This window comes from Vibrio cholerae ATCC 14035 (assembly GCF_000621645.1).
In the GTDB taxonomy this organism is placed as follows: Bacteria; Pseudomonadota; Gammaproteobacteria; order Enterobacterales; family Vibrionaceae; genus Vibrio; species Vibrio cholerae.
Genome location: NZ_KK211322.1, coordinates 167,060 through 224,730 on the forward strand (window position 1 = coordinate 167,060; position 57,671 = coordinate 224,730).

49 protein-coding genes (1 of these 49 cut by a window edge) are annotated in these 57,671 nt (G+C 47.9%); 30 read left to right on the plus strand and 19 right to left on the minus strand.

What is annotated here, in order from left to right; genetic code table 11:
* Window positions 1–104 precede the first annotated feature (104 nt).
* Entirely contained in the window at window positions 105–2,159 is a 2,055-nt protein-coding gene (locus T411_RS0116445) for a bifunctional diguanylate cyclase/phosphodiesterase (protein WP_001111411.1), read from the minus strand.
* Between the two features lie 232 nt (window positions 2,160–2,391).
* Here T411_RS0116445 and ubiT point away from each other — a divergent pair, with 232 nt between their 5' ends.
* The 4 genes from ubiT (at window position 2,392) to rimI (ending at window position 4,370) form a co-directional block, all read left to right on the plus strand.
* Window positions 2,392–2,919: a ubiquinone anaerobic biosynthesis accessory factor UbiT gene (gene ubiT, locus T411_RS0116450; RefSeq protein ID WP_000932672.1), complete on the plus strand. Its 528-nt coding sequence runs from the start codon at window positions 2,392–2,394 to the stop codon at window positions 2,917–2,919.
* Window positions 2,903–3,406: a GNAT family N-acetyltransferase gene (locus T411_RS0116455; protein ID WP_000908540.1), complete on the plus strand. Its 504-nt coding sequence runs from the start codon at window positions 2,903–2,905 to the stop codon at window positions 3,404–3,406. The genes ubiT and T411_RS0116455 overlap by 17 nt, the downstream gene beginning before the upstream one ends.
* Window positions 3,407–3,516: 110 nt before the next feature.
* Window positions 3,517–3,924 carry a DNA polymerase III subunit psi gene (locus tag T411_RS0116460; RefSeq protein ID WP_000953212.1) on the plus strand — a complete coding sequence of 136 codons (408 nt, stop codon included), beginning with the start codon at window positions 3,517–3,519 and terminating at the stop codon, window positions 3,922–3,924.
* The gene (gene rimI / locus T411_RS0116465) at window positions 3,921–4,370 is read left to right on the plus strand and encodes a ribosomal protein S18-alanine N-acetyltransferase (protein ID WP_000214238.1); all 450 of its coding nucleotides are present in this window, start codon (window positions 3,921–3,923) and stop codon (window positions 4,368–4,370) included. Before T411_RS0116460 ends, rimI begins: the two co-directional genes overlap by 4 nt.
* Here rimI and T411_RS0116470 read toward each other — a convergent pair.
* Window positions 4,359–6,416: a putative bifunctional diguanylate cyclase/phosphodiesterase gene (locus T411_RS0116470; RefSeq protein ID WP_000160066.1), complete on the minus strand. Its 2,058-nt coding sequence runs from the start codon at window positions 6,414–6,416 to the stop codon at window positions 4,359–4,361. The two genes, rimI and T411_RS0116470, sit on opposite strands and share 12 nt — an antisense overlap.
* Before the next feature lie 209 nt (window positions 6,417–6,625).
* On the opposite strand from T411_RS0116470, the gene prfC reads away from it, so the two are divergent.
* On the plus strand, window positions 6,626–8,215 hold the full coding sequence (gene prfC / locus T411_RS0116475) for a peptide chain release factor 3 (RefSeq protein WP_000108383.1): 1,590 nt from the start codon (window positions 6,626–6,628) through the stop codon (window positions 8,213–8,215).
* 104 nt (window positions 8,216–8,319) lie between these two features.
* Here prfC and srmB read toward each other — a convergent pair whose 3' ends face one another.
* Window positions 8,320–9,591 (minus strand): ATP-dependent RNA helicase SrmB, encoded by a 1,272-nt coding sequence (gene srmB / locus T411_RS0116480; RefSeq protein WP_000597952.1) that lies wholly within the window; start codon window positions 9,589–9,591, stop codon window positions 8,320–8,322.
* Window positions 9,592–9,678: 87 nt separating this feature from the next.
* Window positions 9,679–10,401, minus strand: coding sequence for a tRNA1(Val) (adenine(37)-N6)-methyltransferase (locus tag T411_RS0116485; protein WP_000856165.1), 723 nt, complete (start codon window positions 10,399–10,401; stop codon window positions 9,679–9,681).
* 308 nt (window positions 10,402–10,709) lie between these two features.
* On the opposite strand from T411_RS0116485, the gene brnQ reads away from it, so the two are divergent.
* The 5 genes from brnQ (at window position 10,710) to T411_RS0116510 (ending at window position 17,291) form a co-directional block, all read left to right on the plus strand.
* The gene (brnQ, locus tag T411_RS0116490; RefSeq protein WP_000815022.1) at window positions 10,710–12,023 is read left to right on the plus strand and encodes a branched-chain amino acid transport system II carrier protein; all 1,314 of its coding nucleotides are present in this window, start codon (window positions 10,710–10,712) and stop codon (window positions 12,021–12,023) included.
* A 169-nt stretch (window positions 12,024–12,192) separates the two neighbouring features.
* Window positions 12,193–13,291 (plus strand): peptide chain release factor 2 gene (prfB, locus tag T411_RS0116495; protein ID WP_010895430.1). Its coding sequence is split into 2 segments (ribosomal slippage): window positions 12,193–12,267 and window positions 12,269–13,291, totalling 1,098 coding nucleotides; the frame shifts between segments, so codons are not numbered across the junction.
* A gap of 30 nt (window positions 13,292–13,321) precedes the next feature.
* The gene (gene lysS, locus T411_RS0116500) at window positions 13,322–14,854 is read left to right on the plus strand and encodes a lysine--tRNA ligase (RefSeq protein WP_000128764.1); all 1,533 of its coding nucleotides are present in this window, start codon (window positions 13,322–13,324) and stop codon (window positions 14,852–14,854) included.
* Between the two features lie 273 nt (window positions 14,855–15,127).
* Window positions 15,128–16,462 (plus strand): cyclic-di-GMP-binding transcriptional regulator VpsR, encoded by a 1,335-nt coding sequence (gene vpsR, locus T411_RS0116505; protein WP_000107102.1) that lies wholly within the window; start codon window positions 15,128–15,130, stop codon window positions 16,460–16,462.
* 577 nt (window positions 16,463–17,039) lie between these two features.
* On the plus strand, window positions 17,040–17,291 hold the full coding sequence (locus tag T411_RS0116510) for a hypothetical protein (RefSeq protein ID WP_001249919.1): 252 nt from the start codon (window positions 17,040–17,042) through the stop codon (window positions 17,289–17,291).
* A gap of 37 nt (window positions 17,292–17,328) precedes the next feature.
* Here the strand turns inward: T411_RS0116510 and T411_RS0116515 are convergent, their stop codons facing one another.
* Entirely contained in the window at window positions 17,329–18,363 is a 1,035-nt protein-coding gene (locus T411_RS0116515; RefSeq protein ID WP_001200439.1) for an NADP(H)-dependent aldo-keto reductase, read from the minus strand.
* Between the two features lie 216 nt (window positions 18,364–18,579).
* Window positions 18,580–19,245, minus strand: a complete 666-nt coding sequence (mutH, locus tag T411_RS0116520; protein WP_000801224.1) for a DNA mismatch repair endonuclease MutH — start codon at window positions 19,243–19,245, stop codon at window positions 18,580–18,582.
* Window positions 19,246–19,875: 630 nt separating this feature from the next.
* On the opposite strand from mutH, the gene rppH reads away from it, so the two are divergent.
* Genes rppH through T411_RS0116545 form a run of 5 tightly spaced genes read left to right on the plus strand, consistent with a single transcriptional unit; the run spans window position 19,876 to window position 25,152 of the window.
* Window positions 19,876–20,394 carry an RNA pyrophosphohydrolase gene (rppH, locus tag T411_RS0116525; RefSeq protein ID WP_001911254.1) on the plus strand — a complete coding sequence of 173 codons (519 nt, stop codon included), beginning with the start codon at window positions 19,876–19,878 and terminating at the stop codon, window positions 20,392–20,394.
* Between the two features lie 2 nt (window positions 20,395–20,396).
* On the plus strand, window positions 20,397–22,643 hold the full coding sequence (gene ptsP / locus T411_RS0116530; protein WP_000952227.1) for a phosphoenolpyruvate--protein phosphotransferase: 2,247 nt from the start codon (window positions 20,397–20,399) through the stop codon (window positions 22,641–22,643).
* 9 nt (window positions 22,644–22,652) lie between these two features.
* Window positions 22,653–23,447 carry a sulfite exporter TauE/SafE family protein gene (locus tag T411_RS0116535; RefSeq protein WP_001019422.1) on the plus strand — a complete coding sequence of 265 codons (795 nt, stop codon included), beginning with the start codon at window positions 22,653–22,655 and terminating at the stop codon, window positions 23,445–23,447.
* Between the two features lie 28 nt (window positions 23,448–23,475).
* Window positions 23,476–24,291: a prolipoprotein diacylglyceryl transferase gene (lgt, locus tag T411_RS0116540; RefSeq protein WP_001135560.1), complete on the plus strand. Its 816-nt coding sequence runs from the start codon at window positions 23,476–23,478 to the stop codon at window positions 24,289–24,291.
* A 9-nt stretch (window positions 24,292–24,300) separates the two neighbouring features.
* Entirely contained in the window at window positions 24,301–25,152 is an 852-nt protein-coding gene (locus T411_RS0116545) for a thymidylate synthase (RefSeq protein WP_000816213.1), read from the plus strand.
* 92 nt (window positions 25,153–25,244) lie between these two features.
* Here T411_RS0116545 and T411_RS0116550 read toward each other — a convergent pair whose 3' ends face one another.
* Complete coding sequence (locus T411_RS0116550) at window positions 25,245–26,393, minus strand: Na/Pi cotransporter family protein (protein ID WP_000609761.1); 1,149 nt, start codon at window positions 26,391–26,393, stop codon at window positions 25,245–25,247.
* Between the two features lie 394 nt (window positions 26,394–26,787).
* On the opposite strand from T411_RS0116550, the gene nhaR reads away from it, so the two are divergent.
* Together nhaR and T411_RS0116560 are read left to right on the plus strand one after the other, a co-directional pair.
* A complete protein-coding gene (nhaR, locus tag T411_RS0116555) occupies window positions 26,788–27,678 on the plus strand; it encodes a transcriptional activator NhaR (RefSeq protein ID WP_000018881.1) in 891 nt (296 codons plus the stop codon).
* 278 nt (window positions 27,679–27,956) lie between these two features.
* Window positions 27,957–28,202, plus strand: coding sequence for an ArsR/SmtB family transcription factor (locus tag T411_RS0116560; RefSeq protein ID WP_012705991.1), 246 nt, complete (start codon window positions 27,957–27,959; stop codon window positions 28,200–28,202).
* Window positions 28,203–28,270: 68 nt separating this feature from the next.
* On the opposite strand, the gene rpsT is transcribed toward T411_RS0116560, so the two are convergent.
* Window positions 28,271–28,531, minus strand: a complete 261-nt coding sequence (rpsT, locus tag T411_RS0116565; protein ID WP_000002742.1) for a 30S ribosomal protein S20 — start codon at window positions 28,529–28,531, stop codon at window positions 28,271–28,273.
* Window positions 28,532–28,788: 257 nt separating this feature from the next.
* Here rpsT and murJ point away from each other — a divergent pair, with 257 nt between their 5' ends.
* From murJ to ispH, 6 genes are all read left to right on the plus strand, one after another.
* On the plus strand, window positions 28,789–30,351 hold the full coding sequence (murJ, locus tag T411_RS0116570) for a murein biosynthesis integral membrane protein MurJ (protein ID WP_001912559.1): 1,563 nt from the start codon (window positions 28,789–28,791) through the stop codon (window positions 30,349–30,351).
* A 68-nt stretch (window positions 30,352–30,419) separates the two neighbouring features.
* The gene (gene ribF / locus T411_RS0116575; RefSeq protein ID WP_000420410.1) at window positions 30,420–31,388 is read left to right on the plus strand and encodes a bifunctional riboflavin kinase/FAD synthetase; all 969 of its coding nucleotides are present in this window, start codon (window positions 30,420–30,422) and stop codon (window positions 31,386–31,388) included.
* Window positions 31,389–31,418: 30 nt separating this feature from the next.
* The gene (gene ileS, locus T411_RS0116580; protein ID WP_000006091.1) at window positions 31,419–34,268 is read left to right on the plus strand and encodes an isoleucine--tRNA ligase; all 2,850 of its coding nucleotides are present in this window, start codon (window positions 31,419–31,421) and stop codon (window positions 34,266–34,268) included.
* A gap of 15 nt (window positions 34,269–34,283) precedes the next feature.
* Window positions 34,284–34,799: a signal peptidase II gene (gene lspA / locus T411_RS0116585; protein WP_000071973.1), complete on the plus strand. Its 516-nt coding sequence runs from the start codon at window positions 34,284–34,286 to the stop codon at window positions 34,797–34,799.
* Window positions 34,800–34,961: 162 nt separating this feature from the next.
* Window positions 34,962–35,396, plus strand: coding sequence for an FKBP-type peptidyl-prolyl cis-trans isomerase (gene fkpB / locus T411_RS0116590; protein WP_001084301.1), 435 nt, complete (start codon window positions 34,962–34,964; stop codon window positions 35,394–35,396).
* Window positions 35,397–35,430: 34 nt separating this feature from the next.
* Window positions 35,431–36,393, plus strand: coding sequence for a 4-hydroxy-3-methylbut-2-enyl diphosphate reductase (gene ispH, locus T411_RS0116595; protein ID WP_011929361.1), 963 nt, complete (start codon window positions 35,431–35,433; stop codon window positions 36,391–36,393).
* A 136-nt stretch (window positions 36,394–36,529) separates the two neighbouring features.
* On the opposite strand, the gene T411_RS0116600 is transcribed toward ispH, so the two are convergent.
* Window positions 36,530–38,014: a carbon starvation CstA family protein gene (locus tag T411_RS0116600; protein WP_000964320.1), complete on the minus strand. Its 1,485-nt coding sequence runs from the start codon at window positions 38,012–38,014 to the stop codon at window positions 36,530–36,532.
* A gap of 252 nt (window positions 38,015–38,266) precedes the next feature.
* Here T411_RS0116600 and T411_RS0116605 point away from each other — a divergent pair, with 252 nt between their 5' ends.
* A complete protein-coding gene (locus T411_RS0116605; protein WP_001890175.1) occupies window positions 38,267–38,608 on the plus strand; it encodes a DUF2799 domain-containing protein in 342 nt (113 codons plus the stop codon).
* A gap of 18 nt (window positions 38,609–38,626) precedes the next feature.
* Complete coding sequence (locus T411_RS0116610) at window positions 38,627–40,423, plus strand: cation:proton antiporter (RefSeq protein WP_000544192.1); 1,797 nt, start codon at window positions 38,627–38,629, stop codon at window positions 40,421–40,423.
* A gap of 23 nt (window positions 40,424–40,446) precedes the next feature.
* Here T411_RS0116610 and murQ read toward each other — a convergent pair whose 3' ends face one another.
* The gene (gene murQ / locus T411_RS0116615; protein ID WP_000180252.1) at window positions 40,447–41,370 is read right to left on the minus strand and encodes an N-acetylmuramic acid 6-phosphate etherase; all 924 of its coding nucleotides are present in this window, start codon (window positions 41,368–41,370) and stop codon (window positions 40,447–40,449) included.
* Between the two features lie 17 nt (window positions 41,371–41,387).
* Window positions 41,388–42,500 carry an anhydro-N-acetylmuramic acid kinase gene (locus T411_RS0116620; RefSeq protein ID WP_000840721.1) on the minus strand — a complete coding sequence of 371 codons (1,113 nt, stop codon included), beginning with the start codon at window positions 42,498–42,500 and terminating at the stop codon, window positions 41,388–41,390.
* A gap of 105 nt (window positions 42,501–42,605) precedes the next feature.
* Here T411_RS0116620 and nagZ point away from each other — a divergent pair, with 105 nt between their 5' ends.
* Window positions 42,606–43,598 (plus strand): beta-N-acetylhexosaminidase, encoded by a 993-nt coding sequence (nagZ, locus tag T411_RS0116625; RefSeq protein ID WP_000529116.1) that lies wholly within the window; start codon window positions 42,606–42,608, stop codon window positions 43,596–43,598.
* 26 nt (window positions 43,599–43,624) lie between these two features.
* Here the strand turns inward: nagZ and btsR are convergent, their stop codons facing one another.
* Together btsR and T411_RS0116635 are read right to left on the minus strand one after the other, a co-directional pair.
* The gene (btsR, locus tag T411_RS0116630) at window positions 43,625–44,338 is read right to left on the minus strand and encodes a two-component system response regulator BtsR (protein ID WP_000947378.1); all 714 of its coding nucleotides are present in this window, start codon (window positions 44,336–44,338) and stop codon (window positions 43,625–43,627) included.
* A gap of 9 nt (window positions 44,339–44,347) precedes the next feature.
* Complete coding sequence (locus T411_RS0116635) at window positions 44,348–46,024, minus strand: sensor histidine kinase (RefSeq protein WP_000364254.1); 1,677 nt, start codon at window positions 46,022–46,024, stop codon at window positions 44,348–44,350.
* Window positions 46,025–46,265: 241 nt separating this feature from the next.
* Between T411_RS0116635 and T411_RS0116640 the strand changes: the two genes are divergently transcribed.
* The gene (locus tag T411_RS0116640; RefSeq protein ID WP_000747933.1) at window positions 46,266–47,339 is read left to right on the plus strand and encodes a 3-deoxy-7-phosphoheptulonate synthase; all 1,074 of its coding nucleotides are present in this window, start codon (window positions 46,266–46,268) and stop codon (window positions 47,337–47,339) included.
* A gap of 12 nt (window positions 47,340–47,351) precedes the next feature.
* The gene (gene tyrA / locus T411_RS0116645; protein ID WP_000257617.1) at window positions 47,352–48,479 is read left to right on the plus strand and encodes a bifunctional chorismate mutase/prephenate dehydrogenase; all 1,128 of its coding nucleotides are present in this window, start codon (window positions 47,352–47,354) and stop codon (window positions 48,477–48,479) included.
* A 66-nt stretch (window positions 48,480–48,545) separates the two neighbouring features.
* Here the strand turns inward: tyrA and T411_RS0116650 are convergent, their stop codons facing one another.
* A complete protein-coding gene (locus T411_RS0116650; protein ID WP_000570784.1) occupies window positions 48,546–48,917 on the minus strand; it encodes a PilZ domain-containing protein in 372 nt (123 codons plus the stop codon).
* 170 nt (window positions 48,918–49,087) lie between these two features.
* Window positions 49,088–50,755 carry an energy-dependent translational throttle protein EttA gene (gene ettA, locus T411_RS0116655; RefSeq protein ID WP_000852863.1) on the minus strand — a complete coding sequence of 556 codons (1,668 nt, stop codon included), beginning with the start codon at window positions 50,753–50,755 and terminating at the stop codon, window positions 49,088–49,090.
* A 361-nt stretch (window positions 50,756–51,116) separates the two neighbouring features.
* Between ettA and sltY the strand changes: the two genes are divergently transcribed.
* A complete protein-coding gene (sltY, locus tag T411_RS0116660) occupies window positions 51,117–53,063 on the plus strand; it encodes a murein transglycosylase (protein WP_000197615.1) in 1,947 nt (648 codons plus the stop codon).
* A 54-nt stretch (window positions 53,064–53,117) separates the two neighbouring features.
* Entirely contained in the window at window positions 53,118–53,429 is a 312-nt protein-coding gene (gene trpR / locus T411_RS0116665) for a trp operon repressor (RefSeq protein WP_000250614.1), read from the plus strand.
* A gap of 77 nt (window positions 53,430–53,506) precedes the next feature.
* Here the strand turns inward: trpR and yjjX are convergent, their stop codons facing one another.
* From yjjX to pheA, 4 genes are all read right to left on the minus strand, one after another.
* Window positions 53,507–53,992, minus strand: a complete 486-nt coding sequence (yjjX, locus tag T411_RS0116670; RefSeq protein ID WP_001911251.1) for an inosine/xanthosine triphosphatase — start codon at window positions 53,990–53,992, stop codon at window positions 53,507–53,509.
* Window positions 53,979–56,354 (minus strand): biofilm architecture maintenance protein MbaA, encoded by a 2,376-nt coding sequence (mbaA, locus tag T411_RS0116675; protein ID WP_000773112.1) that lies wholly within the window; start codon window positions 56,352–56,354, stop codon window positions 53,979–53,981. The genes yjjX and mbaA overlap by 14 nt, the downstream gene beginning before the upstream one ends.
* Window positions 56,338–57,378, minus strand: a complete 1,041-nt coding sequence (locus T411_RS0116680) for a polyamine ABC transporter substrate-binding protein (RefSeq protein ID WP_000595745.1) — start codon at window positions 57,376–57,378, stop codon at window positions 56,338–56,340. The genes mbaA and T411_RS0116680 overlap by 17 nt, the downstream gene beginning before the upstream one ends.
* Before the next feature lie 181 nt (window positions 57,379–57,559).
* Window positions 57,560–57,671, minus strand: partial view of a prephenate dehydratase gene (gene pheA / locus T411_RS0116685; RefSeq protein WP_000130284.1) — the 3' portion only. It continues 1,064 nt past the right edge of the window; only the last 112 of its 1,176 coding nucleotides appear in the window; the start codon falls outside the window, past its right edge — the gene reads right to left on this strand; its stop codon occupies window positions 57,560–57,562.

Sequence of the window (57,671 nt, forward strand, 5' to 3'; positions counted from 1 at the left end):
GTAAGGCTCTGAATTCAGGGAATAGTGAACGCATTTTAGGAAGGATTGAGTCTCCCCGATTTGATGTAAGGCAGGTTTCCACCAATCAGAGTAAAATTAACCCCTTAGAGGGATTTGCGATGGCGGCGATTTTGCGCAAACAACTCTTCCACTTCGTGCTTCGGTTGTGGGCGATAAAAATGGAAGCCTTGGATGGAGTGGCAATTTAGGTTGGAGAGTAAAGTGGCTTGTTGCTGAGTTTCTACTCCTTCTGCAACTACGGTCAGGTTCAGTGAGCGCCCCAAATTAATGATGTTTTCAATCACCGTGAGCTGTTTGGGTAGAGTGTCGATATTACTGATAAACGCGCGGTCGATTTTGAGCTCATCGATCGGGAAGCGAGCTAAATAAGCCAGCGACGAGTAACCTGTACCGAAGTCATCAATTGACAAGGTGAAGCCGAGTTTCTTGATGGCATTGAGCATTTGCTGGGTATGTTCACTATCGCTCATCACCGCACTTTCGGTCAGTTCAAATGTGATGTTGTTGGGATCTAGCCCAGTTGTTCGCAGTAGTTTTTCTAAATAATCAATCAGTTGAGGATTGCCAAACTGCTCGGGGGAGATGTTGATCGCCACACGTCCGGGTAAAATGCCTTGTAGCTTCCAGCGCTTGACGGTCGCGAAGACTTCACGCATAACCACGCGACCCAAATGTTCGATTAAGCCGGCTTTTTCCGCAACGGGAATGAAAGCACCTGGGCTGATATAGCCTTCAACGGGATGTTTCCAGCGTACCAAGGCTTCTGCGCCATTGATGCTAAAATCACGCGCGTTGACTTTCGGTTGGTACCACACTTCTAGGCCGTTTTGTTGTAGCGCTTTTTGCAGTTCAATTTCCAACCAAAGGCGCATCCGCGCTTCTTTGTTCATCTGATCATTGAATTTGATCAGGCGATTGCGACCGCGCTCTTTAGCCTCATACATCGCGGTATCGGCATTTTGCAGTAATACGCGAGCATCATTGCCGTCACCGGGATAACGCACGCTGCCAATCGAACAAGCTAAACGCTTACTGAAATGGTGCAGGTCAAAAGGCTGATTAATCAAAGAGATAATGCGATCTGCCAACATTTCTGCAGAGCGGTTGTGTTCTGGCTCCGGCAAGATCAAACCAAACTCATCACCGCCCAAATGGCCAAGTACGGCTTGCTGTGGCAGTAAGCGTTTTAAACGTGCCGCCACCTCTTTAATCACTTTGTCACCGATGTGATGGCCGAGAGAGTCATTGATGTTTTTGAAGTTATCAATGTCCAGATAGAGCATAACCAAAGGCGTCTCATTTTGGATGCACTGCTCTAAGCGCTTGGTAAACCCGTGTCGGTTATACAGCCCAGTGAGGCTATCAATATGCGCATCGACTTGAGTGGTCGCAGAAAACTGTTTTGGGGCTTCATCGGCATCTTGCAATAAGATCAACTGCGACTGATTACCGAGTAAAGAGGTGCAACCTGCGTGTAACTGGATTTTCCGTTCAAACCCACACCTTGGCCCGGTCAAGCACACCAAGGGTTTTTCTGTCAGTAGCGAAGCCAACTGCGATGAAAAAACGGTTTTGGTCTTTTCATCAATAAACAGTCTGGAGAGATTTTCTCCGAGCAGTTTTTGTGCGTCGTCAAAACCGAGTAAACGTGCAGCGGAAGGGTTGGCAGAAATAATGCAGTCATTTTCCACCATCATTAAACCATCAGGTAGCAGTGTCGTGAGGAGTGCGTATTTGCTTTCCGATTCTTCCAGAGAGCGCACTAAAATCTGCTTTTCTGAGGTATCAATCGCGTGGAATACAAGGTATTGCACCCGATCGTTGATCATGATGGGGGAGAGAGAAAAGTGTAAGCTGGTTTCGAGGTCGATTTCGCTGAGGGTCAGCTCGGACTCAATATGCTCGTTGTTAAACGCACGTTCGTAAAACGGTTTGAGATGGCGATAAAAATGTTCGCCCAGAACCTGACTATCGCTCATCCCGACCATCTCTTCGCTAGAGAGACCGGCGATATCACAATAGCGCTCGTTGACCATCACGTATTGGTGTTGATCATTGAGGATTGCAAAAAAGAACGGACTGTGTGACGTAATTTTTGCAAACCAATGCTTGAGCTGAGATGAGGTTTGAGCAGGCATTTAAAATACTACCAACTGTCCGTGCGCGACGACGTTTATAATATCCCCTTTAACAGCGTATGTCGTTGGGGTATAGCGTTACCAATTCGGTAACATGATTAACTATAACTGTGATTTCCACAGTAGAAAAGGATCTTGGCCTGAAGTTATTTTTTGATACATAACAGGAATCCAGGTGCTGACATCCAGTATGATGGGCGCAGATTGACTAACAAGGTAACGGATAACGCTCGTGTTAAACAAGATTCGCACTCAACTGGTTCAGAACGCTGCTTCAATTTTGCGATCTCCAATCCACTTATTGCCCCAAAACGTTCAAAAAAAAGCCTTGCTTGATGCAATGGGTTTAGTATTCCGCGAAGCCTTACAGGACGGAGACTTCGAATTCCTCGAAGATAAATGGCTGAAAGTCGAAGTAAAAGACATGGAATTGCGCTGGTTTATCAGTTACCAAAACGACAAGTTAGTCGTCGCAGATAAACCCGTCGCTGAAGATGTGAGTTTTAGCGGAAATCTGAATGATTTGGTTTTAATCGCCGGACGTAAGGAAGATCCAGATACGCTGTTCTTCCAGCGTCGACTCTCCATCGAAGGGGATACCGAACTCGGTTTGGAAGTGAAAAACCTGATGGATAGCGTGGATCTACAACAATTGCCGAAAGCGTTACAGATTTTGCTTCACCAACTGGCCGATTTTGTGCATAAAGGGATGCAAACGCCGAATTCATCCCACGAGGTTATTAATGCTTATTCGAACTGAAGCGCCTGCTGATATTTTGGTGGTCGATCAACTGTTGAAAAACGTCTTTGCTACTGAGGCAGAGGCGGATTTAGTGATGGCGCTGCGTGAAAATGGCCAGCGCACTTTGTCACTGGTGGCTTGCGATGATGAAGGTGAGATTGTTGGGCATGTGATGTTCAGTCCTGTCACGTTAGAAGGCGAGGATCTCAACTGGCAAGGTCTTGCACCTCTCGCGGTAAAAGAAGAATACCGTCGCCAAGGCATTGGTGCCGAGTTAGTCAAAGAAGGGTTAAGCTCGCTTGGGGAGCTTGGCTATCCTGCTTGTGTGGTGCTTGGCGATCCGGCCTACTACTCACGTTTTGGCTTTGAAGATGCCGCGCGTTATTCGCTGCGTTGTGCTTGGGATGTACCGCAGGGAGCATTTCAAGTGGTGGCGCTATGGGAGCGTGAGTTAGATGGTCGATGTGGAGTGATTGAATACAGCCAAGAGTTTGCGGCTTTATAAATCCAATCCATACTGAAAAGGAGCCTTTCTGCTCCTTTTTCTCTCTAGTCCTTGAGTCGTCTATCACCAGTTTGTTAGCATTGCCGCTCAGATAGGCTGCGAGTAACACCATGCTTTCTTCTTCACACTATTTGTCCGCGATGGACATTCAACAATGGGAATTGATCCATCCAGAGCGTTTGGCCGGATTTCAGCCGCGCACACAAACGCTGGATCACGATTGCCGACTCTTGTTGGTGGCCAATCAACCGCCACAAGGCGCGGAAATTCTGTTGCTGGAGAGAATTCTCAAAAGCTTTCAGCTTGAGCTGTCGATGGTTCGCTACATCGCACCGATTCAGCTCAGTCAACTTGCCTATACTGGACTCGAGTGGATCTGGTTTGCGGGCTGCGATCCCTTATCTCATCAGGCTCAAAAACAGCTGCATTCACCGCGGTTGAGTGACATTGATGGCAATACTCAATACCGCCGCGCGTTGTGGCAGCAAATTTGCGCTCATCAAGGAATCGCATCATGACGACTGTTTTTACTGCAATGCAACCGACCCATCTGGATGCTGTTTGGCGCATTGAATGTGCAGCGCATTCCCATCCTTGGGCGGAGTCCTTAGTGCGTGATTTAACTAGCCGTGGAGCATGCCATCAAGTCATGTTGGTGGATCAACAGGTTGTGGGGTATTTCTATGCCCAGAATATTGTTGGCGAAGTGACCTTATTGAATATTGCGATTGATCCGGCGCAGCAAGGCAAAGGTTATGGTCAGCAGCTTTTGCAGCACTTTATTGCGTTGTGTGAACAGCAAAAAGCAGAAAGCGCATGGCTAGAAGTGCGCGAAAGTAATCAGCGAGCTTTTGCGCTGTATCAGCGAGCGGGGTTTAATGAAATCGATCGCCGTGTTAACTATTACCCCGTGGCAAAGGGTAAAAGTGAAGATGCGATCATCATGAGCTACCTATTTTTGTAAACTGTTTGTCGCAACGGGTAAGGTTTGAATTTTGCGATAACTGTTGCTGACAAAACGCTGTGCAATCTCTTCGGCTCGCAGCGGTTTATCAAACAGGTAGCCTTGGAATTGGTTACACCCCAGTTTTTTGAGTGCGGCCAACTCAGAGGTGTCTTCCACCCCTTCGGCAATCACTTCTAAATTCAGTTTTCTGGCAATCGCTAAGATTGTGTCGACGATCGCTTGATCGTTATCATCAAGGTGCAGTTGATTGACAAACGAGCGGTCAATTTTCAGCACATCGACCGCAAGATGCTTGAGGTAACGCAGCGAAGAGTAGCCTGTTCCAAAGTCATCAATCGAAATACTGATTTGGCTCTCTTTCAACTTGGCCATTTTTTCTATGGCGCTCTCAACGTTTTCCAGCAGTAAGCTTTCAGTTATCTCTAATTCTATCGGCTCCCCCGTGATCCCTGCTTGGCGTAAAGCGTGGTTCACCTGCTCAATAAAAGACTCCTGAGCAAACTGTAGTGGGCTGATATTGATCGCCAAACGGCGAAAATGGGGCGGTAAAATGCCTTGTTTTTTCCACTGGGCATATTGATAACACGCTTGCTCAATGATCCAGTTGCCTATCGGTAAAATTTGTCCTGTTTCTTCTGCGATCGGCATAAAAACACCGGGAGGCAACAACCCTCGTTTAGGATGGTTCCAGCGGATCAGCGCTTCGACACCAATAATGTTGTGCTGCTCGTCGACCTGAGGTTGGTAGAAAAGCTCGAGTTGGCGCTGATTGAGCGCTTCATGCAAGCCTTTTTCAATTTCAAGGAAAGACTCCACCTGCGCCTGCATTTCCGGCTCATAGAACATGAACTTGTTACGCCCACTGGCTTTGGCGCGATACAGTGCGGTATCCGCTTGACGTAATACATCAATATTACAGCTTCCTACGGAAGGGAAAACCGAAATCCCGATACTCACGGTACAGTAGAACTGGTGATCGTCCACCGCATAAGGGTTGGAAATCAGAGTGAGTAGCTGCTTGGCCACTTCCTCAGCTTTCGCAGGCGAGAGATAAGGGATCAGCACTGCAAACTCATCGCCACCAATTCGTGCTGACAGGTAGTCGTTTTTAGTCCATGCCTCCATGCGCAGCGCCACGGCTTTAATCAACTGGTCACCGATGGTATGACCGAGTGAGTCATTAATGGTTTTAAAGCGATCCAAGTCGAGATAGAACAGTACGCCAGTACTGTGCGAGTTTTGCGCAGTTTCAATCGCATCACTCAATTTTTGCAGCAACAAACTGCGATTGGCGAGGCCAGTGAGGCTGTCATAATAAGCCAATTGATTGAGTTTCGATTCTGCTAGCTCTTTGCCTTTCCACATCGATTGAAACGTCGACGCGAGCTCACTGAGTTCATCGTCATGAGTAAGACGAAGAGGCAGAGGTGAGCGCTGTGTGTCATTGAGTGAGTTAACCCAAGTGATCAGCATGGTGATTGGGCGAGAGAGCTTTTGGTAGAAAAACAGCAGTAAAATGGTCGTCAATAGCGTATTACGTAATAGGTCGAAGAGCAGTACGCGAGTGGTTTTGGCGATGAACACCTTGGCTATTGATGAGCCATCGATGTAGAAGCTCAGTTTGCCGACCACCACGTTGGAGTTAGGTTGATGCAGCTCAGCACTAAACACGGAAACCGCAGGGGTAAGATAGCTGGCGAGTACACTGACTAATTGACTCTGTTCACTGATTGCTTTTTCTTTACGTGTCATCACATCGCCAAAGTCATCCACAATCTCCACTTTGAAGATGCCAGGGTCGAGCATCAAGGTGGTGGCGACTTGCTCGGCGAGTAGATTATTAAGATGGTAAGCCGCCTGACTGGCGTTTTCATAACTCTGCACCAATTTAAAGTTATAGTGCTCCTGCACCTTGCTCTGCTCTTGGTGCAGATCGGATAAGGTGTGGTAAAAACTAAAACAGAGTCCCAACAGTACAGAGACTAAAAACACGCTTTTGGCTTGCTTAAAGGCCAAAGAATGAATCTTGCGAAATTTGGTCATAGGCCCGACTTCATTTTTTTCTACTCTCTACAGTTATAGTCCAAATTTATTGATAAATTAATTAAAACTGCCATGAGAAAATATGAATTCACTCATTGAATACAGTGAAGTTGCTCCCTGCGCCAAGATAGGGGAGAATACCGCGCAAATTTGAACCGAAACGCTCGCTAGCTTATGTTGGGCTGATTGAGCACAAAGAGAACTTGTTGATGTCAACTACACCCTATTTCGGCGAAGTATCAAAGCGCCGTACTTTCGCGATCATCTCGCACCCTGACGCGGGTAAAACCACGATTACTGAAAAAGTCCTGCTTTTCGGACGTGCGATCCAAGTAGCCGGCACGGTAAAAGGCCGTGGCTCAAACCAGCATGCAAAATCTGACTGGATGGAAATGGAAAAAGAGCGTGGTATTTCGGTGACCACCTCTGTTATGCAATTCCCGTACGGCGATTGTCTGGTGAACCTTTTGGATACTCCGGGACACGAAGACTTCTCGGAAGATACTTATCGTACCCTGACCGCAGTTGACTCTTGTTTGATGGTGATTGATGCGGCGAAAGGGGTTGAAGATCGTACCCGTAAGTTGATGGAAGTGACCCGTCTGCGTGATACGCCGATCGTGACCTTCATGAACAAACTTGACCGTGAAATCCGTGACCCGATGGAGTTGATGGATGAAGTGGAAAATGAGCTGAAAATTGCTTGTTCGCCGATCACATGGCCAATCGGTTGTGGTAAAGAGTTTAAAGGTGTTTACCACATTCATCGTGATGAAACCATTTTGTACACTTCAGGCCAAGGCCACACCATCCAAGAAGAACGCATTATCAAAGGCTTGGATAACCCTGAGCTGGATCAAGCCGTCGGTGCTAATTTAGCGGCGCAGCTGCGTGAAGAGTTAGAATTGGTACTCGGCGCGTCACATGAGTTTGATCGTGAGTTGTTCCTGCAAGGCGAACTGACTCCGGTATTCTTTGGTACAGCACTGGGTAACTTTGGGGTTGATCATATGCTGGACGGCCTGACCCAATGGGCACCATCACCTATGCCTCGTCAGGCGGCTGAGCGTGTGGTTGAGGCGAGCGAAGAGAAATTCACTGGCTTTGTGTTTAAAATTCAAGCCAACATGGATCCTAAACATCGCGACCGGATTGCTTTCGTGCGTATTGTATCGGGCACCTACAAGCAAGGCATGAAGATGAACCATGTGCGCCTTGGTAAGCAGGTTAATATTTCTGATGCGGTAACCTTTATGGCGGGCGACCGTGCACGCGCAGAAGAGGCATTTGCTGGCGATATTATCGGCCTGCATAACCACGGCACGATCCAGATTGGCGATACTTTTACCCAAGGTGAAACGCTGAAATTTACTGGTATTCCGAACTTCGCGCCTGAACTGTTCCGCCGTATTCGTCTGCGTGACCCACTCAAGCAAAAGCAACTGCTGAAAGGCTTAGTACAGCTTTCGGAAGAGGGTGCGGTGCAGGTTTTCCGTCCGCTCCAAAACAACGACCTCATCGTGGGTGCGGTGGGGGTACTGCAGTTTGATGTGGTGGTATCGCGTCTGAAATCGGAATACAACGTTGAAGCCATCTATGAAGGCGTTAACGTTGCGACCGCGCGTTGGGTTGAGTGTGACGATGTGAAGAAGTTTGAAGAGTTCAAACGCAAAAACCAGAGCAACCTTGCGCTGGATGGGGGCGATAATCTTGCGTATATCGCACCCACCATGGTGAATTTGAACTTGGCGCAGGAGCGTTCACCTGAGGTGAAATTCCGCGCGACTCGTGAACACTAAGGATTAAGCTTAACGTGCGCTGAATATGGTGCGCGTTGAGCTAAGCCAATAAAAAAGCCGATGAAAATGCATCGGCTTTTTCGTAACTGGATTACCTATCTTGTTTAGGCTTTGGTCGCGGCTTTCTTCTTGGTCGCTTTTGCTTTTGGCTTGCTGGTGGTTTTCTTTTTCACCGCGCCTTTGTCTGCGGTTTTCTTGCTGTCTTTTTTCTTTTTCTTAAACACAGGCTTTTTGTGCTTAGGGCGTAAACCATCAATAAAGCGCTCTTTAACTTCTTCTTTGATGTAACGTTCAACACGCGCCATCATCGGCTGGTCGTGCGCTTCAACCAGTGAAATAGCAATACCTTTTTTCCCTGCACGTCCGGTGCGACCAATACGGTGTAGGTAAACGTCAGCACTGCGTGGCAAGTCAAAGTTGATCACATGGCTGATGTCTGGCACATCAATACCACGCGCCGCCACATCGGTAGCCAGCAGAATATTGACATCGCCTTCACGGAAACGGCTGATCGCATTGTTACGGCGATCTTGCGGCATTTCACCTTGAATCCAAGCACAAGGGATCTGGGCTTTCTCCAGCTCAGCACGCAGGTCTGCGAGACGCTCACGAGTTTTCAAAAACACGATAGAACGTTCAGCTTGCTCGGTCAGGATCTTTTTCAGCAGTTCCACTTTGTGAGGCATATCATCGGCGCGGTGGTACCACTGCGAAATTTTCTTACGCTCACGACGGGGTGGCTCGGCATCGACATGGGCGGGATCTTTTAACAGATCGGCAGTAAAGCCTTCCACACCGCGGCCTTCTAAAGTCGCAGAGAAGAGCAGTGTCTGTTTACGCCAGCGACACTCGGTTGAAAGGCGGTCAACGGTTGGGCCAAAGCCCATATCCAGCATGCGGTCCGCTTCATCGAGGATCAGCCACTCAATCGCACGACAATCAAAGCGCTCGGCGTCAATGTATTCCAGCAGACGTCCTGGTGTGGCGACCACGATATCTTGAGTCGTGGCCAGAATATCGGCGTGCTCTTGGTACTGAACACCACCGGTAATGGTGAAAATGTTCAGACGAGTATTTTTGGCCAGCGCTTGTGCTTGTTCAGCCACTTGCATCGCCAGTTCACGAGTCGGAGTGAGGATCAAAATCCGCGCAGGACCCGCTTTACGGCGTGGGAAATCGAGCAAATATTGCAGCGCTGGGATCACGAAAGCCGCCGTTTTACCCGTGCCTGTTGGGGCTGAGGCTAAGACATCGCGACCATCCAGTGCTTGCGGGATTGCTTCAGCCTGAACTTGGGTTGGGCGGCTAAAGCCCATTTCTTCGATCGCTTCAAGCAAAATTGGATCGAGTTCGAGGTCGGCAAAGGTTTTAATCACAAATAATTACTCCACAAGCGTTGAAAGGCTCTGTCTTAAAACAGGGCGCACATTATAGATGGATCACGCTTTAGATCACATCTTTAATTACGACATCTTCAGATAAAAATCGCGAGTTAACTGGCAAAACGCCTCACTGTAACCCTGCTGCTCACGGATCACCAGTCTTGTCTCTACTGGTAAACAAGGGGATAGGTGCAGCTCAAATAATAGACGATGCACAGGTTTTTCCGTGGTTGGTTGAACCTGACAATAGCGCCCCACAAAGAGTCCAGCTTGTTTGGCTAGGACGATGAAATCTTCACCTTCCGCTTTAGGCAGAATAAAACTCGCTACGCCATCGGGTTCGAGGAGCTGAGGTATGCGCTCAATCAAGGCTTGGTGCTGCAAGCTAATGGTGTGGCGTGCCGTCGCTCTGACTTGGTGTTGAGCGGTTTCTCCGCTGTTGAAATAAGGAGGATTACAAATGATTGCGGCAAAGCGTTTGCTGGGCTGCCAGTGCAGAATATCGGCATGTTGGCATTCGATGCGTTCAGCCCAGGGACTCTGCTGGCGATTGTGCTCTGCCGCTTGATACGCACTTTGCTCAATATCCAAAGCGGTGATGTGGGCATGAGGGAAGCGCTGCGCGCACATTAAACTCAAAAGCCCTGTACCACAGCCAATATCTAAAATCGTCGTTGGAGAGAGGCTAAATGCCCAGCTACCGAGTAAAACGCCATCGGTACTGATTGGCATGCCGCATGTGCCTTCTTCTATAGAGAATTGTTTAAAGCGAAAGCTTTTATTGATTAATTTATTGGTTTTCATCGAGATTCTAGGTCAAACCAGAGTTAAGCGAAAAGCTCTCTTCTGAAGATGGTTAATAATATTTTATTCTGTTGATTGGTGAAAAAATGAGCTTATAAAGTAGGTCGTAATTCTGCATTTTTACAGTCAGCTAGCATATGACACTGCATAAATGTTGTGATTATAAATTATTGTTGTGTTTTTTGCTTTGCGGTTGCGAAATACAAGCGCATTCGTCATTATTCGGCCATAAGCCGCTTGGTATCACATTTTTCTAAGCAGCGAAATGCATACACAACATTCATTACTTTAATAAATAAGGGTTATCTGTGAAGCAGACGTTAAAACTAGCAGATATTTTAGCTTTGGGCTTTATGCTGTTCGCCTTCTTCTTAGGCGCAGGCAATATCATTTTTCCACCTCTCGCTGGCCAGTTGGCGGGTGAGAACATTACTCCTGCCATGTTCGGCTTTTTGCTGACCGCTGTGGGTTTGCCGCTGATCACTATCATCGCGATTGCCGTTGCGGGTGGTAGCTGGGAGCATCTCACCAAAGATCTGCCTGTAAAAGCTTCTGTGCTGATGGCAGCACTGATTCTGATCGTCATTGGTCCTGCATTTGCAGCTCCTCGTACGGGTCTGGTGGCTTACGAAATGGCAGTAAAACCATTTTTTGCAGAGAGCACTCAATCTTATCTCACGCTTTTCTCTGTGCTGTTTTTTGCAGTTGCGATGTTCTTCTCATGGTCGCAAGGCAAACTGGTTGATTTGATTGGTAAACTGCTGACACCAGCGCTCTTTATCGGTCTGATTATCCTTGCTCTGGGCGTGTTCATGAACCCACAAGGTGAGATGATTGCTGCGCAAGGTGAGTACCTAAGCCAACCTCTGACCAAAGGCTTCTTGGAAGGCTATAACACCATGGATACTTTCGCATCGTTGATGTTTGGTATCTTGATTGTCGATGCACTGCGTAGCAAAGGGATTACCGATCGTGCGGCGACTACCCGTTATCTGATCACTTCAGCGGTGATTGCGGCAATTGGTTTGGCGTTGGTTTACGGCTCGCTCTTCTATCTTGGTGCAACCAGCTCAAGTGTGGCGGCGGGGGCCAACAACGGCGGCGCGATTTTAAGCCAATATGTACAAGCTCTCTTTGGTAGCTACGGTCAGTTGGTTCTCTCGGTTATCGTTATGCTGGCTTGTTTGACCACGGCGGTTGGCTTGATTTCAGCGTGTTCTGATTTCTTCAGCAAACACACGTCGCTATCTTACAAACAGTGGGTAGTGATTAATGGTGTAGCGTGTGGTGTTGTGGCGAACGTTGGTTTGGCACAGCTCATCACACTCTCGATTCCTGTACTGTTTGCTCTGTACCCTGTGGCGATTGCTCTGGTCGCATTGACTTTCGTGCGTCACAAACTGCCAAACCCACGGGTAGCATACCGTGCTGTGCTGTCCGTTTCTCTGCTGGTGGCGTTACTGGATGCGGCAAAAGTTGCGGGCTTTGATGTTTCTGCGTTCAGCTTCCTACCTTTCTTTGAGTACGGTATGGGCTGGTTGCTACCGACTTGTGCTGCGATGATCTGCATGTTCTTTATTCCTTCAGCATCATCCCCTGTTCTAGAAGAAGAGCTAGCATAACGCTCTTCAATAGCAGATTAAGCGGGAGCCTTGGCTTCCGCTTTTTTATACGGATCTTTTGCGGTTTATTCTGTTTCCTAAGGCGGGATAACGTATTTTTTCCTGTATCTTCATCACATTTTTCAGTAGAATTCCGCGGTTAATTTCTATTCATAACCCGTAAGCCAACATGTTTGAAATCAATCCTATTAAAAACCGCCTGCAGGATGTGTCTGAACGCACAAATATCCTGAGGGGGTATCTTTGACTATGACGCCAAGAAAGAGCGTCTTGAAGAAGTCAATGCCGAATTAGAACAACCTGATGTCTGGACCCAACCTGAGCGTGCGCAAGCCCTCGGTAAAGAGCGTTCAGCACTTGAAGCGGTTGTGGATACCATCGATCAACTGGATCGTGGTGTCGATGATGTCGAAGGTCTACTAGAACTGGCCATCGAAGCGGAAGATCAAGAAACGTTTGATGAAATTGGTCCTGAATTGGATGAGCTAGAAGCGAAGCTTGAACAGCTCGAATTCCGCCGCATGTTCTCTGGCGATCACGATTCTTCCGATTGCTACCTTGACCTACAAGCCGGCTCTGGCGGTACAGAAGCGCAAGATTGGACGTCGATGCTGCTGCGCATGTACTTGCGCTGGGCAGATGCTAAAGGCTTTAAAACCGAAGTGATTGAAGTGTCGGAAGGCGACGTAGCAGGATTGAAATCTGCGACAGTGCGTATCATTGGTGATTACGCTTATGGTTGGCTACGTACTGAAACCGGTGTACACCGTCTAGTGCGTAAATCACCGTTCGATTCAGGTGGCCGCCGTCATACGTCGTTTGCTTCGGCGTTTATCTACCCTGAAGTAGATGAAAACATAGATATCGAAATTAACCCTGCCGATCTGCGTATAGACGTGTATCGTGCTTCTGGTGCCGGTGGTCAGCACGTTAACACCACCGAATCGGCGGTACGTATCACTCACGTACCGACCAATACGGTCGTGCAGTGTCAAAACGATCGCTCACAGCACAAAAACAAAGACCAAGCGATGAAGCAACTTCGCGCCAAACTGTTTGAATTGGAGCTGCAAAAGCAGAACGCCGAGAAACAGGCTAACGAAGATGCTAAATCCGACATTGGTTGGGGTAGCCAAATCCGTTCTTACGTGTTGGATGATTCACGAATCAAGGATTTACGTACAGGTATTGAAAACCGCAACACGCAAGCGGTACTCGATGGTGACTTAGACAAATTTATCGAAGCTAGCCTGAAATCAGGCCTGTAAGCTTTTTACCGACAAACAAGGTACATGCAAATGACTGATGCTGTTCAAAACGAGATTAATCAAGAGCAAATCGCGCAAGAAGAAAACAAACTGATTGCAGAGCGTCGCAGCAAGTTGGATCACATCCGCAAGAACTGTAAAGCAAACGGGCACCCAAACTCGTTCCGTCGCGACAGCCTAGCGGGTGATCTGCAGAAGAAGTTCGGTGAAAAGAGTAAGGAAGAACTGGAAGCGCTCAATCACGTGGTGTCTATCGCTGGTCGTGTGATGGCAAAACGTGGCCCATTCTTGGTGATTCAAGAAACCTCTGGCCGCATTCAGGCTTATGCATCGAAAGAAGTGCAACAAGAGCTGAAAGACAAATACCAAGGTTTGGATATCGGTGACATCATCGGTGTGCAAGGTGCCCTGCACAAATCCGGTAAAGGCGATTTGTACGTCAACATGGAGCAATTCCAACTGCTGACCAAAGCACTGCGCCCGCTGCCAGAGAAATTCCACGGTCTGACTGACCAAGAAATGCGTTACCGCCAGCGTTACGTTGACCTGATCGTCAACGAAAACTCTCGCAACGCTTTCATTGTACGTTCTAAGGTGATGTCAGCCATTCGTAACTTCATGATCTCAAAACAGTTCATGGAAGTGGAAACGCCGATGATGCACGTGATCCCTGGTGGTGCGAGTGCGCGCCCATTCATCACGCACCACAACGCGCTCGACATGCCGATGTACCTGCGTATCGCGCCTGAGCTGTACCTGAAGCGTCTGGTTGTCGGTGGTTTTGATCGTGTATTCGAAATCAACCGTAACTTCCGTAACGAAGGTCTTTCTCCACGTCACAACCCAGAATTCACCATGATGGAATTCTATATGGCGTACGCGGACTACAAAGATCTGATGGATCTGACGGAAGAGCTGCTCAGCTCTGTGGCGTTAGAAGTTCTCGGTTCAACCTCCATGCCTTACGGTGAGCATACCGTTGAATTTGGTGGTAAATACGCGCGTATGAGCATGTTTGATGCGATCAAGCACTACAACCCAAATCACGCGCAGATCCAAGCTCTGACCGAAGAAGACATCCAAAACCGTGACCTAATGGTTTCTATCGCGAAATCCGTTCACGTTGATGTGGAGCCTTTCTGGACCTGTGGTCAGCTTCTCGAAGAGATCTTTGGTGAAACGGCTGAGCCGAAACTGATGCAGCCAACTTTCATCACTGGCTACCCAGCAGATATCTCTCCACTGGCACGTCGTAGCGATGACAACCCGTTCTTCACTGACCGCTTTGAGTTCTTCATCGGTGGCCGTGAAGTGGCAAACGGCTTCTCAGAGCTGAACGATGCTGAAGACCAAGATGCGCGTTTCAAAGCCCAAGTGGAAGCGAAAGAGTCTGGTGATGATGAAGCCATGTTCTATGATGCCGACTACATTACCGCTTTAGAGCACGGCTTACCGCCAACAGCGGGTCAAGGTATTGGTATTGATCGTCTGGTTATGCTCCTGACCAATACTCACACTATCCGTGATGTGATTTTGTTCCCAGCGATGCGCCCTCAGCAATAATCACTGTAGATTGATTAAAAAGCCGCTCTATTGAGCGGCTTTTTTTATTTCCTCAAGAAATAATCGTGCCAAGTCGGTGCAATGTAAGTCATTCTTTTTACTGAATTATGACTTTCTCCCATAAGTTGATTAGAAAAATGGGCATTTGTTGGCTAGTCTTATCTGTGAGACAGATTCTAGTGCAAAGTCTCGCTAATGTAACGTCCGTAACCATGTAGTGGGTGCGAATAGAATAATCCGCATCGTAACAATAAAAATAAGGAATATAGGTTCATGAGCACTCAATTCCGTATGGATTCAGTACCTGGCTCTCTTGTTGTGGTGGGAGGTACCTATGAACCCTGGCTGGCTGTGTTGGAAAAAGTGGGTTGGCGCTGTACTCAAGTAGCAGATTTGCGCAAAGCCGATGCGTTATTTGTCGAGACTGGGCCATGTATTGGTATTGTGGATTTAAGCCATGATGAATTTAGCCTTAACGGGATTGCGAATTTGGTGAGTAGCCATAAGCAAGTCCGTTGGCTGGCGTTCATTCGTGAGGCGCAGCTCAGTTCAGATACCATTTGCCAATTTATCGTTAACTTCTGTATCGACTTTTTTACTGCGCCGATCCCTGATGCTCAGTTGTTGAGCACGATTGGTCACCAACTTGGCATGCTGAAGTTGGAAAAGAAAGTGTGGCCACATTTTGGCTCGGCCGGCAACATGGGCTTGATTGGGGAATCTATGCCTATGAAGCGTTTGCGCGATCAGATCAAACGCATTGGCCCGACCGATGTCAGTATTTTGATCTATGGCGAAAGTGGTACTGGGAAAGAAACGGTGGCTAAGGCGATTCACAAAACATCGTCGCGTGCGCAAAAACCTTTCATTTCAGTTAATTGCCGAGCTATGTCAGAAAAGCGCCTTGAAAGCGAGCTGTTTGGTCTTGGCGAAACGGAGGAAGGTCAACAACCCTTTTTGCTGCAAGCGGATGGTGGCACACTGCTGCTAAACGATATTTTGACCTTGCCTAAAAGCCAACAGTTGAACCTACTGCGTTTCTTACAAGAAGGGACTGTGGAGACGCGCCAAGGGGTTCGTGCAGTCGATGTGCGTATTTTGGCCGCCAATTCGTCAGACATCGAAAAAGCGCTGATCGATGGTGATTTTAACGAAGAGTTGTACCACTACATTAACGTATTGCGGATTAATGTGCCTAGTTTGAAAGAGCGCGCATCGGATATCGTGCTACTGGCTAAACACTTTTTGCAAGAATACTCCAAAGAGTACAACGCTCAGGCGCGTAGCTTCTCTGATGATGCCGTACGTGGGTTAACTCGCTACCATTGGCCGGGTAATGTGCGTGAGCTGATGAACCAGATCAAGCGTGTGGTATTAATGTCAGATACTGTGGTGCTGGATGAATCTCAGCTCGATCTTCCCAAGCGCAGCGATGGCCGTCGCAGCCTGAAAAGCATTCGGGAACGCTCCGAGCGTGATGCACTGTTGCTGGTGTTGGAGTCGCACTCTGGGCAAGTTTCAACGGCAGCCAAAGAGCTGGGAGTATCGCGTGCAACCATGTATCGCTTACTGAATAAACACAACTTGATCACCGATGAAAACTTCTAAGTTTTGCTGATTTACCTTGTACTCATGTTCAGCCACTTGGTTAAGTGGCTGAATTTTTTGTAGTACAGACTGTTTTTGGGACGCCTTTCTACAGCGAATTTCAGTGTTATGGCTTATTCCGAGTATCAATCTTTGGATGCATATAGCGCCTTGTGTTTATTCCTTGGCTGAATATGTTATTCATAAACGCGATAAAAACTCTGACTTAGCGAAAAACGCTGTTTTTTCGAGCGTGTGTAATAAGATGTTGAATATTGTTACCTGAGTTGTTTAGAATTTAATCGTAAGTTTCACTTACTCAATATCACCTTTCTTTTGGATTAATTGACTTTGCTTGGAGGCGCATCATGGCACATTTCGTATCTGCATCATTGCTTTGCGCTTCTGATCTTGATTCAACCCAAACCGCACTCCGAGATTTTCCCGTGTGCGCAATGGGCAATGATTTGAGCAAAGATCACTGAATTAATCCGTAACCTCTTATTAGGCTGCGGAAAATGGCAGCTGAGTAGGAGTGTCTTCTGACTTTTCCCTTTCGATCGTCATTTTCCCCAGCAAAACCACTGGAGAAAATACCATGCGTCAATCTATTTACTTACAATTAGCTGTGTTACTGGTTCGTGCTGAGCTGCGCCGTGAGGAGCGAGTGTGGAAGCGTAAAGTGCGCAGAAGTAGTTACCATCTACCTTGGAATAATCCGCATTTGTTGCGTGATATTGGCTTGGAAACGGATGGTCGTCCAATCGGCTTGAGTTTACCGGATGCTGTTGTCGCGGAACGCCGTGTGAGACATATTCGCCGAGTGCTAGCTGCGCGAATACCGACGTAATGCTAAGGGGCTGGTCTGTGCACCAGCCCCCACATCACTAAGGACAGGGATTGGAATAAGTGGTTCCAATCTCCTGAATTTTTTGCAGAAGTTCTGCATTTAATGAAATATCCAAACTATCCAAATTCGATTTTAACTGCTCCATCGTTGTGGCTCCGATAATATTCGAGGCCACAAATGGGCGCTGATTAACAAACGCTAGTGCCATTTGCGCAGGATCGAGCCCAAATTGCTGGGCTAATGCGACATAGGCTTCTGTTGCAAGAATGCCTTGTTCTGTAAAGTAGCGTGAGAAGCGTTGATGCAGTGTACAACGCGCACCCGCAGGACGAGCACCATTGAGATATTTACCACTTAAAGCACCGAAGGCGAGTGGCGAGTAAGCGAGTAGCTTAACGCCCTCCAGATGACTTATTTCGGCAAGTCCCACCTCAAAACTGCGGTTGAGCAGATTATAAGGGTTCTGGATCGAGACAATTCTTGGCAGTTCATGTTTTTCTGCAAGACGCAGGTAGCTCATCACTCCCCACGGCGTTTCATTAGAAACTCCGATATAACGCACTTTACCCATGCGCACCAAATCATTGAGCGCTTCCAGTGTTTCAATCAGCGTTACTTCTTCTTGCTTGTCTGGATAAGGGTAGTTGAGCTGACCGAAAGTATTGGTTTGGCGCTGCGGCCAGTGAAGTTGATACAGGTCGATATAATCCGTTTGCAGACGACGTAGGCTATCATCGACCGCTTGATGGATATTGCGATGATCGAGCGCCATTTTGTCGCGAATGTAAGGCACATTGCGTGGACCAGCGACTTTGGTGGCGAGCACGATTTTCTCTCGCTTACCGGATTTAGTCAGCCAATTGCCAATAAACTCTTCGGTTTTACCTTGTATTTGTGCCGTTGGCGGAACCGGATACATCTCCGCCGTATCGATAAAATTCACTCCACGCTCAAGAGCATAATCGAGCTGTTGAAAGGCATCAGCTTGCGAATTCTGTTCACCAAACGTCATGGTACCTAAACAGATCTTGCTGATTTCGAGGCTGGAATGAGGCAGCTTGGTATATTGCATAACACTTCCTTGTCTTAGAGCCAAAGAACGAATGATATTCCCTTGTATTGGAAGTTGAAGCCGAGTGATGGCGGCGACTTCGTTACATTCGGAATAAGAAAAATCACAGAGGTTTGCGCTGTCGCCACAAATAGAACCCAGTCACGAGGGAGACAGTTTTTTCACTATAAGCGAGTCACGACACTGCGAAAACAAAAAAGATCGTTGTGAAGATAACTAGGCGTAATAGCGCTGCAGAATTTGCGCAGTAAATTGGGTACGCAGATAAAAACCACGTGGCAGGGTTTTGATTGGGCGTCCATTGGCTCCATAGGCTTCAGTGAGCGCTCGACCATTGGCGGCTTTAGGGCGCAGTTGCAGCACTTCACCGTGTTTAGCGGTAATTTGTGCTACTTTACCTAGCACAATCAATTCCATTAACTCTTCCCAGTCCGCTTTGAGCTGCGCTTCCTCTTCGGGAGAAGGGCTCCATAGCAAAGGATAGCCCACACAGCGCTCAGCGAGCGGGATCTCGCGCTCACCTTGTACCGGGATCCAGAGCACCTTAGAGAGCTTATTGCGCACATGACTTTGCTCCCATGTTAAGCCATGAACTCCGGTGAGTGGGGCGACGCAAACGAAAGTGGTCTCCAACGGTTTTCCGGTGTAACTGATGGGAATGCTCTTTAACTCAATCCCAAGATGTTCAAAATCTTGTTGTGGACGACTGCCTGCTGTCGCCCCTAAGTGCCATTCCAGTAACTGGCCTACCCAGCCTTTGTCTTTACGCAGATCTGGCGGTACGGTCATGCCTGCTTCATCGGCGAGTTCAGCAAAACTCAGCCCTGCAATTTGTTGGGCTCGCGTGAGTAATTCTTGTTGAGTCGTCGGTGCTGGTTTCATAAAGGCTTTCGGTTTGGATAATCACAGTAGGGATTGTACTGATTTTGCTTGCGCTTGCCATGGATGAACGATTTTTGATACTTGAAATGAGATTAAGAGGTCTATTGATGAGGTTATCCACAGCTTTATTTTGTTGGCTTGAGAGTAGGCTAAGGTATGGATCAATAAACAGTACCCAGAGAGGGCCTACTGAGATTGGATTGATGCTTCTCTCGACGATTGAGCACCCACAAAGGTGTAAGGATGAGGAATTGATGGATCTTTAACCTTCTGGTGAGGATCTTTATGTGGTCTGGTAGGTTAAGTTTCTGATTATGGAATGATTTGACTTAACCTTTTGTTTTTCAGTTGTTTTTTGTTGTTTTTCTTTCTGGTGGTCAGATTGGTCATTGTTGATAAATGCCTTTTTTTACACAGCCCCCAAGTTTCTTCACACGGTTATTCACAGAAAACGTGAATAAATGCGCGGTATGTCTCATAAAATTGTTGATAACTTAGATCTGGCACAGAACTTATCCTTTTTTATCCCATTTACTAATAAATATCGGGCTAATCACAATAGTAAGTTTGCTCCGCTTGGGGATATGTGGAAAAATCAACGCAATTAAAGAATTTACTAGAGGTTTGCCAGTGATCGATGGCGATGGTTACCGGCTAAATGTCGGGATTGTGATTTGTAACAACCATGGTCAGGTTTTCTGGGCGAAACGATACGGGCAACATTCATGGCAGTTCCCTCAGGGGGGAATCGATGATGGAGAATCTCCAGAGCAAGCCATGTTCCGTGAGCTATACGAAGAGGTTGGGTTAACCAAAAAAGACGTCAAAGTGATTGCAACCAGTCGTCATTGGCTGCGTTATAAGTTACCAAAGCGTTTGGTGCGTTGGGATTCTCAACCTGTCTGTATCGGACAAAAACAGAAATGGTTCTTGCTGCGTTTGGAATGTGATGAGTCGAAAATCAACATGCAACGTGGCAGTTCCCCTGAGTTTGATGGTTGGCGCTGGGTAAGCTACTGGTATCCGGTTAGGCAAGTGGTGTCGTTTAAGCGTGATGTTTATCGCCGCGCAATGAAAGAGTTCGCCTCATTAGCGATGCCATTTAAAGAACGGAAAGTGAAGGGCAAACGCAACACTCACAGAGGTTAAGCATGCTTTCTCAGCTAAGGGATATAGTAGAACAAGTTTCAAAAGTCGAAGACGTCTATCAGGCGTTGGATATTTTTGTAAAGCAGACCTGTGAGGCGATGAGCACAGAGTGTTGTACTGTCTATTTAGCGAATGAAGAGATGCACCGTCTGGAATTGATGGCCACACAAGGTCTGAAGTTCAAGGGCGATAAGATCCATATTGATTTTGATGAAGGCTTGGTCGGGTTGGTTAAACGTTCTGCCGAACCGATTAACTTAGCCGAAGCCTCAAAACATCCGAGCTTTAAATATTTTAAGCAGTTGGGTGAAGAGGTTTATCACTCCTTCCTCGGTACACCGATCATCTATCGCAAACAGGTGCTTGGTGTGCTGGTGGTGCAGCAAAAATCTCCCCGTTTATTTAGCGAGATGGAAGTCTCCTTTTTAGTTACCCTTGCAGCGCAGCTCGCGGTGCTGGTGGCGCATGCTCAAACGCAAGGTCACTGGCGTTTATCCAAAAAGCAGCAGGCCATTACGGGTGTTGCCGCCTCTTCTGGGGTCGCGATTGGTGAGTTTTGGTGGGATGATACCCAGCCAGATCTGTCCGAAGTGCTACCCGCCTCAGCTCTGGATCCTGATTTTGAGCAAGAGCGTATTGCCTTGGCAGTAGAGAGTGCGCTGGCCGATTTTCGTCGGATGCGTAAAAAGCTCGATGGGGATATCAACAAAGAAGCGTTAGCCATTTTTGATCTGTTCACTCACTTATTGAACGATCCTATGCTGCGGAAAGATCTCAAAGCGCAGATCCAAAAAGGGGATCGTGCCGATTGGGCGCTGCGCCAAGTGGTCGAAAGTTACTCGAACCGTTTTGCGCGCATGTCGGATGTTTATCTGCGAGAGCGAGCGCAAGACATTCGTGAGTTAGGACAACGTTTACTGTTTTTCTTGCTCAATACCGAAACCAATCAGCCCAAAATCGATAAGCCGGTTATCTTGGTGGTGCGAGAGCTGACCGCGAGCGTGTTAGCCGCACTGCCCAAAGATAAGCTGCTGGCTGTCGTCTCTCTTGAAGGCGCGGCCAACTCCCATGCGGCTATTTTGTCGCGCGCGTTAGGCATTCCTGCGGTGATGGGGGTATCGATTAACCTGCGCGATCTGAATGGCAAAAAAGGTATTGTCGATGGCTACAGCGGTAAGTTATTCATTTCGCCTTCGAAAACCATTCTGAATGAGTATCGTGCCTTAGCGAATGAAGAGCGTGAGCTGTCGCGCATGGTCAATGAGGCGATTCGTGAGCCCGCATGTACTCTTGATGGCGCACGAATCGAATTGTTACTGAATGCCGGTTTGAGTGCCGATACCAGTATTGCCGTCAATCAAGGGGTGGATGGCGTTGGGTTGTATCGCACAGAAATCTCTTTCTTACTGCAGCACCGATTTCCCTCAGAAGAGGAGCAGACTCAGCAATATCGGCATGTGCTGAACACTTACCCTCATCAACGTGTTGTTATGCGTACGCTCGATATCGGTGGTGATAAGCCTTTACCTTACTTGCCGATTGAAGAAGACAACCCATTTCTCGGTTGGCGTGGTATCCGTTTTACCTTAGATCATCCTGACATTTTTATTATCCAACTGCGCGCCATGCTCAGAGCAAGTGCGGAGTCGGGGAATTTATCCATCTTGCTGCCGATGATTTCCGGTGCCAAAGAGCTGGATGATGCGCTGAAGTTTATCTATCAAGCCTATCAAGAAGTTTCGCAACAAGATCCACGCGTGGTGATGCCGCAAATCGGGATCATGCTCGAAGTACCTTCGATGCTATATCTGCTGCCACTGATTGCCGATAAAATTGATTTCGTCTCTGTCGGTACAAACGATTTGACCCAATATCTGCTTGCCGTGGATCGTAACAATGCGCGTGTGGCGGATGTGTATGAATCTATGCATCCTGCGGTGGTGATGGCACTGAAGCAGATCCAACAGACTTGTGCGACCCATCAAATACCCGTGTGTGTCTGTGGTGAGTTAGCCGGAGATCCGATTGGTGCTTTGCTGTTGATAGGGTTAGGCTACACCACCTTAAGTATGAACACGTCTAACGTCGCTAAAGTGAAATATCTAGTGCGACACTCTGAACTGGCGGAATTAACCCAGCTCGCTGAGCAGGCATTAACCCAACCTTATGGACGAGAAATCTACAATATGATGCTCGCCTATATCGAAAAACACGGTTTTGCAGGTTTTGTCCGTGCAGGCAAAAAATAGGAACCAAATGTGAATATTGAACTCTTAGCTATACTGCTGCTGTTAGGGGCAGTGGTGGGTGTGCTTGCTGGCTTATTGGGCATTGGTGGCGGCTTACTAGTGGTCCCCGCTCTACTGTTTTTACTGCCTTATGCTGGCATCTCGACCGAGATTGTGATGCAGCTTGCGCTGGCCACATCGTTAGCGACGATCATACTCACATCAGGCTCATCGGCACTAAACCATCTAAAGCTGGGTAATGTCGATGTTTTTGTCGTGAAATGGTTAATGCCGGGTGTGGTGGTCGGTGGGTTTTTAGGCTCAGTGGTTGCCGAATGGATCCCAAGCCAATATTTACCCAAAGTGTTCGGGGTCATTGTGCTCTGTTTGAGTGTGCAGATGTACCGTTCGATACGTGCATTGCAAAATCATCCAATGCCAAGTGCATGGATTACCACCTTGTGCGGTACCGGCATTGGGGTAATCTCAAGTTTGGCCGGTATTGGCGGCGGTTCTTTATCGGTGCCATTTTTGAATCGACATGGCATTGAAATGAAAAAGGCGATAGGTTCTTCATCGGTCTGTGGTTTTGCGATTGCGATATCGGGCATGATTGGTTTTATTTTGCACGGTTATCAAGTGGAGAACTTGCCACAATACAGCCTTGGTTATGTTTATTTACCTGCATTGTTAGCGATTGCTACAACATCGATGCTTACCACGCGAATTGGCGCTAAACTTGCCACCCAAATGCCAACAGCAAGGCTTAAGCGATTCTTTGCCATTTTTTTAATGTGCGTCGCTGTGACCATGTTGTTCCAGTAATACTCATTGTTTATAGAGAAGGTTTGTTATGCCTCAGGGTTATCTGCAGTTTCCCAATATTGACCCCGTATTGTTTTCGATCGGCCCTCTAGCGGTGCGCTGGTATGGCTTGATGTATTTGGTGGGTTTCCTTTTTGCTATGTGGTTGGCCAATCGCCGAGCGGATCGCGCGGGCAGTGGTTGGACGCGTGAGCAAGTCTCTGACTTGTTATTCGCCGGCTTTTTAGGTGTAGTGATCGGTGGCCGAGTTGGTTATGTGATCTTCTACAATTTTGATCTGTTCCTTGCTGACCCTCTTTATTTATTCAAAGTGTGGACTGGCGGCATGTCCTTCCACGGCGGCTTATTGGGTGTGATCACCGCCATGTTCTGGTATGCGCGTAAAAACCAACGCACCTTCTTTGGTGTGGCCGATTTTGTTGCCCCTTTAGTGCCATTCGGTTTGGGGATGGGACGTATCGGTAACTTTATGAATAGTGAACTTTGGGGACGAGTAACGGATGTGCCTTGGGCTTTTGTATTCCCTAATGGTGGCCCACTGCCGCGCCATCCTTCACAGCTTTATGAATTCGCCTTAGAAGGCGTGGTTCTGTTCTTTATTCTTAATTGGTTTATTGGTAAACCTCGTCCGCTAGGCAGCGTATCCGGACTGTTTTTAGCTGGATACGGTACATTCCGCTTCCTTGTGGAATACGTCCGTGAGCCAGATGCTCAGTTGGGTCTGTTTGGTGGCTTCATTTCAATGGGGCAAATCCTCTCCTTACCTATGGTGATCATCGGTATTTTGATGATGGTTTGGTCTTACAAGCGCGGTTTGTATCAAGACCGTGTAGCAGCAAAATAGGGTAGTTAGGTGAAACAGTATTTAGATCTTTGTCAGCGCATCGTCGATCAAGGTGTTTGGGTTGAAAATGAACGAACGGGCAAGCGTTGTTTGACTGTGATTAATGCCGATTTGACCTACGATGTGGGCAACAATCAGTTTCCTCTAGTGACTACACGCAAGAGTTTTTGGAAAGCTGCCGTAGCCGAGTTGCTCGGCTATATTCGTGGTTACGATAATGCGGCGGATTTTCGCCAATTAGGTACCAAAACCTGGGATGCTAATGCCAATTTAAACCAAGCATGGCTCAACAATCCTTACCGTAAAGGTGAGGATGACATGGGACGCGTGTATGGTGTTCAGGGTAGAGCTTGGGCTAAGCCTGATGGTGGTCATATTGACCAGTTGAAAAAGATTGTTGATGATTTGAGCCGTGGCGTTGATGACCGAGGTGAAATTCTTAACTTCTACAATCCGGGTGAATTTCACATGGGGTGTTTGCGCCCTTGCATGTACAGCCATCATTTTTCATTGCTGGGGGATACCTTGTATCTCAACAGTACTCAGCGTTCATGTGATGTGCCCTTGGGGTTGAATTTCAACATGGTGCAGGTTTATGTGTTCCTTGCGCTGATGGCACAGATCACAGGGAAAAAGCCGGGCTTGGCGTATCACAAGATCGTCAATGCGCACATTTACCAAGATCAACTCGAATTGATGCGCGATGTGCAGCTAAAACGTGAGCCATTCCCAGCGCCTCAGTTCCATATCAATCCAAAGATTAAAACACTGCAGGATTTGGAAACTTGGGTCACTTTGGATGATTTTGACGTCACCGGATATCAGTTCCACGATCCTATTCAATACCCGTTTTCAGTCTAATCCCGTATTCAGGCGGTATGGCTTGATGGGTTTTATATAAAAAAAGCTCCCGAAGGTCGGGAGCTTTTTTTATACAGATGATGCTTTAACGCTTAAGCGGTTAGGGCAAGAATGCTGCCGGGGATGACGACAAACACACCCAATAAGTAACTCACCACCACCATTTTGCTCTTACAAGCCCAAGTTGAGATGAGCTCAGCACCTTTAATAGGCAGTTCGCGTAAGAAAGGAATACCGTAAATCAAGACCGTAGCCATCAAGTTAAAGCTTAAGTGCACCAGCGCAATTTGCAGAGCAAACACGGCAAACTCACCAGAGACAGCGGTTGCGGCGAGCAGAGCAGTAATACAAGTGCCAATGTTCGCACCTAAGGTAAATGGGTAGATTTCACGCACTTTCAGCACGCCAGAGCCCACGAGAGGAACCATTAGGCTGGTTGTGGTCGATGAAGATTGAACTAATACCGTAACCACTGTACCTGAAGCAATACCGTGTAGTGGGCCTCGGCCAATCGCATTTTGTAGAATTTCACGTGCGCGGCCAACCATCAAACTCTTCATCAGTTTGCCCATCACCGTAATGGCGACGAAAATGGTCGCAATACCCAATACGATAAGTGCGACACCACCGAAAGTATTACCCAATACCGAAAGCTGGGTTTCAAGCCCTGTGATGACAGGTTTGGTAATCGGTTTGATAAAATCAAAACCTTTCATGCTCATATCGCCAGTCGCAAGCAGAGGCGAAACGAGCCAGTGTGAGACTTTCTCTAAAATGCCAAACATCATTTCTAGAGGTAGGAAGATCAGCACCGCGAGAAGATTGAAAAAATCGTGGATGGTGGCACTGGCGAAAGCACGGCGAAACTCTTCTTTACAGCGCATATGGCCAAGGCTGACGAGAGTATTGGTCACAGTAGTACCAATATTGGCACCCATCACCATAGGAATCGCGGTTTCAACCGGTAACCCACCGGCAACGAGACCAACAATAATAGAAGTCACCGTGCTTGAGGATTGAATCAGTGCCGTTGCCACTAAACCAATCATCAATCCTGCAATTGGGTGGGAAGCAAATTCAAATAGAACTTTGGCTTGATCGCCGGTTGCCCATTTAAAACCGCTGCCGACCATCGCGACTGCAAGAAGTAGTAAATACAGCATGAAAGCCAAGTTTGCCCAACGTAGGCCTTTCGTGGTCAGCGAAATCGGCGCTGCAGGGGAAGTTGCTTGGTTTATCATTATTTTCTCCGTGGACCGTTGTTAAGGGTTCGGTCGATTGTTGAATTCGAGGCTGATGGTAGAGAGGAAATATTTCACTAATATGACATTTCGGTGTAACTGATGAGTTATTCATCAATATTGCAACATGCTTAAAAAATGAGTGACAAGGGCTTTGTTAACTTTATGTTTTATAATGGGTTTATGACCGGTACCACTTGGTGGTTGGGTTGTAACAAAGTGTGTAATGAGCTTGTCGATAGGCCTCGGGTGCTATGAGTTTATGACAGTTCGTATTCTTGTTTATGAAAAATCCTAACTAAACGGTTTATTGTTTCGGTTTATCCGAACTTATTGTTGTAAAAGATCGCATCTGTTATAAGGAAAACGGGATTTCTAGCGGGTAGTCGATTTCATGTCTCATCTTAACTATAACCACCTCTATTATTTCTGGATGGTGTGTAAACAAGGCTCGGTAACCAAAGCGGCCGATGCTCTGTTTTTAACGCCCCAAACCGTGACGGGGCAGATCAAAGCTTTGGAAGAACGACTTGATGGTAAGTTGACGAAACGTAATGGCCGCAGTATTGAGCCGACTGAATTGGGACAGTTGGTCTTTAAATACGCTGATCGTATGTTTGGCTTGAGTTATGAAATGTTGGATATCGTTAACTATAGCCAGCGTTCAAACTTGCTGTTTGATGTGGGAGTGGCAGACGCCTTATCCAAAAGATTGGTGAGCAAAATATTGCTGACCTCAGTACCCGGTGATAACCGGATTCATCTACGCTGCTTTGAATCAACCCATGAGATGCTATTGGAACAGTTAGCACAGCATAAGTTGGATATGATCTTATCTGATTGCCCAGTGGATTCGAGCCAAAGTCCCGGCTTATTTAGTAAAAAACTCGGTGAGAGTCGCATGAGTTTTTTCAGCTTTGGTGACGTGGATTTTGCGCCATTCCCCGCGGTGTTGCAGAGTAAAAAATTGTTAGTTCCAGGCAGTCGAACCGCAATGGGGCGTAAAGTGCGGCAGTGGTTTGATCGTCAAGGGTTACAACCACATATTCTCGGTGAATTTGATGACTCTGCTTTAATGAAAGCGTTTGCCATCTATCACAGTGATGCCGTGTTTATGGCTCCTTCTTTTTATGTCTCAGAAGTGGATGCGGAATCATCATTGAAACTCATCGGACATGTGGATGAGATTAAAGAGGAGTATTATGTCATCTTCGCTGAACGCATGATCCAGCACCCAGCAGTAAAAAATGTCTGTGATGCTGATTTTACTAACTTATTTTTGTGAATAATTATCACTGTTAAGTCTTTGATCACTACCCAATGATAAGTGAAAACAATAAACTAGCGTTCTTGATTAGTTTTTTATCATTATCAGCGAGTTTTCTCCGCTTTCACCATTTCGACCCATCATGATCACTCAACCGAATTACGACATCGGTGATTAGAACGACAGAGAAAAGTGAATGAATGGGTTGGAATTAAAATGCCGTATTTAAAGGGGGCACCAATGAATCTCCAAGAGATGGAAAAAATTCTGCCAAAGCGGTAGTTTTGCTCAAAGCGATGGCCAATGAGCGGCGACTGCAAATTTTATGTATGTTACTGGACAATGAACTGTCGGTAGGGGAATTGAGCAGCCGTTTGGAACTCAGCCAGTCTGCTCTTTCTCAACATCTAGCGTGGCTACGTCGTGATGGTTTAGTGAATACACGTAAAGAAGCGCAAACCGTGTTTTATACGTTGAGCAGTACAGAAGTGAAGGCGATGATTGAACTGTTGCACCGTCTTTATTGTCAGGCGAATCAGTAGGGTGGTCGAAAAAAAGGTATAAAAAAACCGGCGTAGGCCGGTTTTTTGTTGCTGAAGATCAAACTCTATTACAGAGCGTTGATAGCAGCAAAGAAGCGAGACTTGTGACGAGCTGCTTTATTCTTGTGAATAAGGCCTTTAGTCGCCATGCGGTCTAGGATTGGTGTAACTACAGCGAATGCAGCAGTTGCAGCTTCTTTGTCGCCAGCAGCGATTGCAGCAACAGTTTTCTTCATGTAAGTGCGCATCATAGAACGACGGCTAGCATTGTGCTGGCGACGTTTCTCAGCTTGGATAGCGCGCTTCTTAGCAGATTTGTTATTTGCCAAGGGTCTAACTCCCAAAAACTTAGTTCGGTGACATTTTAAGGGCGGGAAATATCCCCGATTTGCTCTTTAATGTCAAATGATTTGTGCAAAAACCCAACTGGACCAAACAAACTTGGTATCGAAGAGCCTTCGCGGTTAAGATGGCGGGGATTCTATCAGCATTTTTTTACCAATGCTAATACTTATCTGATCTCACTATGACATTCTTATCCTTTCGAATCAGATAATGTGGTTTTGACTCTTTGTTCGAGGTTACCGTGAGTAAACGCTTACTCAAGTCTGGCATCATTGTAAGTGCTATGACTTTGATTTCTCGTGTTTTAGGTTTAGTGCGCGATGTGGTTGTGGCCAATTTGATGGGCGCAGGCGCCAGTGCTGACGTATTCTTTTTTGCCAACCGAATTCCCAATTTTTTACGCCGATTATTTGCAGAAGGGGCCTTCTCTCAAGCATTTGTCCCGGTATTAACCGAATATCATGCCTCGGGTGATATCAATAAAACTCGAGATTTAATTGCGCGAGCGTCGGGAACTCTCGGTGTTTTAGTGACCATAGTGACGCTAATTGGAGTGCTCGGCTCTGGCGCAGTCACCGCATTATTTGGCGCAGGTTGGTTCCTAGACTGGTTGAATGGGGGCCCTGCTGCAGGAAAGTTTGAGTTAGCGAGCTTACTGCTCAAGATTACTTTTCCCTATTTGTGGTTTATCACCTTTGTTGCCTTGTCTGGGGCAATTTTAAACACCTTAGGTAAGTTTGCTGTCTCCTCTTTCACGCCAGTTTTCTTGAACGTGATGATGATTCTGTGTGCTTGGTACCTCTCGCCAAATCTAGAACAGCCGGAAGTGGGCTTAGCAATAGGCGTATTTTTAGGTGGTTTAGTCCAGTTTTTATTTCAACTGCCATTTTTGATCAAGGCTGGAGTGCTGGTTAGGCCTAAATGGGGCTGGAAAGATCCTGGGGTGGTGAAAATTCGCACACTGATGATTCCTGCACTGTTTGGAGTATCGGTCAGTCAAATCAACTTGTTATTTGACTCCTTCGTGGCCAGTTTTCTGCAAACCGGTTCGATCAGCTGGCTCTATTATTCGGATCGCCTGCTGGAGTTTCCCCTCGGCTTATTTGGAATTGCCATCGCGACGGTGATTTTGCCTGCCTTATCGCGTAAACATGTAGATGCGCACAGTGATGGGTTTGCCCACACCATGGACTGGGGGATTCGCATGGTTACGTTTCTCGGCATTCCTGCCATGCTGGGTTTGATGGTACTGGCAAAACCTATGCTGATGGTGCTGTTTATGCGCGGGGAATTTACTTCAAGCGATGTAGAGCAAGCGTCCTATTCGTTACTCGCTTACTCATCTGGCTTGCTCAGCTTTATGTTGATCAAAGTGTTAGCGCCGGGATATTACTCACGTCAAGACACGAAAACCCCCGTACGTTACGGAATTATCGCTATGGTCAGCAATATTGTGCTTAACGCAATCTTTGCGTGGTTTTACGGCTATGTTGGCTTGGCGGTCGCGACTTCGATGTCCGCTTTCCTGAATATGGCACTGCTTTATCGTGGTTTGCACTTACAAGGTGTTTATCATCTGACTCGCAAAACCGTCTGGTTTGTTGCGCGACTGGTGATGGCGGGAGCGGTAATGACTGGGGCGCTTTTGTGGCAGTTAGACACTATGGCTACATGGTTGAGCTGGGGAATCAGTCAGCGCGCATTGACGCTGACAGGCTTGATTGGCCTTGGCGTGGCATCTTATCTGGCTATTTTGCTGTTACTGGGTGTTCGTCTCAAAGATCTAAAAGCGGCGACAGAGTAGCGAGCTTTAGGTATAATCCGCCAGTTTCGCACCATGAGAATCAAAATATAGGTTTTAAGCATCTTCCGATGGAATTAATACGCGGTATTCATAACATTCAATCTCGCCATCACGGCTGTGTATTGACGATTGGCAACTTTGACGGTGTTCATCTTGGTCATCAACAAGTGCTCAGTCAGGTGGTGCAGCGTGCCCAGCAGATGGGTTTGCCTTCGGTAGTGATGACGTTTGAACCTCAGCCCCTAGAGCTGTTTGCCAAACAACAAGCGCCCGCGCGTTTAACACGTCTGCGCGATAAGTTTGTGCAACTCAGCAAACTCGGGGTTGATCGCCTGCTGTGCGTTAATTTCAACCATCATTTTGCCCAATTGGATGCCCACACGTTTATTCGTGACTTGTTGGTGACCCGTTTGGGTGTTAAGTTTCTGGTGGTTGGTGATGATTTCTGCTTCGGTAAAGAGCGTCAAGGTAACTTTGCGCTGCTACAACAGGCAGGGCAAGCCTTAGGTTTTGAGGTGGTGAGCACCCGAAGCTTCTGTTTGCAACAACTGCGCGTGAGTAGCACCGCGATTCGTGAAGCGTTAGCGGCTGACCAATTGAGCAGTGCCTCGGCTATGTTGGGGCGCCATTACAGCATCAGTGGTCGTGTCTCGCATGGTCAAAAACTCGGGCGAACAATCGGCTTTCCCACCGCTAACATTCCACTGAAACGTTGTGTTTCTCCGGTTTCTGGAGTGTATGTGGTTGAAGCCTATGGTTTGGGCCCAACGCCAGTCGGTGGGGTTGCCAATATCGGTAATCGTCCGACGGTCGATGGTGTTCGCCAGCAGCTAGAAGTGCACTTTTTTGACTTTCAAGGCAACCTGTACGGAAAGCAGTTGGAAGTCGCGCTGTTACATAAACTACGTGATGAGCGCAAATTCGCCTCTTTTGAGGCACTAAAGCAACAAATTGAATTGGATGCTGAAGCAGCAAGGGTGTGGCTGCGTCAGCTTAAGGGTTGCTCGGTTGATTCCACCCAGCAACAACATGTCTAACTTCGCCCAATATAACGGAATTAAGAATCGATGAGTGAGTATAAAGATACCCTGAACCTTCCTGAAACAGGGTTTCCAATGCGCGGCGATCTGGCCAAACGCGAGCCAGAAATGCTGCAACGTTGGTATCAAGAAGACCTGTACGGTGCGATCCGTCAGGCTAAAAAAGGCAAAAAATCTTTCGTATTACACGATGGCCCTCCTTACGCCAACGGTGATATTCATATTGGCCACGCTCTGAACAAGATTCTTAAAGACGTCATTATTAAATCGAAAACCCTGTCAGGTTTTGATGCGCCTTATATTCCGGGTTGGGATTGCCACGGTCTACCGATCGAATTGATGGTAGAGAAGAAAGTGGGCAAGCCGGGGCAAAAAGTCACCGCGGCCGAATTTCGTGAAAAGTGTCGCGAATACGCGGCAGGCCAAGTGGAAGGCCAAAAAGAGAGCTTTAAGCGTCTTGGTATTCTGGGCGAGTGGGATAAGCCTTATCGCACGATGGACTTCGTAACCGAAGCCAACATCATCCGTGCACTAGGCAAAATTGCTGATAACGGCCACTTGCTGAAAGGTTTTAAACCGGTTCACTGGTGTACCGACTGTGGTTCAGCACTGGCTGAAGCGGAAGTCGAGTACAAAAACAAAGTTTCTCCTTCGATTGACGTTCGTTTTAAAGCCGCTGATGAAGCCGCTGTGCTGGCTAAGTTTGGTCTGGCTGCTGGCCATGAAGGCAAAGGCGATGTGTCGATTGTGATCTGGACAACCACACCTTGGACACTGCCAGCTAACCGCGCGGTATGTCTGCGTGCAGATTTAGAATACGTACTGATCCAAGTTGAAGGTGAGCAACCAGAGCGCATTATCGTGGCTTCTGAGCTGGCAAAATCGGTGATGGATCGCGCGGGCATTGAACACTTCCATAACCTTGGTTTCGCAACTGGTGCCGATCTTGAATTGGTACAGTTCCAACATCCATTCTACTCCTTCACTGTGCCTGCCATTTTAGGCGATCACGTGACGACCGATTCTGGTACGGGTGTGGTACATACTGCGCCGGGTCATGGTCAAGAAGACTTTGCCGTTGGTCAACAGTACGGTTTGGAAGTGGCAAACCCTGTAGGTTCAAACGGCGTATATCTGCCAGACACTGAGCTGTTTGCGGGTCAACATGTATTTAAAGCCAACGATTCTGTGTTGGAAGTGCTGAAAGAAAAAGGCGCGTTGTTGCATCATCACGCGTATGAGCACAGCTACCCACACTGCTGGCGTCATAAAACGCCGATCATCTTCCGTGCGACACCACAATGGTTTGTCTCTATGGAACAAGCGGGTCTACGTGAACAAGCTCTGACGGCAATTAAAGGCGTACATTGGATGCCGGATTGGGGTCAAAGCCGTATCGAAGGTATGGTGGCAGGTCGCCCTGAGTGGTGTATCTCTCGTCAACGTACTTGGGGCGTGCCGATTGCACTGTTCGTGCACAAAGAAACCGCCGAACTGCATCCAAACAGCGCTGATCTGATTGAGAAAGTGGCGCAACTGGTTGAGCAAAAAGGTATTCAAGCATGGTGGGATCTCGATACTGCGGAACTGCTTGGCGCTGAAGATGCGGCCAACTATGAAAAAGTGCTGGATACGCTAGATGTATGGTTTGACTCAGGGGTGACTCACTCTGCGGTTGTGGATGCACGTCAAGAATTCAACGGCGCAGAAGCGGATATGTACCTAGAAGGTTCTGACCAACACCGCGGCTGGTTCCAATCATCCCTCATCTCTTCGGTGGCGATGAAAAGCAAAGCGCCTTACAAAGAAGTATTGACGCACGGTTTCGTGGTTGATGGCCAAGGCCGCAAGATGTCGAAATCGATCGGTAACGTGGTTGCTCCACAAGATGTGACCAACAAGCTGGGTGCGGATATTCTGCGTCTATGGGTGGCGTCAACCGATTACACTGGCGAAGTGGCGGTTTCAGATGAGATCCTTAAGCGTTCTGCGGATGCGTACCGTCGTATTCGTAACACCGCACGTTTCTTCTTGGCGAACCTGAACGGCTTCAACCCAACCACAGACATCATTCCTGTTGAAGACATGGTGGCGTTGGATCGTTGGGCTGTCGGTCGTGCACTGGCCGCGCAACAAGAGATCATTCAAGCGTATCAGGATTACAACCTGCACGCAGTGGTACAGCGTTTGATGAACTTCTGCTCAATCGAGATGGGATCTTTCTATCTAGATGTGATCAAAGACCGTCAATACACAGCCAAACGTGGTGGTCATGCACAGCGTAGCTGTCAAACCGCTCTGTTCTTCATTGTGGAAGCTCTGGTTCGTTGGATGGCGCCTATCATGTCATTCACCGCTGATGAAATTTGGAACGCAATGCCAGCACAGCAAGCTGACGGCAGCGCACGTGACAAGTTCGTGTTTACCACGGAATGGTTTGATGGCCTGTTTGGTTTGGCAGAAGGCGAAGAGCTAAATAACGCATTCTGGAATGATATTCAGAAAGTGCGTGGCTCAGTCAACAAACTGCTGGAAAACGCTCGTAACGAAAAACTGATCGGTGGTTCACTGCAAGCAGAATTAGTGCTGTTTGCTGATGATGCATTGGCGAGTAAGCTAGCGAAACTGGGCGATGAGCTGCGTTTCGTGCTGCTGACTTCAAAAGCCGTGGTGAAACCACTGGCTGAGAAGAGCGAGGCTGCACAGGCGACCGATATTGATGGCTTGTTTGTTCAAGTGAACAAAACTGAAGCTGAGAAGTGCGATCGCTGTTGGCACCACACCCCTGATGTAGGCACGATTGCAGGTCACACCACCATTTGTGGTCGTTGCGTGTCTAACGTTGAGGGTGAAGGCGAAGTACGCAAATTTGCGTAATTCAGGCTAACCATCATGTCGAATTCGTCTCTGACTCTTAAACAATCTGGATTGCGCTGGCTGTGGCTGGCGCTTCTGGTTTTCATTGCTGACATCACGATCAAGTTAATTGTGATGGATAACATGGGCTATGGTTGGGCAAACCGTATTGAGGTGCTGCCTTTCTTTAACCTGCTGTATGTGCATAACTATGGCGCGGCTTTTAGCTTTCTGAGCGATCAGGAAGGGTGGCAGCGCTGGCTATTTACGGGTATTGCCTTTGTGGTCACCGGCATGCTCGCTTACTGGATGCGTCGTCTTCCGGCGAGTGATAAGTGGAACAATATTGCCTACGCACTGATCATCGGTGGTGCCGTGGGCAATGTGTTCGATCGCATCGTGCATGGTTTTGTGGTCGATTATCTCGATTTTTACTGGGGAACCTACCACTGGCCAGCATTCAATCTGGCCGACAGTACGATCTGTATCGGTGCAGCGATGATTATTCTCGATGGTTTTCGCGCTAAGAAAAGTGCGCCAAGTCAGTCTTAGTGCTCTGCATTGCGCCGTAAAGCAAAGACACTGCGGCAAATAACCACAAGCGCCGTCCGTTGATTCGGAGGGCGCTTTTTACTATAAAGGCTGGCATCAGCGCCCGCCCGTCTCCGCTAAAGTGAAGCGGCGTTCGTTAAACAATAACAAGGTAGTGATAACGTGAACTCTATTGCCTCTAACTCTGCAGTTACCCTGCATTTTACGATCAAGCTTAAGGACGGCTCTGTTGCCGACAGTACCCATAATCAAGGAAAACCGGCCAAGCTAGTGATGGGCGATGGTAGCCTGAGCCCCAATTTCGAGCAGTGTTTACTCGGAATGTTGCCGGGCGAGAAAAAATCGGTCGCTTTAGCGGCGCAAGATGCGTTTGGGGCGCCCAATCCAGATCATGTCCATTACATGGATCGCAGTAAGTTTCTTGGTGGTGATCTGCAGTTAGAGGTCGGAACCATTATGGCTTTCAGTGGCCCTGACGGAATGGAAATTCCCGGAATCATCACGGAGATTGCCGGTGACTCAGTTACTGTCGATTTCAATCACCCATTGGCAGGGCAAGACATCACCTTTGATGTTGAGATCTTGTCTGTTGAGTGAGTTTCCTTACAATAGCCAACCATAACGACTAGCAATGAGCAAACCAATGAAAATACTGTTAGCCAACCCTCGCGGTTTCTGCGCGGGTGTGGATCGCGCGATCAGCATTGTTGAGCGTGCGCTGGAGCTTTATCAGCCGCCGATTTATGTGCGTCATGAAGTGGTGCACAACCGCTTTGTGGTCGAGGGTTTAAAGCAGCGTGGAGCCCGCTTTGTTGAGGAATTAAATGAAGTTCCCGACGATAACATTGTGATTTTTTCGGCTCATGGCGTGTCGCAAGCAGTTCGCCAAGAAGCGAAAGAGCGTTCACTGACGGTATTTGATGCGACTTGTCCACTGGTGACTAAAGTGCATATGGAAGTGGCGCGTGCCAGTCGCAAACATATGGAAGTAGTGTTGATTGGTCATGCTGGCCATCCTGAAGTGGAAGGCACGATGGGGCAGTATGCCAGTGATACAGGCGGCATGTATCTGGTCGAAAAGCCAGAAGATGTCGTATCACTGCAAGCTAAGGTGAAAGATCCAAGTAACCTGCACTATGTGAGCCAAACAACGTTGTCAGTCGATGAAACTGCGGATGTGATTGATGAGCTGCGCCGTGTATTTCCGAAGATCCAAGGCCCGCGTAAAGATGACATCTGTTATGCCACCCAAAACCGTCAAGATGCGGTGCGTATCTTGGCTGAGCAAGTCGATGTGATGGTGGTGGTGGGCTCGAAAAACTCATCGAACTCGACTCGATTAAAGGAGTTGGCTGAGAAGTTGGGCACTCCCGGTTACTTGATTGATTGCCCACAGGATATCGACCCTGGGGGGTTCGTTGATGCGCAGTTAATTGGGGTGACTGCGGGCGCTTCGGCACCAGAAGAGTTGGTAAACCAAATCTTGGAACGCATCAAAGAGCTCGGCGCAACGTCAGTAGAAGAGGTGCTTGGCCGCGAAGAGAACATGTTCTTTGAAGTGCCTAAAGAGCTGCAAATTAAGCAAGTCGACTAGTCATTTCGCCATCCATCTTGTGAATCCAAAATGGATGGTTTCTTTGCAATTTCTTTGCAAAGGGATATCGCACAAAAAAATGGCTCCCAGATTGGGAGCCATTTTCGTTTTCAATCAGGTGATTGAAGCGTTGAGATTAAGCGGTTTTCGTCACGCCTTGTGGTTTCTCTTCATCGGCAAGATCGGTTTCCCCTTTGCCTTTGGATACTTTCGCTACGTAAGCCAGAGCCCCCAGAGAAGCCAGTACACCTGCAATGGTTGAAATCTGCATTGGTAAGCCAAAACCTAACGTGCTGCTGTTAAGGATGAAGCTGATACACACGGTAGTCATAAACAGCGCAGGTACCGTACAGATCCAGTGCAGTTTGTTGTGGCGCATCAGGTAAGCGGTGGCTGTCCACAGCATCATGACTGCGGTCGCTTGGTTCGCAAAACCGAAGTAGCGCCAGATGATACCGAAATCGACTTGGGTCAACACTGCACCGATAACGAACAGAGGTACAGCCATCAGTAGGCGGTTACGCAGTGTTTTTTGCTCCATGTTGAAGTATTCAGCCAAGATCAGACGGCTTGAACGGAACGCGGTATCACCCGAAGTGATAGGCAGGATCACCACGCCAAGGAAAGCAATCACACCACCAAATACACCCAGCAGGCCGAAAGAAGAACCGTAAACCACGTTACCTGGGCCACCGTTTTTCACCGCTTCAGACAGCGCTTCCAGTGAGCCGAAGAAAGAGAGAGCAACAGTACACCAGATAAGAGCAATGATGCCTTCGCCAATCATCGCGCCGTAAAACACGAAGCGACCGTTCTTCTCATTTTCCATACAGCGTGCCATCAGCGGAGACTGAGTCGCGTGGAAGCCAGAGATAGCACCACAAGCGATGGTGATGAACAGAGCTGGCCACAGAGGCATGTCATTCGGGTTGAGGTTTTTCACCATATCGCTGATTTCAAATCCGCCCAGCACTTGGTGCTCAGAAGAGAACGCAATCGCCGTCATCAAACCAACCGACATGAAAATCAGTAGCGCACCAAACAGTGGGTAGAAACGGCCGATGATTTTATCAACAGGAACGATAGTCGCCAGAATATAGTAAGCGAAGATGATCACGACCATGGTGGTCATGCTGACGGTGAAGTCAGTTTGTTGGTTAATCAGGTTAGTGATCATGCCAGCAGGGGCTGAAACGAACACCACACCAACCAGAAGCAGCAACACAATGGCAAAAATGTTCATAAAGTGTTTTGCGCCATTGCCTAAGTAACGACCCGTGATGGATGGAACCGAAGCACCACCGTTACGGATAGAAAGCATACCTGAGAAGTAGTCGTGTACTGCACCCGCGAAGATGCAGCCAACTACGATCCACAGCATGGCGGCTGGACCGTACAGCGCACCCATGATTGGACCAAAAATAGGACCAACACCGGCGATGTTCAGCAGTTGTACGAGATACACTTTTGGGGTGGACATCGGTACATAGTCGACGCCGTCCGTTTTTGTATGGGCAGGGGTTTGACGCTTTTCGTTGATGCCAAATACTTTCTCTACGAAAGCTCCGTAAATAAAGTAACCGCCAACGAGGGCTGCGACACAGGTTAGAAACCACAACATAGCGTTTGTCCTTTTGTTAATGAATTAAGCTCACTGTGGATAGTAATTTATCAATAAGCGAGCTTCACTGGCTTTCCGAGTCAGTGGTCGTGTGGTGAATTAAGCGGTGTTTTAGCTAAATAAGTGGTTTTGAATATACCCACTTCTGACTTAAAGCCGCGACGCGAGCATGAAAATTGAGTAGCAGGCTATGCTATTCAATGGCATGCTCATTTCATCAACAAAATGCGTTCGTCTAACTCAAGGTAAAACATGAAAAAATGGATAGTAATGGGCTGTATTGTGCTGCTTGCCGCTTGTGCAGCGAGTGAGTCACAGTTAGTACAAGAGGGCAACTGGTATCAAATCGGTTATCAGGATGCCGTGACTGGTCATACCCAGCGCAGCTATAAAAGCTTAATGGCGCTCGGCTCAGCCAAATTGGGTGATTATGAACAAGGCTACCAAAAGGGATTAGAGCAATATTGTAACCCTGATGTGGCTTACCAAATTGGCTTGAGCGGCCAATACTATGAAGGAATTTGTGAAGGTACAGAGCAGGCGCAGCGTTTTCGTATGGAGTGGCAACGCGGTTGGAATGAGTACAATCAATAACCGATAAGAGGTGCAATCATGCACGAAGAGTCTATTGCTCTGACTATCGCTGCGGTTGGCGTAGTCGGTTTAGGATGTCAGTGGTTAGCCTGGCGGTTACGTCTGCCAGCCATCTTATTTTTGCTGTTGGCGGGGATTTTAGCTGGCCCAGTGTTTGGGGTGTTAAACCCGGAAGCCTTGATGGGGGATTTGCTCTTTCCGCTTGTTTCACTTGCCGTGGCGGTGATTTTGTTTGAAGGCAGCCTCACTCTAAATTTCAAAGAGATCCGCGGCGTCAGTAATACAGTGTGGAGCATTGTCACGGTTGGCGCACTCGTCTCATGGGGGATCACCAGCACGGCTGCGCATTGGTTGCTTGGCTTTGAATGGCCGTTAGCACTGATGTTTGGCAGTTTGACTGTGGTCACGGGTCCAACCGTGATTGTGCCTTTGCTGCGCACAGTACGCCCAACCGCACGTTTAGCGAATATTCTGCGTTGGGAGGGGATTTTAATCGACCCACTTGGTGCACTGTTTGTGGTGATGGTGTATGAATTCATTGTATCCAGCAGCCATGCTCATAGCCTAGAAGTGTTTAGCCTGATTTTATTGGTCGGTTTTTCGATTGGTATCGCTTCTGGAGTAGCGGTGGCGGCGGTACTGCGCAGAGGCTTGTTGCCGGAGTACTTGCAGCCGTTTGCGGTGCTGAGTGTCGTGCTCGGTGTGTTTGCTGCGTCTAATGCCTTGGAGTCCGAATCTGGCCTACTGACAGTGACAGTCATGGGGATGTGGCTGGCGAATGCCAAAGGGGTCAATATTCAGCACATCTTGCACTTTAAAGAGCACTTAACGATTTTGCTGATCACAGGGCTGTTTATTCTGCTCGCGGCTCGGATTGAAGTGGCGGATTTCCAAGCGTTGGGCTGGAGCGCCTTGGGGCTGTTTGTGGTGATGCAACTGCTGGCTCGCCCTGCGTCTATCTTCATTTCAACGTTGCGTAGCACGCTCAACGTTCGTGAAAAAGCCTTTTTAGCTTGGGTGGCTCCGCGCGGGATTGTGGCCGCTTCGATCTCTTCTCTGTTTGCCATCAAATTGATGGAGTTTGGCATCGCTGATGCCAAGCTATTAGTGCCGCTGACCTTTATGGTGATCATTGGCACTGTCGTGCTGCAAAGTGCGACTGCTCGACCAATGGCGTTGGCATTGAAAGTGTCAGAACCTGCGCCGAAAGGCTTCTTGATCATCGGTGCCAATGATGTGGCGCGTCAGGTCGGTTTAGCGATCGCTAAGTACGATTGTCGAGTGGTGGTGACGGATTCCAACTGGGACTACATTCGCCAAGCAAGAATGGCCGGGCTTGAGCATTATTACGGCAACCCGATTTCCAGCCATGCTGAGGATTACCTGAATTTGATTGGGATTGGGCATGTGTTGGCACTGAGCCCTGATAAACACTTCAACATCATGGCCTGTATGCAGTTTTTATCGGATTTTGGCGATAAGCGTGTGTTTTGCCTCAACGATAATCCAACCAATAACGTCAGTGAAAAGCATCTCGTCGCTCAGGAATATCATGGCTTGCCGTTTCTAGGTGGTGAAGTGAGTTACAAAAAACTGGCGAGTTTGGTCGGCCAAGGTGCGGAAGTGAAGCACACCAAATTGAGCGAAAACTTCACTTATCAGGATTATCAGCAAACCCACAAAGAGAGTTTTGTTTTGCCGCTGTTTTTAGTCGACAGTCGTGGGCGGGTGCAGATGTGTCAGGATGTGGCGAGTTTTGCGCCGAAAGAGGGCGAAATTGTCGTGTCTCTGATCAAAAGTCACGAGAGCCCATAGGGCTCTCGTTTTGCTCTGGCTAATTACTCTTCGTGCTCTTCCATGGCGCGGCGTAAGAAGCCGTCCGACTGCGAGAGTTTCGCGGTCGCTTGCTCGTAGTTCATGCCGGTCAGATGCATCAAAATCGCCAGTTTCGCGTTGTTGTGGCTCTCTTTGAGTAGTGCTTCGGCTTCTTCGCGTTGGCAATCGGTCGCTTGCATGACAATTCGCACCGCTCGGGCAATCAGCTTGCGGTTGGTGGCTCGGACATCGACCATCAGATTTTGATAGCTTTTACCAAGACGGATCATGCTGGCAGTCGTGAGCATATTGAGCACCAACTTCTGCGCTGTACCGGATTTAAGTCGGGTTGAACCCGTTAACGCTTCCGGCCCAACGACGGGAGAAATGGCAATCTGGGCGATTTCGGCAATCGGAGAATCAGGGTTGCACGAGAGTGCGATGGTGGTCGCGCCTAAATCATTGGCGTACTCTAACGCGCCAATCACATAAGGTGTGCGGCCACTCGCCGCAATCCCGACGAGCACATCTTTGCTGCTAAAGTCGATTTGCTGTAAATCATGTGCGCCCAGCGTGGCGTTATCTTCCGCCCCTTCTTGTGCGGTAAACATCGCCTCTTTGCCGCCGGCAATCAGGCCAATCACCATTTGATCGCTCACTCCGAAAGTGGGTGGGCATTCTGAGGCATCCAGCACACCCAGACGACCGCTGGTACCTGCCCCTAAGTAGATCAAGCGGCCACCTTGTTTGAAGGCGGCAGTGATTTTATCAACCGCTTGGGCAATCTGCGGCAATACCGCTTCCACCGCCAGTGGCACTTGTTTGTCTTGTTGATTAAGCCGCTCGACAATTTCTTGCGATGAGAGCAAATCAATATCCATCGTATCGGGGTTACGACCTTCGGAAACCAGATGAGAAAGCGCGGCGATAAGTGCATCGTTGGTCATAAAAATTCCTGTAGCGATTAATCGGGGTAGTAAATCACGCCAAGACTCGCAAGACGTGATGCGCCCGTTACGGCGGGCAAATTACTGGGTAAACCGTGCATGCGCCTTTGTGCCAGCCAAGCGAAAGCCATGGCTTCCATATTATCGCCATCCACGCCCATTTGGGTGGTCGGGGCAACTTGCCAGCTTGGCAGCAAGGCTTGTAAGCGTTCCATGAGTAAAGGATTTTGCGCACCGCCGCCACACACTAAAAGCTGTGGTTGTGGCCCTTCGGCGAATGGTGCGACTTGCTCAACAATGGTTTGCGCGGTGAATTCACACAAGGTGCGTTGCACATCAGTGGCATCAACCGAAAACGTGGCGAGCTGCGTTTCTAACCAAGGCAGATTAAACAGCTCGCGGCCTGTGCTTTTGGGTGCTGGCAGAGCAAAGTAATGGTCTTGTTTTAAATGGCTAAGTAATGCGGCATTCACGCTGCCTTGTTTGGCCCACAGGGCATCTTTATCGTAAGGCTGGTTACGTTCTTTTTGGCACCAGCTATCCATCAGCATATTGCCGGGGCCGGTGTCATAGCCCACCACTTCACCATTGGGCTTGAGCACCGAAATATTAGCAATCCCCCCGATATTGAGCACGACCACGGTCGATTGCTCAGCATGAAAAATCGTGCGATGAAACGCGGGAACTAACGGTGCGCCTTGCCCACCGAGCGCAACATCTTTGCGCCGAAAATCGGCGACAGTCGTAATGCCTGTGCGCGCCGCGATAATGTTGGCATCGCCAATTTGCATGGTAAAAGGTTTGGTGCCGGTAGGCTGATGGAACACGGTTTGTCCATGACAGCCGATCGCACGAATGTGCTCGGCGCGATAACCGCTGTGCTGCAAAAGCGCCAGCACCGCATCACTGAACAAATGACCCAGATCGTGCTCTAATTCACCCATCGCAATCAAGGTGGTTGGTTGGCCGATGCAGACATTGAGTAGCCGCTGCTTGAGGTCGGCAGGCATAGGGTAGTCGTGGTGAGCCAGCAGTTCGATGTTATCGTCTTGCAGTGCCACTAAAGCGGTATCCACACCATCCAAACTGGTTCCCGACATCACACCGATATAGAGTTCGCGTTCTGCCATTTGGTTATCCCTCTGTCATATTCAAACAAAGGCATTGTAATTGAAAAATAAACTGAATAACCTCGTGGCTTGTGACAATTTTGCCAATTTTTTCAAGGAGCAAGCATGGGACCGCTTTGGTTGGATGTGGCCGGTTACGAACTGAGTGCCGAAGATCGCGAAATTCTGCAGCACCCTACAGTGGGTGGTGTGATTCTGTTTGGTCGCAACTATCACGATAACCAGCAGTTGCTGGCGCTTAATAAAGCGATCCGCCAAGCGGCGAAAAGACCGATTTTGATTGGTGTCGATCAAGAAGGTGGCCGCGTGCAGCGTTTCCGTGAAGGCTTTTCTCGCATTCCCCCTGCGCAGTATTACGCGCGTGCTGAGAATGGCGTTGAGCTTGCTGAGCAGGGCGGTTGGTTGATGGCGGCAGAGCTGATTGCACACGATGTCGATTTAAGTTTTGCGCCTGTGCTTGATATGGGCTTTGCGTGCAAAGCGATTGGCAACCGTGCTTTTGGTGAAGATGTTCAAACTGTACTTAAGCACAGCAGTGCTTTTCTGCGCGGCATGAAAGCCGTCGGTATGGCGACCACAGGCAAACATTTTCCCGGTCATGGCGCGGTGATTGCCGATTCGCATTTAGAGACCCCTTACGATGAGCGGGAGACGATTGCGCAAGATATGGCGATTTTCCGTGCGCAAATTGAAGCTGGAGTGTTGGATGCTATGATGCCAGCGCATGTGGTGTATCCGCATTACGATGCTCAACCCGCGAGCGGTTCGAGCTACTGGCTAAAACAAGTGTTACGTGAAGAACTCGGCTTTAAAGGCATCGTATTTTCGGATGATTTGAGCATGGAAGGCGCAGCCGTAATGGGGGGGCCAGTTGAGCGCTCCCATCAAGCTTTGGTCGCCGGTTGTGACATGATTTTGATGTGTAACAAGCGTGAAGCGGCAGTCGAAGTGCTGGATAACCTTCCGATCATGGTAGTGCCTCAAGCCACAGCACTGCTGAAAAAACAGCAATTCAGCTACAGTGAGCTGAAGCGTTTAGATCGTTGGCAGCAAGCGTCAGCCAATATGCAGCGCTTAATCGAGCAGTTCTCCGTATAGTTTTCCTCATAGAAGTAGAGCTAGGATCAGTAAAATCCCAGCATCTCTTTCAGTTCTTTAAGATAACGGCGGCTGACCGGAACCTTATGTCCTGCATGAGTGATCATCTCCGCCAGCCCGTTTTCTAACAGTTTTATTTCGCGAATCGCTTTCAAATTCACCAAGTACTGGCGATGGCAGCGCACTAACGCGGTTTTCTCTTCCAACACCTTCAAGGTCAATTGACTGGTCGCTTTTTGCTGCGCAGTCTGCACATTGACGCCACTGATGTCACTGTAGGCAAATTCCACTTCATTAATCGGCAGTAGCACAATTCGGTTTAAACCCGTGCAAGGGATCTGATCTAAGCTTGGTTGCGTCAGTGGTGAGTAGTCACTTTTCTTATGTTGGCGCAGCAAACGCTGCACGGTTTTAGCTAAACGTTCGGTGTCGACCGGCTTGAGCAGATAGTCAAACGCGTTATCTTCAAACGCTTGCAGCGCATATTGATCGTAGGCGGTAACAAACACCACCTCAGGCATGGTCTCTGGGTCAAGCATACTTAGCAGCTCAATGCCCGAAATTTGCGGCATCTGAATATCCAAAAACACCACATCCGGCTTGAGCTGATTGATTTTTTTCAACCCTTCAATTGCATTGCTGGCTTGGCCGATGACCTCAATCTGGCCACTTTCCGCTAAGAGTTCCGCGAGCTCTTCACGGGCAAAGCGTTCATCGTCAATGAGTAGTGCAGATAACATGTTAATCCCTTAGTAAGTGCCTTGCTGTGGAATGACAAAGCTCATTCGCGTGTACTCTTGTGGCGCGACCTCAATCTGTAGCCCTGATTTTGTACCAAATTTGTTGGTGAGGCGCTTTTCAACAATTTGCATCCCTAAACCATCATAATCTTCACTCGGAGGCTGATAGAGCCCGGCGTTGTCTTCCACCACGACGCGCATTCCCCCTTCAACCATTTCACTGTAAATGCGCACTTTGCCAGCTTCGAGTAGGTTAGAGGTGCCGTGTTTGATGGCATTTTCCACCAAAGGCTGCAAAGTGAAGCTGGGGACATTACGTTCTAGCAGGGCATCATCAATCGCAATTTCCACATCGAGCCTGTCACTAAAACGCGCTTTTTCAATAGTGAGATAAGCGTTCACGTGGGCAAGCTCTTCACGCAAAGTGACGGTTTCGACGTTCTGTTTGAGGTTACTGCGGAAAAATTGCGACAGATGCAAAATCAGCTCGCGGGCTTTATCTGGCTCACGGCGGATCACCGCACTGATGGTGTTGAGTGCGTTAAACAGAAAATGTGGATTAACCTGCGCTTGCAGGAGTTTGATTTCCGCCCGCGAGAGCAGGATTTGTTTTTGCTGATATTCGCCATACAGAATTTGGCTGGATAGCAGTTGGGCGATACCCTGTGCCATCGACATATTGATGGTGGAAAACAGCTTACGTTTTGGCTCGTAGAGCTTGATGGTGCCGATCACCCGATCGCCTGCTCGCAACGGAATGATTAACGCAGACCCCAGTTTGCAGGTCGGAGACAAAGAACATTGATAAGGATGCTCTTTGCCATCGAGATAGATGATGGCGTTGCGATTAATCGCATCGAGCGTGCTCTGCGAGCTGATCGGTGTATTCGGTTTATGGTGATCATCGCCAATCCCGACAAAGGCGAGGATTTTTTCGCGATCGGTGATCGAGACCGCGCCGACATTGGTCTGTTCATACACGATTCGGGCAATTTTGTTGGCATTTTCTGGGTTAAAACCGGCAGCAAGGATACCAACAGAACGCTCGGCAATATTCAGAGCGCGGCGTGAAAACGTCGCGGAATACTCTTCAAAAATGGTTTTGCGATCGAGCAGGATGCTCATAAACAGTGCGGCACCGACTGAGTTAGCAATGATCATTGGCGCGGCGATGGTGGACACCAGCGCATAAGACTGTTCGAACGGTTTCGCCACGACCAAGATGATCAACATCTGCACAATTTCGGCAAATAAGGTGACCGCAAAGACAATACTTGGGCTAAACAGTAATTTCCCTTTGCCTTTGCGCAGCAAATAGGTGTGTAGCAAGCCGCCAATTAAACCTTCAGCGGTGGTGGAAATCGCGCAGGCGAGATCGGTAAATCCCCCCAAGGTATAGCGGTGTAAGCCTCCGGTGAGGCCAACCGCAAAACCAATCACAGGTCCACCAAACAGACCTCCCATCACAGCGCCGATGGCACGCGTATTGGCAATCGCATCATTGATCTGCAGGCCAAAGTAGGTGCCCATAATGCAAAACAGCGAAAACAGAACATAAACACTGATTTTGTGGTCAAACCGACCAGAAATGTTAAGTAAAGGAATGAAGATCGGCGTTTTACTCAACATATAGGCGAGAACAAGGTAAACACACATCTGTTGCAGTAATGAGAGGATGAGATCCATAACCTGTCCATCGTCTGAGCGGAAAAACGGCTTATTTTAAGATACTCAAAGCGAACAAAACACGCTTTATTCCCCAGTTTGTGTGCCAAGTGTCATTAAATGAGTGGTGTAATTTTTAATTTACATTAAATGTTGGTTTAAATTTACACTTGCATTGTTTTTAAAGCCTGTTAACGTGTTTTCTGTTTAAGTTTGCAGCTCACCTTGTTAGGTGTGTAAATAATAAGTTACAGGTGATGAGATGAAAAAAAGTGAATTGAGTGATGTGAATATCAGTGATGAACAGATATTGATCACCCCTGATGCCTTAAAAGCCAAGATTCCACTCAGTGACAAGGCGCGTAAGTTTATTCGTGAGTCACGTCAGACGGTGGCGGACATTATCCACAAACGCGATCCTCGCTTGCTGATCGTCTGTGGTCCTTGCTCAATTCATGATGTGGATGCGGCGAAAGAGTACGCCAAAAAACTCAAAGCACTCTCGGCGCAGCTGAGCGACCAGCTCTACATCGTAATGCGCGTGTACTTTGAAAAACCGCGTACTACGGTCGGTTGGAAAGGGCTGATTAACGATCCGCATCTTGATGGCAGTTTTGATATCGAACACGGTCTGCATGTTGGGCGTCAACTCTTGGTCGATTTGGCCGAAATGGAAATTCCACTGGCAACCGAAGCGTTGGACCCGATTAGCCCGCAATACTTGGCGGATACTTTTAGTTGGGCGGCGATTGGTGCGCGCACCACGGAATCACAAACTCACCGCGAGATGGCAAGTGGCCTTTCCATGCCAATCGGCTTTAAAAATGGCACGGATGGTAACTTGGCAACGGCGATTAATGCCATGCAGGCCGCTTCATCCAGTCACCGCTTTATGGGAATTAACCGCGAAGGACAAGTGGCACTGCTCACGACACAAGGCAACCCGAATGGGCATGTGATTTTACGTGGTGGCAAACAGACCAATTACGATTCGGTTTCTGTCGCGGAATGTGAAGAAGAGATGCAAAAAGCGCGTTTGGAACCCTCTTTGATGGTGGATTGCAGCCATGCGAACTCACGTAAAGATTACCGCCGTCAGCCGTTGGTGGCAGAAGATGTGATTCATCAAATCCGTGAAGGCAATCGCTCGATCATTGGCCTGATGATTGAAAGCCATCTCAATGAAGGAAATCAGTCTTCGGGTCTGCCTCGTGAAAAGATGCAATACGGAGTCTCGATCACTGACGGCTGTATAAATTGGTCAACGACTGAGGCATTATTACGTCGTGCGCATCAGGAACTTATTCCCTTTTTGCACAATCGTTTGCAAGGATAACAAGGATAGAACATGGCCGTAGAGTTGAATCAGTTACGCGACCAAATCGATGAAGTCGATAAGCAGATGGTGGAGCTACTGGCGCGCCGTCTGGCATTGGTGGAGCAGGTCGGGCAAGTGAAAAGTCGATATGGGTTACCGATTTATGCTCCCGATCGTGAAGCGGCAATGCTCGCTTCACGTCGAGCGGAAGCGGAAAGCAAAGGTGTTCCGCCACAACTGATTGAAGATATTTTGCGCCGAACCATGCGTGAATCCTACGCCAGTGAAAAGGACTCCGGCTTTAAATGCCTCAATCCTGAGTTACGTTCCGTGGTGATCATCGGTGGTAACGGTCAGCTTGGGCGACTATTTGGCCGTATGTTTAAACTCTCTGGCTATCAAGTCAAAGTGCTGGGTAGCCAAGATTGGGACAAAGCGGATGAACTGCTCAGTGATGCTGGCTTAGTGATAGTCACGGTACCTATCCATTTGACGCTCGGTGTTATCGAAAAGCTGCGCCAGTTGCCGGACGATTGCATTTTGTGCGATCTCACCTCAATCAAAGCCAAGCCGCTTGCCGCTATGCTACAAGTGCACAAAGGTCCAGTGGTTGGGCTGCACCCTATGTTTGGCCCTGATGTTCCAAGCCTGGCGAAGCAGGTGATTGTTTACTGTGATGGTCGAGGCAATGAACACTACCAATGGCTCTTGCAACAGTTTGCTATTTGGGGTGCAAGCTTGTGTCAGATTGATGCGACTGAACATGATCGTGGTATGACGCTTATTCAAGCTCTGCGCCACTTCACTTCCTTTGCTTATGGCTTGCATCTGACCAAAGAGAACCCGAACTTGGCACAACTGCTGAAACTCAGTTCACCGATTTACCGTTTAGAGCTTGCTATGGTCGGACGGCTATTTGGGCAAGATCCCCATCTATACGGCGATATTATTCTCTCATCACCAGAAAATATTGAGATGATCCAGCGTTTTCATCGCTGCTTAAGCGAGGCGGTTGAGTTGGTGAGCGCGGGCGATAAGGCGAGTTTTGTGGCTCAATTTGAACGAGTTAGCCAGTGGTTTGGTGATTATTCACAGCAGTTTATGCATGAGAGCCAAAACTTGCTCAAACAAGCGAATGATGCGATCCACAGAGGTTAACGCATCATTCGCCTCTCACCGTCACTCTCACTGTCAATAACATCCCAAGTCCATTTGGGCTTGGGATTACTCATGCAGTCCTAAATCAGAAAGATGCTCTAAGTCTCGGTGCAGTAAGCTGTCATCGCCCACATTCAACTCCACTAAGCGACGTAAGTGCGCAATGCTTTCAATATCAATATGGCTGATCGCCATTCGAATGATCCGCTCTTGGATACTGATGACTTTTGCGCTGAGGGATATGGTTACATCGCTTTCTGGTAGGCTAAAAACCACATCCACTAAAGCGTGAGTATCTAAATCCGGCTCATCTTCTGACCAGAGCAGCAAGCCGTGTAGCGATAGATCCTGAATGCAAGTCGACAGTTGTTTATCGCCTTGGCTTAGGGTGGCTGGCGCTTGATACAGGATGCGTGAAAAGCGACGTTTTTCGATCATGGCGTTCTCTCTGACAAAGACGACGTATAGATAGGACAAGCATAGCAAAGGGTACATTAAATCACCGGATGTATGCTGAAATAAGCTTACTCAATCACAAACTCGGTTTCTGTGGAGCAAAAGAAAAGGCCGCATGGCGACCTTTTCTGAGAGTGATACCCGACGGTATTTTACTTGGTAATGCGCTTGTACTTAATACGGTGAGGCTCTGCTGCTTGCGCGCCCAGAGTCTGCTTCAGCCACTCCATGTACTCGGTGTAGTTACCTTCGTAGAAGTTCACTTTACCTTCATCACGGTAATCTAGGATGTGGGTGGCAATACGGTCTAGGAACCAACGGTCATGCGAGATCACCATAGCACAGCCCGGGAATTCTAGTAGCGCTTCTTCCAGAGCACGCAGCGTTTCGACGTCCAGATCGTTGGTAGGTTCGTCGAGTAACAGCACGTTGCCGCCCGCTTTAAGCAGTTTGGCCAAGTGGACACGGTTACGCTCACCACCAGACAGCTCGCCAATCACTTTTTGCTGATCAACGCCTTTGAAGTTAAAGCGTGAACAGTAAGCACGAGCAGGGATTTCGAAGTTGTTGATGCGAATGATATCCGCACCTTCAGAAATCTCTTGGAATACGGTGTGCTTGTCGTTCATGCTGTCACGGAACTGATCCACTGAGGCTAGTTTCACAGTATCACCCAGCTCGATGGTGCCTGAATCCGGCTTTTCTACACCGCTCAGCATTTTGAATAGGGTTGATTTACCCGCACCGTTCGGGCCGATGATGCCGACAATCGCGCCTTTTGGCATGCTGAAAGAAAGATCATCAATCAGAACACGACCATCGAATGATTTGGTGAGGTTTTTCACTTCAATCACTTTGTCACCTAGGCGCTCACCAGGCGGGATGAACAGCTCGTTGGTTTCGTTACGTTTTTGGTGCTCAGTATTTTGCAGCTCTTCAAAACGTGCCATACGCGCTTTCGATTTAGCCTGACGACCTTTTGGATTCTGACGAACCCATTCCAGCTCTTTCTCAATGGTTTTTTGGCGCGCTTTCTCTTGAGACGCTTCTTGCTTCAGACGAGCATCTTTTTGCTCTAGCCATGAAGTGTAGTTACCTTGCCATGGAATACCTTCACCACGGTCAAGTTCCAGAATCCAGCCCGCAGCGTTATCGAGGAAGTAACGGTCGTGGGTAATCGCGACCACAGTCCCTGCGTAATCGACTAAGAAACGCTCCAGCCAAGCCACTGATTCGGCATCCAAGTGGTTGGTGGGTTCGTCGAGCAGCAGCATGTCTGGATTTTCCAGCAGAAGACGACAGATCGCCACACGACGACGCTCACCACCAGAGAGGAATTTCACTTGCGCATCCCATTCCGGCAGACGCAGTGCATCGGCGGCACGCTCTAGAGCGTTATCTAGGTTGTGGCCATTTTTCGCTTGGATCAGCGCTTCCAGTTCACCCTGTTCTTTAGCCAGAGCATCAAAATCTGCATCAGGCTCAGCGTACGCGGCATAAACTTCATCAAGACGCTTAAGCGCGTAAGCCACATCCGCAACGGCTTCTTCGACAACTTCACGTACGGTTTTACTCTCATCCAACTTAGGCTCTTGGGGCAGATAACCCACTTTCAAACCGGGTTGTGGACGAGCTTCACCGTCGATGTCTTTGTCAATGCCTGCCATGATACGCAGCAGGGTCGATTTACCCGCACCGTTAAGGCCCAGAACACCAATTTTGGCACCCGGGAAGAAACTCAAGGAGATATCTTTCAGAATTTGACGCTTGGGTGGCACAATCTTGCTCACCCGAGACATGGTATATACGTATTCAGCCATTGCCGATCGTTCCTAATCTTTCAAACGGAATAAAGTCGCCATTCTATACCAAAGCAAGACTTTTTGTTACTAGAGCACCCGCATTTCAGCCTGTGTAAAAAATTCTTAATCGCTTTCTTATCTAATGAGAGTGGAGCGCGAACTCTTTGCACTCAGCCAATACAATTACCCTTGATTCACCAAGGTGTTAATGATGAATAAGTCGATTAATATGCAAAGATTTTATTTCATCGTTCGCGATAGTGGGAAATTCAATAAAATGTTGCATTATTTGCGTTAAGTTTACTTCACTTGCCTTTACATTTATGGCGAGATTACGCGTAATAATTTGTTATCACACTGATTTTAAGGATGAGATCTCATGACGCGCCTGACGGTATTTAAGCCGCGTAGCCTTGTTTCGATCTTGATGTTCACCACGGTATGGGCAGTGGGCTCAGCGAGCGCCAGTACTTTGGATTTGGAAGCGCAGAGAGCTCAATATGATAAAGCGCAGCGTTGGTTGGACGAAAAGAATGTCGCTCAATACCAACGTATTCGTAAGCAGATCGATAGCTATCCCTTAACCCCTTATCTCGATTATCGCGCTTTTCTTATCGATCTCGGCAGTAAGCCGCCGATCGCAGTACGCAATTTTATCGATAGTCATAAAGAGTACCCTTTTTCAGCTCGGATCGCTGCGCCCTATTTAGACGCTTTAGCGCGCAGCAAAAAATGGTCGGCATTGCTGCAATTTCAAACTCAACTGCCCAATGGCGAAACTTACCAATGCCATTACTACAACGCCAAACTGCAAACCGGAAAGCGTAATGAGGCGTTTGAAGGTGCGAAAAAGCTGTGGCTTAACGGTGCCAGTATCGCCGATGCTTGTGATCCGTTATTTGCCGAGTGGGATCGCGTTGGGGGCTTGAGTGACGATTGGGTTTTAAAACGGGCTTTACTCGCTTTTGAAGGCCGTAACCGTAACCTCATCGTCTATCTACAGAAGAAGCTGGATGGCAAAAAATCACAAGCTAAAGCGCAAGGCATGCTTGAGCTATTTGATAAACCTGAGCGAGTGTTAGCTTACAGCCGTAAAGCATCGCAAGATCCGATTAATCAAAAGTTAGCAGAGTTGGCGTTACAAAAGTGGGCAAGATCAGAGCCTCAAGAAGCGCAAGCTGTCTTCAATGATGTCGCGAAAGCCCAAGGCTGGAATCAAGAGCAGAAAGGGCGAGTAGCTCGTTTTATTGCAATCCGTTTGATGGATACTGAAGAGGCTGCGATTGCTAAATGGCGTGATGAGGTGACTCGCACTAGCCAAGATGTGCGTTTGATTGAAGCGCGTATTCGACTAGCACTGCGTGAGAATGATTGGCGTGGTTTGAGTCAATGGATTGCGGTGTTACCAGAGCAAGAGCGTAAAACTCTGCGTTGGCAATATTGGCAAGGTCGCAGTGAAATCGCGCTGGGTAAGAAAAAAGAAGGTACCGAGCGCTTAAAAGCTTTGCTTGGACAACGCAGTTTTTACAGCGTAGCGGCAGCCAAAATTTTGCAGCAGTCGGTCAATTATCCGACCAGTACAGTAACGCTGGATATGAAGCAGATTAAAGCTCATAAAAAAGCGCTGGCCAGAATTGATGAACTGATTGCCTTGGATAAAGTGCCGGCGGCAAAAAGTGAATGGCGTTGGTTGCTTGATCGAGTTTCTCAGAAAGAAAAAGAGATGTTGGCAGCGTATGCCGCAGATTCAGGTTGGTATCAGATGACCATTGCGGCGACCATTTCCGCCAGCCTCTGGGATAACAATCAACTGCGTTTTCCTGTCGTACATCAGAACTTGTTTACCTTGCATGGTCGAAAAAATGGTGTAGATCCGATCACATTAATGTCTTTAGCCAGACAAGAAAGTGCGCTTAACCCAGATGCGCAATCACCTGTTGGCGCACGGGGCTTAATGCAGATTATGCCGGATACTGCGCGCTACACGGCAAGGAAATACCAATTGAGCTACTCCAATCCTGACGAACTCTATCAAGTGGGTAAGAATATTGAGATCGGTAGCCGTTATCTCAGCAGTTTGCTTGAGCGTTATGACCAGAACCGAATCTTGGCTTTTGCTGCCTACAATGCAGGACCAAGTCGGGTCGATAGTTGGTTGAAACGTAGCCAAGGTAAGCTGGATGCGTATGGCTTTATTGAAGCAATCCCCTTTGCTGAAACCCGCGGTTATGTGCAGAACATTTTGATGTTTGAAACCTACTATCGGGATTTGATGGGCGTACAAGGTCGCTTCTTGAATGAGCATGAGTTAAATACAAAGTATTGATTCCTCAACTTGCTGCACTACAATAAGCCGGTGTATCACTTAACGAGTACAACTATGGTACAGCAACCTTCTTTTAGTGAGTGGCAGCAAGTGTTGGATCTGGTTAAGCAAGCCGTGCAGCAAGATCAGCACGAAATGCTACTGACCATGTTGATGACGCCGGATGAGCGTGAAGCATTAGTAGCTCGAGTGAATATTGTGCATGAGCTGCTGCAAGGCGAGCTCTCTCAGCGCCAAATAAGCCAAATGCTTGGGGTTGGGATTGCAACCATCACGCGTGGTTCGAATGAGCTCAAGTCACGGAGTGAAGATGAGAAAGCGGCATTAGCTCAACTGCTTATGCCGCCTCCATCCTCAGAAGCCTAATGACATCACTGGCTAAGCCGAGTGTTTTTTGAGGAACTCGATCAGTTGAAGTGAATGAGAGCTTCAACTCATACTCACTAAGCTGACGGATAATGTTCTGGATTAATAAAGGGGATCAGAGCGAGAATTAAGGCCTGATGATAAACCGTGCTGCGGGTGAGATGGTGGCGGGTTAAAAGGCCAATGGCTCCGCCTTTTTGTTTAATATTCTCAGTTCCAAATACTTCATCCATCACATCGCCGAGCTCTTTAGCTTGGCGTAGACGCTCTAATACCAGTGGTGGCAACATCAAACAGGCACTGCGTGATTCTCCGCGTTGCTGGTCTGATTCCACAATCATCCACGCAAAGGTTTTGTTCTCTTCGATGCCCGCTTCCAATCCGACATAATACTCTGCACCAGGGTGGCGCTGTTTGGCATTTCGGACTCGGTTGAGGGCTCCTTGCTTGGTTTCCTCGTCACTCATGGGCTGATCGGCGACTTCGCTCGGTACTGATACGCCAATAAATTCCCATTCTTGATCTGGAAATACGGTGCTAAAGGCACTTCTAACGGCATTCACTTTGGCTGGGTTCTGTGAAGCAATAATGATCTTGCGCATAACTCTTCTTTTTATGATTGGAGGCATGAAGCCATGGGGAGATCTCGCTTAGGCTCATTGGATAACCAAAGTAGAAGCCTTGCATGTAATCGCACTCATAATCGGCCAACCATTGATGCATAGTTTCACTCTCAATGCCTTCAGCGGTCACTTTCATGGATTGAGAGTGGCAGAGATCAATCAGTGGACGAATAACATTTTGTTTGTTGGTGGCGATGAGTGTATCCAAAAAATGGCGATCAAACTTAATCTTTTGTACTGGATACTGCACCAACTGAGTAATAGAGGTATAGCCTGAGCCAAAATCATCAATCGTTAACCCATAGCCAAGACGCGAGAGTTCGTGCAGCAATGGGAAGCTTTGCGAATCTGCGGCAAACGTTTCTGTGATTTCAAAATCGATCCATGCGGGAGAAACGCCAAACTGCTCAGCCTGTCGATGGATAAATTGAGCCAATTTCAGCGAATTGAGTTCTGCCGAAGAGAGGTTGATCGACACCTGGATCGGCTCTTTCACTATGGCTTGTAGAGTTGATATCTCTTGAAAAGCTTTTGAAATGACCCAGCGGTCGATCGTGCCAAACAATCCAGTTTGCTCTGCAATTGGAATGAACTCTTCTGGCGACACTTCACCGAGCAATTCAGATTGCCAGCGCAGCAATACTTCGAAGCCCACTAAGCGTTTCCCTGAGCAAGTAAAGTAAGGTTGATAAGCCAAATTGAACTCTTGATCAAATAACCCTAAGCGCAGTGCTCGTTCAATATTATTGCGCCGCTGTACTATTTGATCTAGCGCCTGCGAATAGTAAGCGACTTGGTTTTTGCCCGCATTTTTCGCTTGATACATGGCGGTATCGGCATTGAGCAGCAATTTCTCAATGTGTTCGCCATCTTTAGGGAAAGTCGCAATACCAATACTGGCAGTAATGGGAAAATGGCTAAGTGGTGAGTTGTCTTTATTTTGGATCGGTGCCAACAAGCGTTGAGCAAAGATCTTCGCACAATCATTAAACCGTTTGGGGGAGACGAGCAAAATAGCAAACTCATCACCAGATAAACGGGCCGCAATACTGTAGGTGTTATGGCTGGCCTCAAAATTTTTACATAACTGGCGAACGTGGGTCGCGAAGCTGACCAGTAAGGAATCACCGATTTGGTGACCATACTTATCATTAACGTACTTGAAGTTATCTAAGTCGATATACATGACCCAGATATGCTGAGTATCGTAACAACGTGATAGCAGCAGATCGGCTTGAACTTGAAATTGATAGCGGTTAGCCAGCTTGGTGAGGTGATCGTTTTCCGCAAGTGCTTTCGTGCGTTGATAGGTTGAATGAAGTTCGCTGTACATAGCGTAAAAACGCGAGGAAAGCCGCCCAATTTCATCGTCAGTATTGAGTTTTTCAATGTTCTTACGTTGGTTGTTTTCCACCTCTTCAAGCTGTTTATCCAAATGCAGGATCGGATTGATCACATGGCGATAGAGAAGGAGCAGTAGCATGAGTACCGTCACCAGTGCCGAAACGCCAAAAGAGAGTAAAAGTTCGCGCTGAATGGAGTGAAGCTGGGCGTTAATCAGTTTCGGTGCAGGGTCGAGTATGGCGTAAAAGCCCGGTTGTAATTCAACCGATTGCAATAAGCCCGTGCGGTAGCTCGGAGGTGAATGCGTAAAAAATATCGGGCTCTGGTTATCAAATTCAATTTTTTTACGCAGTTGGCTGAACTGCTCAAGCACCACATACACCACCACAAAAAACACGTCTTGGCGGTTATAACTGAGCGGCGTTGAGAGTGTCTGAGTATCCAACATATCGTAGCGAACCAAAATATCTTCACCCGCTGAGTTGACGGTGTAGCTGATATCAGAGTTTTTTTGTGTGGATGCAAAACGCTGTTTGATGTACGCCATCACCTTAGGGTCAAGCTCGGCAAATGGATCGGAGCTATTTTCCGCATAATAAAGCAGCTCTTCATGGCCATTGAGGATCGATAACGACACGAGCTGTTTTTCATTCGGCTGCAAAATTTGCAGGGTTTCACGTAAGTTATCCACCAGTTCTAGTTCGCGGTAAGGATTTTTTTCTAAAGAGAAGTAGTGGCGGATGATGTCACTTTTGGCCAGCGTGAAGGCATAACTGCTGACGAGCGACTGAGCTTGTCGATAGTGGCTGGCTAACTTTTCAATATTCAACTGCAGGTAACTGTCGGTTCTTTTTAGCAGCGCATTTTTCTGACTGGTGTAAATGATGTAGCTTGATGCGGCTGCACTGAGCAGGATCACCGGTGCAATCAGTAACAGAATTCTATGGTTTAGCTTCATATTGGTAAGTCACACTGCTGATGATTTTGGCACGCAGACTGAGGTTTTTCGCCGAGAGTTCGCTGTAGATTATTCCCTCCGCCAATCGCTGCTCTGGGAGATAAATCGAGAGATCTTCTCGGTGCTCTACAGGGAGCAAAGCGCGTGCTTTGTAGTTTGGGCTTGCAGCTCGAATATATTCGGCATTGATTGCGGCAATGTCAGGTTTCATCAAGAAATCCAAAAAAGCTTTGGCCTGCACTGTGTTGGGAGAAACGCTATTTACGGCCATACAATCAACCCACAAATAAGGGCGGCCTTCTGGAACGCTAAAGTCCCAGTCTTGAGTATTGAAGAAGCGGTTCAGTGAATAGTGATCGCCACTGTAAGAGACCGCCATATGTAGATTGTCGGTTTGTGGGTGGCTGCGTACATAGCTCAATACATACTCATAGGTCAGGATATGGGGATTGGCGGCGTCTAAGAGACGATACGCTTGCCTTAGTGTGTCGATAGAATCGGTAATGGGAGAGGCGTTGAGCATGTACAGTGCAGGCAGTAGTGTTTCGACACTGTCTTTAAGCATACCCACTCGTCCACGATGCGCCGGAGCGATATCGACGACCTCACTCCACTGCGTTGGAGGTTTATCAAACAAGCTTTTGCGATAGGCAATGCCGACTGAGCCCCAGAAATAAGGTACCGCATGGGTGCCACAAGCTTGTAGCCACATAGGGTCATTATTCGCACGATTAGGAAGGGCGGTCAGATCCTCAAAAACATTTTGCCTTGAGAAAATGAACGCGGAGACGTTATCCAACACCATGATGTCAAAGGGCAGTTGTACGCTTTTGAGCATTAATAAACTGCGTTCATCATCATTATCGAAATGGTAGAGATTAACGGAGACGCCGGTTTTTTTATGCCATGCCTCAACTACGCTTGGTGCAATCGTATCTTCCCAAAGGTAGACATTCAGTTCCAAAGCGCTGGCTTGATAACAGACAGTATTCAATACCATCAGCGACAGAAAGCGTTTGATCATTTGTGAATACGATACCCATTCGTTACAAAAATTGGTCACGATCCGACAAATAACCTAATAGCGTAAAAGCCAATATTTTGGCTACGCTGACAGCCTGGATCACCTAACTCTATGTATAATTTGGTCGCATTATAATCAGAGCGGGTGAAGCTGTCAGCTTAAAAGGTTCAATTTATTGACGCTAAATGAATTTCACCTGAGTGGGTTTGACGTTTTCACTAGGGTAGCAGCCGAGCACTTTGAGGTGTCGAGTCAGTTGAGTGAGTTCTGCCAACGCTTGCTGCATCTCATCG

Bases quoted from the DNA above. Each gene is read 5' to 3' on its own strand.
- T411_RS0116455 (WP_000908540.1), top strand. From the start codon at position 2,903: ATGCTTATTCGAACTGAAGCGCCTGCTGATATTTTGGTGGTCGATCAA.
- T411_RS0116445 (WP_001111411.1), bottom strand. From the start codon at position 2,159: ATGCCTGCTCAAACCTCATCTCAGCTCAAGCATTGGTTTGCAAAAATT.
- T411_RS0116515 (WP_001200439.1), bottom strand. From the start codon at position 18,363: ATGCAATATACCAAGCTGCCTCATTCCAGCCTCGAAATCAGCAAGATC.
- T411_RS0116470 (WP_000160066.1), bottom strand. From the start codon at position 6,416: ATGACCAAATTTCGCAAGATTCATTCTTTGGCCTTTAAGCAAGCCAAA.
- ettA (WP_000852863.1), bottom strand. From the start codon at position 50,755: ATGGCTGAATACGTATATACCATGTCTCGGGTGAGCAAGATTGTGCCA.
- mbaA (WP_000773112.1), bottom strand. From the start codon at position 56,354: ATGAAGCTAAACCATAGAATTCTGTTACTGATTGCACCGGTGATCCTG.
- ptsP (WP_000952227.1), top strand. From the start codon at position 20,397: ATGCTTTCTCAGCTAAGGGATATAGTAGAACAAGTTTCAAAAGTCGAA.
- ribF (WP_000420410.1), top strand. From the start codon at position 30,420: ATGGAATTAATACGCGGTATTCATAACATTCAATCTCGCCATCACGGC.
- nagZ (WP_000529116.1), top strand. From the start codon at position 42,606: ATGGGACCGCTTTGGTTGGATGTGGCCGGTTACGAACTGAGTGCCGAA.
- trpR (WP_000250614.1), top strand. From the start codon at position 53,118: ATGGTACAGCAACCTTCTTTTAGTGAGTGGCAGCAAGTGTTGGATCTG.
- T411_RS0116460 (WP_000953212.1), top strand. From the start codon at position 3,517: ATGCTTTCTTCTTCACACTATTTGTCCGCGATGGACATTCAACAATGG.
- T411_RS0116600 (WP_000964320.1), bottom strand. From the start codon at position 38,014: ATGTTGTGGTTTCTAACCTGTGTCGCAGCCCTCGTTGGCGGTTACTTT.
- T411_RS0116560 (WP_012705991.1), top strand. From the start codon at position 27,957: ATGGCCAATGAGCGGCGACTGCAAATTTTATGTATGTTACTGGACAAT.
- T411_RS0116635 (WP_000364254.1), bottom strand. From the start codon at position 46,024: ATGGATCTCATCCTCTCATTACTGCAACAGATGTGTGTTTACCTTGTT.
- sltY (WP_000197615.1), top strand. From the start codon at position 51,117: ATGACGCGCCTGACGGTATTTAAGCCGCGTAGCCTTGTTTCGATCTTG.
- T411_RS0116640 (WP_000747933.1), top strand. From the start codon at position 46,266: ATGAAAAAAAGTGAATTGAGTGATGTGAATATCAGTGATGAACAGATA.
- tyrA (WP_000257617.1), top strand. From the start codon at position 47,352: ATGGCCGTAGAGTTGAATCAGTTACGCGACCAAATCGATGAAGTCGAT.
- T411_RS0116650 (WP_000570784.1), bottom strand. From the start codon at position 48,917: ATGATCGAAAAACGTCGCTTTTCACGCATCCTGTATCAAGCGCCAGCC.
- lgt (WP_001135560.1), top strand. From the start codon at position 23,476: ATGCCTCAGGGTTATCTGCAGTTTCCCAATATTGACCCCGTATTGTTT.
- T411_RS0116620 (WP_000840721.1), bottom strand. From the start codon at position 42,500: ATGGCAGAACGCGAACTCTATATCGGTGTGATGTCGGGAACCAGTTTG.
- lysS (WP_000128764.1), top strand. From the start codon at position 13,322: ATGACTGATGCTGTTCAAAACGAGATTAATCAAGAGCAAATCGCGCAA.
- vpsR (WP_000107102.1), top strand. From the start codon at position 15,128: ATGAGCACTCAATTCCGTATGGATTCAGTACCTGGCTCTCTTGTTGTG.
- T411_RS0116550 (WP_000609761.1), bottom strand. From the start codon at position 26,393: ATGATAAACCAAGCAACTTCCCCTGCAGCGCCGATTTCGCTGACCACG.
- ileS (WP_000006091.1), top strand. From the start codon at position 31,419: ATGAGTGAGTATAAAGATACCCTGAACCTTCCTGAAACAGGGTTTCCA.
- nhaR (WP_000018881.1), top strand. From the start codon at position 26,788: ATGTCTCATCTTAACTATAACCACCTCTATTATTTCTGGATGGTGTGT.
- murQ (WP_000180252.1), bottom strand. From the start codon at position 41,370: ATGACCAACGATGCACTTATCGCCGCGCTTTCTCATCTGGTTTCCGAA.
- mutH (WP_000801224.1), bottom strand. From the start codon at position 19,245: ATGAAACCAGCACCGACGACTCAACAAGAATTACTCACGCGAGCCCAA.
- ispH (WP_011929361.1), top strand. From the start codon at position 35,431: ATGAGCAAACCAATGAAAATACTGTTAGCCAACCCTCGCGGTTTCTGC.
- T411_RS0116485 (WP_000856165.1), bottom strand. From the start codon at position 10,401: ATGAAAACCAATAAATTAATCAATAAAAGCTTTCGCTTTAAACAATTC.
- T411_RS0116605 (WP_001890175.1), top strand. From the start codon at position 38,267: ATGAAAAAATGGATAGTAATGGGCTGTATTGTGCTGCTTGCCGCTTGT.
- T411_RS0116510 (WP_001249919.1), top strand. From the start codon at position 17,040: ATGCGTCAATCTATTTACTTACAATTAGCTGTGTTACTGGTTCGTGCT.
- T411_RS0116680 (WP_000595745.1), bottom strand. From the start codon at position 57,378: ATGATCAAACGCTTTCTGTCGCTGATGGTATTGAATACTGTCTGTTAT.
- rimI (WP_000214238.1), top strand. From the start codon at position 3,921: ATGACGACTGTTTTTACTGCAATGCAACCGACCCATCTGGATGCTGTT.
- lspA (WP_000071973.1), top strand. From the start codon at position 34,284: ATGTCGAATTCGTCTCTGACTCTTAAACAATCTGGATTGCGCTGGCTG.
- T411_RS0116610 (WP_000544192.1), top strand. From the start codon at position 38,627: ATGCACGAAGAGTCTATTGCTCTGACTATCGCTGCGGTTGGCGTAGTC.
- prfC (WP_000108383.1), top strand. From the start codon at position 6,626: ATGTCAACTACACCCTATTTCGGCGAAGTATCAAAGCGCCGTACTTTC.
- btsR (WP_000947378.1), bottom strand. From the start codon at position 44,338: ATGTTATCTGCACTACTCATTGACGATGAACGCTTTGCCCGTGAAGAG.